Origin of the sequence: Streptomyces prunicolor NBRC 13075, from assembly GCF_000367365.1 — a bacterium.
Classification (GTDB): Bacteria; Actinomycetota; Actinomycetes; order Streptomycetales; family Streptomycetaceae; genus Streptomyces; species Streptomyces prunicolor.
The window spans coordinates 1-56162 of sequence record NZ_BARF01000064.1 but is presented as its reverse complement, the minus strand read 5'-3'; the positions used below and the strand labels follow the sequence as shown (position 1 = coordinate 56162).

Genomic DNA, 56162 nt, shown 5'->3' with positions numbered 1-56162 from the left:
GTCCTGCGGCTGCCCCACCCCGTCCGAACAGTCCCAGAAGGGAAACATCTCGTGATCGTCGTAGCCGGTGAGGCCCTGATCGACCTGGTGCCGCAGGGCACGGGCCCCCTCGCCGCCCTGAAGCCGGCGCTCGGCGGCGGCCCGTACAACACCGCCGTCGCCCTCGGCCGCCTCGGCTCCCCCACCGCCTTCTGCTCCCGCGTCTCCGACGACGCGTTCGGCGAGGCCCTCCTCGGCGGGCTGCGGCAAGCCGACGTGGACGTCCTGGACGTACAGCGCGGCCGGGAGCCGACCACCCTCGCGGTCGCCACGCTCGACGCGAACGGCTCGGCCACGTACTCCTTCTACGTCGACGGCACCGCCGACCGGCTCTTCGAGGTGCCCGCCGCGCTGCCCGCCGAGACCGAGGCGGTGTCCTTCGGTACCTGCTCGCTCGTCCTGGAGCCGGGCGCGAGTGCCTACGAGGAGTTGATGCGGACCGCGTTCGCGCAGGGCGTGTTCACCCTGCTCGATCCGAACATCCGGGCCGGGCTGATCCCCGACGCGGACGCCTACCGGGCGCGCTTCAAGAGCTGGCTGCCGTACGTGTCGCTCCTCAAACTGTCCGAGGAGGACGCGCTGTGGCTGGGCGGCACCCCGCGCGAGTGGCTGGACGCCGGTCCCTCGGCGGTCGTGATCACCCATGGTGGCGACGGCCTCGCCGCGTACACCCAGGACGGCACGGTGTACCCGATTCCGGGCGAGAAGGTCGACGTCGTGGACACGATCGGCGCGGGCGACACCGTCAACGCGGCGCTGCTGCACGGCCTGTCCGCCCGGAACTCGCTGTCCGCGGAGGGGATGGCCGTCCTGGGCCGCGACGGCTGGACCCAGCTGCTCCGGTTCGCGGCGCGCGCGGCCGCGATTACCTGCTCACGGGCGGGGGCGGAACCGCCGTACGCCTCCGAACTGGGCGATCTGTAGCGGGCGTTGAGCGGTGGCGGGCTGTGCTCGCCACCAAGTGCGGCGCCCCGCGGGGAAGTTCCCGCGGGGCGCCGCACTCGTGTTCCTGCTGTGTGCCGGTCAGGCCTTGCGGGCTCGCGTCGTCTTCTTCGCGGGCGTGGCCTTCTTGGCGGGCACGGACTTCTTCGCCGCGACCGCCGCGGTCTTCTTGGCGGCCGTCTTGCGCGGGGCCTTCACCGGGGCTCCGTCGCTGATCCGGTCGGCGTCGAGGATCTCGCGCAGGAACTTGCCGGTGTGGCTGGCTCCTACGGCGGCGACCTGCTCCGGGGTGCCCTCGGCGATGACCAGACCGCCGCCCGCGCCGCCTTCGGGGCCCATGTCGACGACCCAGTCGGCGACCTTGATCACGTCGAGGTTGTGCTCGATGACGATGACCGTGTTGCCCTTGTCGACCAGGCCGCCCAGCACCGTGAGGAGCTTGCTGATGTCCTCGAAGTGCAGGCCGGTGGTCGGCTCGTCCAGGACGTAGACCGTACGGCCGGTGGAGCGGCGCTGGAGCTCGCTGGCGAGCTTGACGCGCTGTGCCTCACCGCCGGACAGGGTGGTCGCGGACTGGCCGAGCCGGACGTAGCCGAGGCCGACGTCCTTGAGGGTGTTGAGGTGGCGGGCGATCCCGGGGACCGCCTCGAAGAACTCGGTCGCCTCCTCGATCGGCATGTTCAGGACGTCGGCGATGGACTTGCCCTTGTAGTGGACGTCCAGCGTCTCCCGGTTGTAGCGGGCGCCGTGGCACACCTCGCACGGGACGTAGACGTCCGGCAGGAAGTTCATCTCGATCTTGATGGTGCCGTCGCCCGCGCAGTTCTCGCAGCGACCGCCCTTGACGTTGAAGGAGAAGCGGCCGGGCAGATAGCCCCGCACCTTCGCCTCGGTCGTCTCCGCGAACAGCTTGCGGACGTGGTCGAAGACTCCGGTGTACGTCGCCGGGTTGGACCGGGGCGTACGGCCGATGGGCGACTGGTCGACGTGCACGACCTTGTCGACGAGGTCGTCGCCGTCCACGCGCGTGTGGCGTCCCGGCACGCTCCTCGCGCCGTTCAGCTCGCGGGCCAGGTGCGTGTACAGGATGTCGTTGACCAGGGTCGACTTGCCGGAGCCGGAGACGCCGGTGACCGCGGTGAACACGCCCAGGGGGAACGAGACGTCGATGTCCTGGAGGTTGTTCTCCCGGGCGCCGTGCACCGTGAGCTGGCGGGAGAGGTCGCGCGGGCGCCGGATGTCGGGCAGCGGGATGGCCCTCTTGCCGGACAGGTACTGCCCGGTCATCGACTCCTCGTTGGCGAGCAGCTCCTTCAGGGAGCCGCTGTGCACGACCTTGCCGCCGTGCTCGCCCGCGCCGGGGCCGATGTCGACGATCCAGTCGGCGACCTTGATGGTGTCCTCGTCGTGCTCGACGACGATGAGCGTGTTGCCCATGTCGCGCAGCCGGACCAGGGTCTCGATCAGCCGGTGGTTGTCGCGCTGGTGCAGGCCGATGGACGGCTCGTCGAGGACGTACAGGACGCCGACGAGTCCGGAGCCGATCTGGGTGGCCAGGCGGATGCGCTGGGCCTCGCCGCCGGAGAGGGTGCCTGCCGCGCGGTTCAGCGAGAGGTAGTCGAGGCCGACGTCGACCAGGAAGCGCAGCCTCTCGTTGCACTCCTTGAGCACCCGCTCGGCGATCTTCTTGTCGCGGGCGTCGAGCTTCATCCCGCCCAGGAACTCCGCGCAGTCGCTGATGGACATGCCGGAGATCTCGGCGATCGACTTGTCCATGATCGTGACAGCGAGGACGACGGGCTTCAGCCGGGTGCCGTGACAGGTGGGGCAGGGCACCTCGCGCATGTAGCCCTCGAAGCGCTCCCGGCTGGCATCGCTCTCCGCCTCGCCGTGCCGCCGCTTCACGAAGGGGACGGCGCCTTCGAAGGGCGTCGTGTAGACCCGCTCGCGTCCGTACCTGTTCCGGTACCGCACCTCGATCTGCGTCTTGTGGCCGTACAGCAGGGCCTTCTTGGCGCGCTGCGGGAGGCCCGCGAAGGGGATGTCGGTGCGGAAGCCCAGCGCGTCGGCGAGGGCGCCGATGAGACGGCTGAAGTAGTCCTTGGTGTGGCCGTGCGACCACGGGTGGATGGCGCCCTCGTCCAGGGACTTGTCCTCGTCCGGGACGATCAGCTCGGCGTCGACCTCCATGCGCGTGCCGATGCCGGAGCACTCGGGGCAGGCGCCGAAGGGTGAGTTGAAGGAGAAGGAGCGGGGCTCCAGCTCCTCGAAGGACAGGTCGTCGTACGGGCAGTACAGGTGCTCCGAGAACATGCGCTCGCGCTCGGGGTCGTCCACGGGGAGGTCGACGAAGTCGAGCACGACCATGCCGCCGGACAGGCCGAGGGCGGTCTCCACGGAGTCGGTGAGGCGGCGCTTGGCGGAGTCCTTCACCGTGAGGCGGTCGATGACCACCTCGATGGTGTGCTTCTCCTGCTTCTTCAGGACGGGCGGCTCGGAGAGCTGGATGGTCTCGCCGTCCACGCGCGCGCGGCTGTAGCCCTTGGTCTGGAGGTCCGCGAACAGGTCGACGAACTCGCCCTTGCGCTCGCGCACCAGCGGCGACAGGACCTGGAAGCGGCTTCCCTCGGGCAGCGCCAGGACCTTGTCGACGACGGCCTGCGGCGACTGGCGCGAGATGGGCCGGCCGCACTCGGGGCAGTGCGGCTTGCCGATGCGCGCGAAGAGCAGGCGCAGGTAGTCGTAGACCTCGGTGATGGTGCCGACCGTCGAGCGCGGGTTGCGCGAGGTCGACTTCTGGTCGATGGAGACGGCCGGGGAGAGACCCTCGATGAAGTCGACGTCCGGCTTGTCCATCTGGCCGAGGAACTGGCGGGCGTACGAGGAGAGCGATTCCACGTAGCGCCGCTGGCCCTCGGCGAAGATCGTGTCGAAGGCCAGGGAGGACTTGCCCGACCCGGACAGGCCCGTGAAAACGATGAGCGAGTCGCGTGGAAGGTCGAGCGAGACATTCTTCAGATTGTGCTCGCGCGCGCCACGGACGATGAGACGGTCGGCCACGCCGGTCCGCACCTTTCTTGAGAGAAGTGACAGGGGCGGGGCCCCCGTCGTTCTCAGACTAGGGGGAGCCACTGACAACGCCGGTCGGAATCCCGGCCGAGGCATAACAACCTCCGGCCTTCCAGCATGCCCGACGCCGCACCCGACGATATAGCACGTGCATTCGATTTACGGCACTGCTTCACCACCTTCACCCAAAGGTGTGGCGGGACTAGGGTCAGCAGCATGATTGATCACGCTCATGACCTGGCCTCTGTACGTGATGCGACCGAGCGAGTGCTCACCGCTGCCGCCGGACTGGACAACGCTTCCGTGGCCGAGCCGTCACGGCTTCCCGGCTGGAGCCGCGGCCACGTCCTCGCCCACCTCGCCCGGAACGCGGACGCCCTCGTGAACGTCCTGGAGGGCCGCCCCATGTACGCCACGGCGAGCGTCCGCGACGCCGACATCGAGCGCGACGCCCCGCGCCCTCTGGACGTCCACCTCACCGACGTGCGCGAGAGCGGGGCCCGTTTCCAGGACGCGGGTGCCGCTCCCGCGGACTGGTCGCGCACCGTGGAGCTGCGCAACGGGGTCGTGGACTCCGCGTCCCGGATCCCGTTCCGGCGCTGGGCCGAGGTCGAGCTGCATCACGTGGACCTGGGGATCGGGTACGAGCTGGAGGATCTGCCGGAGGAGTTCACCCAGCGGGAGATCGCCTTCCTGGCCGAGCGGTTCGACGGGCACCCCGATGTACCGTCGACCCACCTCACCGACGGCACGCACGCGTGGAGCACGGGCCGGTCCGCCGAGAAGCCCGAACTCACCGTCACCGGCAGCCCGGCGGCTCTGCTCGGCTGGCTCTGCGGACGCCGTGACGGGTCCGGTCTGACGGTCGACGGGGGCTCTTTGCCGACACTGCCTCCCCTATAGACCCACGGCCCGGTCGTAGAGCCTCCGGTGCCACTCGTTGGCGTCGGGTGCGGGTTCGACGGTGAGCACGGGGTTCGGGCCGGTCTCGATGAGGTGAAGGAGCGTCCAGGCGACTCCGTAGCAGTCGTCCGGGCCGAAGCAGGCGACGAGCGCCCGCGCTTCCTCTCCCGTGACCGGCTTCCCGATCGCGTCGAGCTGCCGGACGCGTCGGTCGATCTCCTCTTCGCTCGCGTCCCAGTCGGGGAGCGGGCCGTCGGCGACGAACGCACGCACTTCGGGTCTCATGGGCGAATGATCGGCTTCCGTTGCCACGGCGGGCAAGGCGTCACGGTCCCGCGCTCGAACATCCGACGGTCGGCAGTCCCTTCGGAACGTCTCCGCGAACGCACTAGGCTGACCGCCATGACGTACAGCGGCGAGGTCACGGTCGGTGGACCGGCGGATGTGCACGAGCTCACGGACCTGATGATCACGAAGATCGCGGTCGGGCCCATGAACAACAACGCCTATCTGCTGCGCTGCCGGGCCACGGACGAGCAGTTGCTGATCGACGCGGCCAACGACGCGGAGACCCTGCTCGGCACGATCGGTGACGACGGCATCGCGTCCGTCGTCACCACCCACCAGCACGGCGACCACTGGCAGGCGCTCGCCGAGGTCGTGACGGCCACGCGCGCGCGTACGTACGCGGGTCGCGAAGACGCCGACGGCATCCCGGTGCCGACCGACGTCCTGGTCGACGACGGCGACACGATCCGGGTGGGCCAGGTCGAGTTGACCGCGCGTCACCTCGTGGGTCATACGCCGGGCTCGATCGCGCTCGTCTATGACGACCCGCACGGGCATCCTCATGTGTTCACCGGGGACTGCCTGTTCCCGGGCGGTGTGGGCAACACCTGGAAGGATCCGGAGGCGTTCGCGAGCCTGATCCGCGACGTCGAGACGAAGATCTTCGGCACGCTCCCGGACGAGACCTGGGTCTACCCGGGACACGGCAACGACACGACCCTGGGCGCGGAGCGCCCACACCTGCCGGAGTGGCACGCGCGCGGGTGGTAAGAGGGCGGCGTGAATCGGTGCGTGCGCGCCCCGTGTGAATCCTTCGCACGCGCCGGTGTCCCGCGCGCGCTCCCGTCGTACGTGGTTGCGCGGTCAACTGGAAGCAGCCCCGCTCAGGACGACGGCTCCTGCGCGGATGGGCCGCCGGTCCATCGACCCCGCCCTAGACCGGCGGCCCCGGCGCGCGTCGCGGAATCGGCACCCCACAGGTGCTGTTCACAAGAGCGCAACACGTGTTCCCACTATGCGGACAATTAAAGCTGTGACCTGGACAATCAGGACGTTCGGCTGTCACTCTCCCGCCATGCACCTTGCCCCTCGCGTACTGCGCCGCGCGATATCCGCCGCAACCGTAGCCCTGCTCGCCACCGCCGTCGGCTGTGCTCCGCAACCGGAGGACAAAGCCTCCGACCAGGCCTCCGGTTCGACCGCGACCACCTGCGCCAAGGGCAAGTTGGCCACCCAGACCTCCGGCAAGCTGACGATCGCCACGGACGAGCCGGCGTACGAGCCGTGGTTCGAGGACGACAAGCCCGCCAACGGCAAGGGCTTCGAGTCGGCGGTCGCGTACGCCGTGGCGAAGCAGCTCGGCTACGACAAGAGTGCCGTCGTCTGGCAGAGCGTCCCCTTCAACAAGGCCTTCGCGCCCGGCGTGAAGACCTTCGACTTCGACATCAATCAGGTGTCGATCAGCCCCGAGCGCAAGAAGGCCGTCGACTTCTCGTCCGGCTACTACGACGTGCGTCAGGCCGTCATCGCGCTCAAGGGCAGCAAGGCCGCCAAGGCGACGAGCATCGCGGGCCTCAAGGGCCTCAAGCTGGGCGCCCAGGTCGGCACCACGAGCCTGAACTACATCAGCGACGTGGTGAAGCCGACGCAGCAGGAGGCCGCGTTCTCCAAGAACGACCAGGCCGTCTCCGCGCTCAAGAACGGCCAGGTCGACGCGATCGTCGTCGACCTGCCGACCGCCTTCTACATCACCTCCGCCGAGGTCACCAACGCCAAGATCGTCGGCCAGTTCGAGAACCAGGGCGGCACGCCCGAGCAGTTCGGACTCGTCCTCGACAAGGGCAGCGACCTCACGTCGTGCGTGTCGTCGGCCGTGGACGCCCTCCGCAAGGACGGCACGCTGGCGAAGCTGGAGAAGCAGTGGCTCTCCGACGCCGTCGACGCCCCGGTCCTCAAGTGACCGTGGTGAAGGACGAGTCGGGCCGGAAGGCCGCGGACGACAAGGGCGACATGCCCGGCGGGGGCGACGCGTACGTCCCCTCGCAGCGGCGTCTGGACCGCGAGCGGCACAAGCGCACGCGTGCCCGTCGCGCGACCGCGATCGCCGCGGTGTCGACCCTGGTCACGGCCGTCGTCCTGTATGTGGTCGTGGTCAGCGCGCCGGGCTGGGAGCGCACCAAGGAGACCTTCTTCGACGGGCACTACGCGCGCGAGGCGTTCCCCAAGGTCCTCGAAGGCCTCTGGCTGAACATCCGGCTGCTGCTGATCTGCGGCGTGCTGGTGCTCGTCCTGGGCATGCTGATCGCCATCGCGCGCACCCTGCGCGGACCGGTGTTCTTCCCGCTTCGGGTGCTGGCGGCGGCGTACACGGACTTCTTCCGCGGGCTGCCGCTCATCATCAACCTGATGATCGTGGTCTTCGGAGTGCCCGCTCTGCGCCTCCAGGGCGTGACCGTCGACCCCGTGTGGCTGGGCGGTGCGGCGCTGACGCTGACGTACTCGGCGTACGTCGCCGAGGTGTTCCGCGCGGGCATCGAGTCCGTGCACCCCTCGCAGCGCGCCGCGGCCCGCTCGCTGGGCCTGAGCAACCGGCAGGCGCTGCGGCACGTGGTGCTCCCCCAGGCCGTACGCCGGCAGGTGCCGCCCTTGTTGAACGATCTGGTGTCCCTCCAGAAGGACACCGGGCTCGTGTCGATCGGCGGCGCGATCGACGCCGTAAGGGCGTCCGACATCATCGCGCAGCGCGCCCTGAACTACACGCCGTACATCGTCGCGGGGCTCGTCTTCGTGGCGTTGACCATCCCGATGACCCGCTTCACGGACTGGGTGACCGCGCGGATGGACCGGCAGCGCGCCCAGGGAGGCACGACATGAGCGACGACAACACCTCTCCCGTGCTGCGCATGGAGTCCGTCCGCAAGACCTTCGGTACGTCGGTCGTCCTCCGAGACGTCGACTTGGAGGTCCCTCCGCACACCGTGACCGCGCTGATCGGCGCCTCCGGTTCCGGCAAGTCGACGCTGCTGCGGTGCGCGAACCTCCTGGAGGACATCGACGACGGCGCGATCTGGCTGGATGGCGAGGAGATCACCGACCCGCGCGTCGACCCGGACGCGATACGGCGCCGTATCGGCGTGGTCTTCCAGGCGTACAACCTGTTCCCGCACATGACCGTCCTGGAGAACATCACCCTCGCCCCGCGCCGCGTGCACGGCGTCTCCCGCGCGGAGGCCGAGGCACACGCGCGTGAGCTCCTGGAGCGGCTCGGGCTCGGGGACAAGGCGGGCGCGTATCCGGACCGGCTGAGCGGTGGTCAGCAGCAGCGCGTGGCGATCGTGCGCGCCCTGGCCGTACGTCCCCGGCTGCTGCTCTTCGACGAGATCACCGCCGCGCTCGACCCGGAGTTGGTCGGTGAAGTGCTCGCCGTGGTGCGGGACTTGAAGGACGAGGGCATGACCATGGTGCTGGCCACGCACGAGATGGGCTTCGCCCGGGACGTCGCCGACCAGGTGTGTTTCCTGGACGGAGGCGTCGTCCTGGAGCGCGGCACCGCCCAGCAGATCTTCGGCGACCCGCAGCAGGAGCGCACGCAGCGCTTCCTGCGACGGATCGTGGAGGCGGGCCGGCTGTGACGGGGCGTCTGTAACTGGTGGTCTGTAAGAGGCGTGAGCCAGGAGGTCGATCCTTACCGCCCTACGTCTTACGCGTCGGCCTTCCCCGCCCCCGCCAGCGCGGCGACCCGCTCCACGCCGAACACGTACCCCTGCACCCCGCACCCCGCGATGACGCCGTCGGCGCGCAGCGAGACGTACGAGTGGTGCCGGAACGACTCGCGCTGGTGGATGTTGGAGATGTGGACCTCCACCACTGGCAGCCCGTCACAGGTGTTGAGGGCATCCAGGATCGCGACCGAGGTGTGCGAGTAGGCGGCCGGGTTGATCACGATGCCGCAGTGGTTCAGGCGTGCCTCGTGGATCCAGTCGACCAGTTCGCCCTCGTGGTTGGACTGCCGGAAGTCCACCGTGCCGCCGTGCCCGACCGCCGCCTTGACGCACAGGGCCTCGACGTCGGCGAGCGTGTCGGAGCCGTAGATCTCCGGCTGACGCTGGCCCAGGAGGTTCAGGTTGGGGCCGTTGAGGATCATGATCGGGGCGTTGGCCAGGGTGCGGGGCACGGTTCCTCCGGTCCGTTCGGACATCTCGTTCGAGGCGGGGCCGCCGGTGGACGGCCGCTGCTCGGACCCGGTCTATCACGACCTCTCCGCACCACCACGCGCCCCCGTAACCGTTGCTCACTGTGGGTAGTTGACGCGGCATGCACGATGTACACACCGTAAGAACACCTTCCATGCTGCGCCTCGCGGCCGCCTCCCTCGCCGGGACCGCGATCGAGTTCTACGACTTCTTCGTCTACGGCACGGCGGCGGCCCTGGTTCTCGGCCCCCTGTTCTTCCCGACGTTCTCGCCGGTGGCGGCGACGCTGGCCGCCTTCGGAACGTTCGGTGTGGGCTTCGTGGCGCGGCCGTTGGGCTCGATCCTGTTCGGGCACTTCGGGGACCGGCGCGGACGACGGCCGGTCCTCGTCGCCTCGCTGCTGCTGACCGGTGCCTCGACGGTCGCGGTCGGCTGTGTTCCGTCGTACGGCTCGATCGGGGTGGCCGCTCCCGTGCTCCTTCTGGTGCTGCGTTTCCTGCAGGGGCTTGGGCTCGGCGGGGAGTGGGGCGGGGCGGTGCTGCTGACCGCCGAGCACGCGCCGGCCGGGCGGCGCGGGCTGTGGTCGAGCTTTCCGCAGATCGGGCCCGCGGTGGGATTCCTGCTGGCCAACGGCGTGATGCTGGCGCTGTCGGCGGCCCTGACCGACGCGCAGTTCGCGCAGTGGGGCTGGCGCGTGCCGTTCTGGGTGGCCGGGGCACTGGCCCTCGGCGGACTGTGGCTGCGTTCGTCGCTCGTCGAGAGCCCCCGGTTCCTCGAAATCGACGACCACGCGCGTGTGCCGCTCGCCGAAGTCGCGCGCGAGCACTGGCGGTTGGTGCTGCTGACCGCCGGGGCACTATCGGTGGGATACGCCATCTTCTACGCGGTGACGACGTGGTCCCTCGCCTACGGCACGGAGCGGCTCGGGGTCGGCCGTACCGAGATGCTGGCCTGCATCATGGCCGCCGTGGTGGTGAAGGGCTCGCTGACCCCGCTGGTGGCGCTGCTGAGCGACCGCTACGGGCGCCGTCCGCTGTGTCTGCTGGGGTGCACGGCCGCCGCGCTGTGGATGTTCCCGATGGTCGCGCTGCTCGCCACGGGTGCGCCGCTGCTGATGTTCCTCGGGTTCCTCGGGGCGCTGCTCGCGTTCGTGACGATGTTCGCCGTGCTCGGCGCGTATCTGCCGGAGCTGTACGAGCCTCGGGTGCGCTGCACGGGCGCCGCCGTCGGCTACAACCTCGGCGGGGTTCTCGGCGGCGCGCTCACCCCGATCGTGGCGACGGCGCTCGCCGAGCACAGCGGCCGTGTCCCCTGGGGCGTGGGCGCCTATCTGACGGGGGTCGCGCTGTTCAGCCTGGGCTGCTTCGCGCTGCTGCCGGAGACTCGACCGGTGGAGGTGGAGGTGGCAGTGGTGGAGCCGGTCGCCAGGTGAGGGCTTGCGCGGCGGGTGACGTAAAGCAGCCGCGGACGTAGAGCGGCAGGGGACGTAAAGGCTTGCGCAAGCGTTTACGTGCCGTCCGGAACACCTCACGCTACGGAACGCCTCGCGCCACGGAACTGCGCGCGTTACGGATTGATCGCCAGCTCCAAGTACGCCGCGAACAGCACCAGATGGACTCCGCCCTGGAGCGGTGTCGCCCGTCCCGGCACCACCGTCAGCGAACTCACCACGACCGTCAGGGCGAGCAGCACCATGTGCGTGGAGCCGAGGCCGAGGACGAGCGGCCCGGAGAGCCAGATGGACGCGAGGGCTACGGCGGGGATGGTGAGGCCGATGCTGGCCATCGCGGAGCCGAGCGCGAGGTTGAGGCTGGTCTGCACCCGGTCGCGGCGGGCGGAACGCAGGGCGGCGATGGTCTCGGGGAGCAGCACGAGCAGCGCGATGATCACGCCGACGACGGCGTGGTGCAGCCCGGCGGCCTCGACGCCGGACTCGATGGTCGGCGAGACGCCTTTGGCCAGTCCGACCACGCCGATCAGAGCGAGGCCCAGCAGGCCCAGGCTGATCAGGGCGGTGCGGGCGGAGGGCGCGTCCGCGTGGTGGTCCTTGGTGATCGTCTCGCCCAGCCGGGAGACCGGCAGGAAGTAGTCGCGGTGCCGCACGGTCTGTGTGGCCACGAAGAGGCCGTACAGGGCGAGTGAGGAGAGCGCGGCGAAGGTGAGCTGGGCGCCGGAGAACTCCGGGCCCGGCTTGCTGGTGGTGAAGGTCGGCAGGACCAGGCTGAGCGTGGCCAGCGTCGCCACGGTGGCGAGGGCGGCGCCGGTGCCCTCGGGGTTGAAGACCGCCGTGCCGTGGCGCAGTGAGGCGACGATGAGGACCAGGCCGACGATGCCGTTGCAGGTGATCATGACGGCCGCGAAGACGGTGTCTCTGGCGAGGGTCGAGCTCTTGTCGCCGCCGTCGGCCATCAGGGTGACGATCAGGGCGACTTCGATGATCGTGACGGCGACGGCGAGGACGAGGGAGCCGAAGGGTTCTCCGACGCGGTGGGCGATCACCTCGGCGTGGTGCACCGCGGCCAGCACGGCGCCGGCGAGCACCAGGGTCACCAGGGCAACGACCACGGCAGGCAGATCCTTCCGCCCCCAGGTGAAGACCAGGAGGACGGCCGCGAGCACCGGTACGAGGGTCGTCCACCGGTTGGTGAGCGACCTGAGCCGAGTGATCATGAAGCGATCCTCGCAGAGGCGTACAGGGCCCGCATTCCGGCGTTGCGAGGCCCTTCCCGCGCCCTGTGGACGCGGGTGCCGGGTATCCGACGAGGCACCGGGAGCGGCGGTCGGCGATTCATGGTGCGGTGCTCCCGGTGCTCGTGTTCCTGCGTCTTCCTGCGTCGGACGTGGGTCAGGCGTCGATGCTGTCCTTCGGGGCGCCTTCGGTCCCGGCCTCGGCCGCCTCGGCCGCCGCCTGCTTCTTGTTGGCCATCAGGCTGGTGATCGTGGTGACGATCAGGACCGCGCAGATCACGCCCAGCGAGACCGGGATGGAGATCTCCGGGACATGGACGCCGGACTCGTGCAGCGCGTGCAGCACCAGCTTGACGCCGATGAAGCCGAGGATGACCGACAGGCCGTAGCTGAGGTGGACCAGCTTCTTGAGCAGGCCGCCGATGAGGAAGTACAGCTGGCGCAGGCCCATCAGCGCGAAGGCGTTGGCCGTGAACACGATGTACGGGTCCTGGGTCAGGCCGAAGATCGCGGGGATGGAGTCGAGGGCGAAGAGCACGTCCGTCGTACCGATGGCGAGCATCACGACCAGCATCGGGGTCATGACCCGCTTGCCGTTCTCCCGGATCCACAGCTTGGTGCCGTGGTAGCGGTCGGCCACGCCGAAGCGGCGCTCGGCTGCCTTGAGCAGCTTGTTCTCCTCGAACTCCTCTTCCTCCTCGTCGGCGCGGGCCTCCTGGATGAGCTTCCAGGCGGTCCAGATGAGGAAGGCGCCGAAGATGTAGAAGACCCACGCGAAGCTGGCGAGGATGGCCGCGCCGGCCGCGATGAAGATGGCCCGCAGGACCAGGGCTATGAGGACGCCGACGAGCAGCACCCGCTGTTGGTACTGCGAGGGCACGGCGAACTTCGCCATGATCAGGACGAAGACGAAGAGGTTGTCGACGCTCAGCGACTTCTCGGTGATGAAGCCGGCGAAGAACTCGCCGCCGGCCTGGCCGTCCCCGAAGACGAGCAGGCCGAGTCCGAAGAGTCCGGCGAGGGCGATCCAGACGATCGTCCAGATTCCGGCTTCCTTGATCGACACGTCATGCGGCTTGCGGCCGATGAAGAAATCGACCGCGATGAGGGCCGCCAGCCCCACGATGGTCAGGACCCACAGGGTCACGGAAACATCCACTACTGCTCCTCCGGCGGTATTAACGGCAAATGGTCAGCGTCGTCGCTACCGGAGGTCTCTTCCACCTTGGACGGGCGTCCAGGGCCGGCGCCCCGGGATCTGGCCTGATCCGTATTGACGGGTACGCCGCAGCAGATAGGGAGTACTCCCCTCCGTACGGAAAAGCCTACCCCAATCACCAAGGAAAGGTAAAGCGATTGCCAAGGAAGAGATAAAAGACCAGGTGGGGATCCTTTACCTGTGCTTGGTGCGGGCCGTCGCGACCTCTGTCAGCACCTGCCGCAGCACGTGGCTGCCAGGCGGCACGCGCGAGGGCTCGTACGTCCAGGCGTGTCCGACCCACGGGTCGGCGAGGTGGTCGTCGGGCAGCGGGGTGAGTCGCATCAGCGAACGCCAGAGGGGGTCGAGCAACGGGCCGTAGCCCGCGGCGTCCTCGCGGTCCGCGACCATCATCAGGTGGACGCCGACGCTCGGGCCCTCGTCGGCGAGATAGCGCAGCTGGGTCACGGCCCGGTCGTCGAAGCCGTGCGGGAAGTCGTTGACGATCAGCAGCTGCTCGGCCGTGTCGAGGCCGGGCGGCAGCGAGTCGGCGGCGCCGCCGCGCACCGCCATCTGCACCAGGTCCACCCGCTGGGTGAGCCGGGTCAGGACGTCCGTCACCCCGGCGGCGCCCACGGCGGGCGGCGCCGCGAGCACACCCGTGTGCACCAGCGGGACCAGCGCCTGCGCCGCCGAGCCGGCCGGGTCGATGACGTGCACGGCGAACTCGCCCGCCGGATAGACGGCGAGCAGCCGGGCCGCGTGCGCCACGGCCGTGTCCAGCGCCAGGCGCCGCAGCTCGTGCGAGTCGGTGAACGAGCCGTCCAGGGACTCCGCGCCACCGCTGTCGATCCACAGGCCGCGCTCCAACGGCAGCCGGACCAGCATCGGGATACGCAGCTCGGGACTCTCCGGGAGGTGGAGATCGCCCAGGCGCAGAGCCATGGGGATCTCCATCGGGACGCGGTAACCGTGCCACACGGGGTTGTCCCAACCGGCGAACGCGGGCGGAAGCGCGGGTTCCACCACCTCGCACTCGGCGGTCAGCTGGTCGAGGTCCCGGTCGAGGGCCGCCCGTGCCTGGTCGATGAGTTGGGCATGCTTGGCCTGGGCCGCCTCGCGGGCCGCGTCACCCTGACCGCCGATCCGGCTGCGCGGATCGGACAGTGCCTGGTCGAGCTCCTTGCCCATGCGCGAGTCGGCGAAGTCGACCGCACTGCGGTACGCGGCCATGGTGCGGGCCAGGTCCTCGAACATCCCCCACACCTGGTTGTACAGCCGCTCCTCCATCGACCACCCGGTCGCGTCCCCGGCGACTGGCCGCGCGGGCTGCCCGGGCGGAGCCGACGGCGCGGTCGGCGCGGGCTGCGGGGGCGCCCCGGTCTGCCGACGCGGGTGGCTGTAGTCGATCGGACCGGCGGCATGCTGGTCACCGGCGGGCGGATTCACGGCCGCCGCGCCACTGTCGTATCCGGACTGCGGCGCTACGGCCCCCGAAGTGCCCTGCGCCCCGTACGGAGACGTCGGCTGCGGTGCTACGGCTCCGGAGGCGCCCTGTGTCGTGGATCCGCTCCCCTCGGGGCCGAGGGCCGGGGTGGCCGTCTGGCGGGTGCGGTCGGCGTCCGGGGTGCGTGGCGGGGGCGCGGCCACGGAGCGGGCGAGGCCGTGGGCCACCGCTTCGTTGATGCTGCCCGCGAGGTGGGTGGCCTGGGGCAGGCCCTGGTCGGTGAGGAGTTCGGCGAGACCGCCCGCGTAGCCCTGGCCCACGGCGCGCACTTTCCAGGCGCCCTGCCTGCGGTACAACTCCAGGGCGACGACGGCGGATTCGGCGTCCAGGCCGGTGATCGTGTAGCTGGCGACCTCGGTGCCGTCGAGTCCGGTGACCGCGACGAAGGGCGCGGCCACGGCGCCGAAGCGGGCGGGGCCGTCGCCGCCGAGAGGGAGGGCGAGCAGGACGCTGACGCGGTGCACGGCTTCCGGCATGGCGTCCAGGTCCACCGCGAGGCGGTGGTCGGCGGCGGCCTGCTTGGAGACCTCCAGGCCGGGCAGGGTGGGTGTGCCCGGGTGGGCCACCCATGCGACGCCGTGGATCCTGCCGTGCTCGTCGCCGAGCGTGGCGGCGGCCACGACCGGTTTGCCGGCCGCGACCCGGATCTCCAGGCGCATCTGGGAGAGCGGGTGGTTCTGCCCTCGCACCAGCTCGGCTGCCATCGCTCGTCCCCCTGCTCAGCCGTGTCGTGTCGTGTGCGCCGGGCCGACCTACAGGTGCGGCAGGATCGCCGGCATCAGGTCCTGGAAGGTGCGGCCGTTGGTCGGTGTACCGAGGGCCGTCAGCGTCCAGCCCGAACCGGAGCGGTGCACCTTGGCCATGATCTGCGCCGTGTACTGGCCGCCGCCCGCCAGTGTGTAGCGGGCCAGCTCCTGGCCGTTGGTCTCGTCGACCAGGCGGCAGAACGCGTTCTGCACTTCCTGGAAGGTCTGGCCCGTGAAGGAGTTCACGGTGAAGACGATCTGGTCGATGTGGACCGGCACGCGCGCGAGGTCGACGAGGATCGCCTCGTCGTCCCCGCCCTGGCCGACGCCGCCGACGAGGTTGTCACCGGTGTGGCGCACGGAGCCGTCGTCGCTCACCAGGTGGCGGAAGAACACCACGTCGACCGGCTGCTTGTCGGCGAACAGCACGGCGGACGCGTCGAGGTCGATCTCTCGGGTGCGCGAGCCGAACAGGCCTCGCCGGGGAGCCGCCTGCCAGCCGAGGCCCATGCGCACCGCGGTCAGGCCGGTACCGTCGTTCTTCTGCAGACTGATGGCCTGACCCTTGGTCATGTTGACCGTCACGGCTGTTCCCCTCTCGAACTGTCCCCTGTTGCCGCGGAATCTGCGGATATTCCAGAACCCTACGCAGCGCCACTGACAGTGCCGAACCCCGCATCGGACTTTGTGTCGGTCTTGCAACACAGAGCGGATACCCCGAGGTCCGGCGGTCCACCCGGGCGGTCAGGCCAGGCCGCCCTCCTTCATCTGCCGCAGTTCCTTCTTCATCTCGTGCACCTCGTCACGCAGCCGGGCCGCGACCTCGAACTGCAGGTCGGCGGCGGCGGCACGCATGCGTGCCGTCATCTCCTCGATCTGCTCCGCGAGTTCGGCCGCGGGACGGTCGGTCGGCACCCCGTCCTTGGCCTTGCCCTTGGCGGACTTGGCGCTCTTCGCGGCCTTGCCGCCGAGCGCGGGCACGGGGGTCTTGGCGCCCTTGCCGTCCTTGGCCTTGCGGTAGCCCGAGCCGAGCAGCTGCTCCGTGTCGACGTCCTCGCGGGCGATCTGCGCGACGATGTCGTTGATCTTCTTTCGGAGCGGCTGGGGGTCGATGCCGCGCTCCGTGTTGTACGCGACCTGCTTCTCCCTACGGCGGTTGGTCTCCTCGATGGCCTTCTCCATCGCCGGGGTGATCCGGTCGGCGTACATGTGGACCTGCCCGGAGACGTTGCGCGCCGCGCGGCCGATGGTCTGGATCAGGGAGGTGCCGGAGCGCAGGAAGCCCTCCTTGTCGGCGTCCAGGATGGCCACCAGGGAGACCTCGGGCAGGTCGAGGCCCTCGCGGAGGAGGTTGATGCCCACCAGGACGTCGAACTCGCCGGAGCGCAGCTCGCGCAGCAGCTCGATGCGGCGCAGGGTGTCGACGTCGCTGTGCAAGTAGCGGACCTGGATGCCGAGTTCGAGGAAGTAGTCGGTGAGGTCCTCGGCCATCTTCTTGGTGAGCGTGGTGACCAGGACCCGCTCGTCCTTCTCGGTGCGCTTGCGGATCTCGTGCACCAGGTCGTCGATCTGGCCCTCGGTGGGCTTGACGACGACCTCGGGGTCGATCAGGCCGGTGGGGCGGATGATCTGCTCGACGGCGCCGTCCGCGCGCGAGAGCTCGTACTTGCCGGGAGTCGCCGACAGGTAGACCGTCTGTCCGATGCGCTTCTGGAACTCCTCCCACTTCAGGGGGCGGTTGTCCAGCGCGGAGGGCAGTCGGAAGCCGTGGTCGACGAGGGTGCGCTTGCGGGAGGCGTCGCCCTCGTACATGGCGCCGATCTGCGGGACCGTGTTGTGCGACTCGTCGATGACGAGCAGGAAGTCTTCCGGGAAGTAGTCGATCAGGGTGTTCGGCGCGGAGCCGGGCTCGCGGCCGTCGAAGTGCATCGAGTAGTTCTCGACGCCGGAGCAGGAGCCGATCTGGCGGAGCATCTCCAGGTCGTACGTGGTCCGCATGCGCAGGCGCTGGGCCTCCAGGAGCTTGCCCTGCTTCTCCATCTCGGCCAGCCGCTCGCCGAGTTCCTTCTCGATGTCGTTGACGGCCCGCTCCATGCGCTCGGGGCCGGCGATGTAGTGCGAGGCCGGGAAGACGTAGAGGTGCTCGTCCTCGCTGATGATCTCGCCGGTGAGCGGGTGGAGGGTGGAGAGGGCCTCGATCTCGTCGCCGAACATCTCGATGCGGACGGCCAGTTCCTCGTAGACCGGGAAGATCTCGATGGTGTCGCCGCGGACGCGGAAGGTGCCGCGGCTGAAGGCCACGTCGTTGCGCGTGTACTGGATGTCCACGAAGCGGCGCAGCAACTGGTCGCGGTCGACCTCGTCGCCGACCTTGAGGGGGACCATGCGGTCCACGTACTCCTGCGGAGTACCGAGGCCGTAGATGCAGGAGACCGAGGCGACCACGATGACGTCGCGGCGGGTGAGCAGCGAGTTGGTCGCGGAGTGGCGCAGGCGCTCGACCTCCTCGTTGACCGAGGAGTCCTTCTCGATGTAGGTGTCCGACTGCGGGACGTAGGCCTCGGGCTGGTAGTAGTCGTAGTACGAGACGAAGTACTCGACTGCGTTGTTCGGCAGGAGCTCGCGGAACTCGTTGGCCAGCTGGGCGGCCAGGGTCTTGTTCGGCGCCATCACCAGGGTGGGGCGCTGGAGCTTCTCGATCATCCACGCGGTGGTGGCGGACTTGCCGGTGCCGGTCGCGCCCAGCAGGACGACGTCCTTCTCACCTGCCTCGACGCGTCGGGCCAGCTCGGCGATGGCCGCCGGCTGATCGCCGCTGGGCTGGTAGGAACTGACGACCTCGAAAGGCGCCACCGTGCGTTCGATGTGGGAAACGGGCCGCATGGAACCAACCGTACGACCCGCCACTGACAACGGGGTCGGATCAGCGGTTCTGCGGGGTGCGGGAGCGGCGGTGTCCGAGGTCCCGGGCGGCGCGGACGGGGGCGCGCCGGGGGCGCGGGACGAGGGCGCCGGCCGGGACGCCGGGCTTGTGCTCGACGGGAGCCTGGGCGGGCTTCCCCATGACCATCATCGGGTCGAACATCACGACGACGCCGGCCAGGAGGAGGAAGGCGAGGGGGCCGATCATCATGGGGGCGAGCAGGGACGCGGCCGACACACCGTCGGTGGTCGCGGTCGTGCCGTGGACGTGGACGCTGAGGGCGGCCATGCCGGTGTAGTGCATGCCGGCGACAGCGAGCCCCATGACGAGGCTCGCGCCGACGCTCCACAGGAACCCGCGGACCTGTCCGGCCGCCCAGAGGGCGCTGATCGCGGCCACGACCGCTATGACGACGGACACGGAGACGATGAACGTGTTGTATTCGAGCTTTCCGTTGAGGCGCATGCCGGCCATGCCCAGGTAGTGCATGGAGGCGATGCCCAGGCCGGTGAGGGTGCCGCCGGTGAAGAGCGCCGTCCCCTTGGCTCCCTTGTAGCCGACGATGAAGATCCCGACGCCCACCATGACGATGGCGACGGCGAGGCTCGCGAAGGTCATCGGTTTGTCGTAGTGGACCGGTGTCTGGCGGACCGAGAAGCCCATCATCGCGATGAAGTGCATCGTCCATATGCCGGAACCGATCGCCGCCGATCCCAGGGCCAGCCATCCGGGGCGCCAGGACTGGGACACGAGCATCGATCTGGTGGTGCAGCGCAGGCCGAGGGCGCCACCGAGGCACGCCATGAGATAGGCCACCAGCGGTGTGACGAGTCCGTAGCTGAATCCGTCGACCGTGCCCTGCATGCGCAGTTGCCCTTCCGCCCTGTTCCGTTCCGGAATTCCTGAAACGCGCCCAGCCCCGGGACCGCGGGAACGGTCAGGGTCGACGCAGAGAGTATGACCCCCACCGGAATGGTCGAACGATTTTCCGGCAAAGAAACACGGCCCTGCCCCAGTTGTGCGGCACCGGTGAGCGGACTTGGGCAACACCATCCATTCTGTGTCCATCCTGTACCCCACGGGTAGTGACGTTCCGCTGCCATCCTTGAGCTGTATGTGATCGCTCGATGCGAGGAGTACGCATGCACCTGCGCGCAGTTGCCGCCTCGACCACCGCGCTCCTGGGGGCCGCCGCCCTTCTGCTCCCCTCCCCCGCCGCCAGGGCCGGCGACGCCGCCCAGTGGCCGACGGTCGTGGCCCACCGAGGTGCGTCCTCCTATGCGCCCGAAAACACCCTGGCCTCCATCGACAAGGCGGCCGGGCTCGGCTTCCGGTGGGTCGAGAACGATGTCCAGCGCACCAAGGACGGTGAGCTCGTCGTCATCCACGACGACAGCCTCAAGCGCACCACCGACGTCCAGAAGGTGTTCCCCCATCGAGCCCCTTGGAAGGTGAAGGACTTCACCGCCGCCGAGATCGCGCGCCTCGACGCGGGAAGCTGGTTCGGCCCCGCGTACACAGGCACGCGCGTGCCCACTCTCACGCAGTACATGCGTGAGGTGGAGCACAACCAGCAGAGCCTGCTCCTGGAGATCAAGAACCCGGAGCTGTACCCCGGCATCGAGCAGCAGACCCTCAAGCTCCTGGGCAACGAGGGGTGGCTGGACCCGGGGCACCTCGACGGCCGGCTGATCGTGCAGAGCTTCAGCGCGGAGAGCATCCGGATCGTGCACGACCTGAAGCCCGCCATCAGGACCGCCTTCCTCGGCACGCCCCCCGTGTCCGCCCTGCAGGAGTACGCCGCCTACACCGACCTGATCAACCCGTCGTACGGCTCGATCTCCCTCGGCTACGTCTCCGCCGTGCACGGGCACACGGGCCCGCACGGCCGTCCGATGGAGGTGTACGCCTGGACGGTCGACGACGCGCCCACGGCGTGGAAGGTCGCCGGGTACGGAGTGGACGGGCTCATCACCAACAAGCCGGACGTGGTGCGGTCCGCGCTGAACGGGTTCTGAGGCCGCTCGCGGGGCGTTGTCAGTGCCGGGTCGTACGGTGGGCGCATGGACAGCCAAGGGCAGAACGAGCAGCGGGTCGTGTGGACCGTCGTCGGCACCGACATCGGTCCGCTGCTGCTGGCCGCGACACAGGACGGCCTGGTCAATGTCGTGTTCCACGCCACGGACGCGGTGCGCGACAAGACCCTGGACCGACTGGCGACCCGACTGGGCACCGAGCCCGTCGAGGCGCCCGACTCCCCCTTGCTCGCCGAGGCGATACGTCAGTTCGAGGCCTATTTCGCCGGTGATCGGCGTGACTTCGAGCTGTCGCTCGACTGGTCCCTGATCTCCGGCTTCAACCGGCAGGTGCTGCGCGAGCTGGCGTCCGGTGTGCCGTACGGCTCGGTCGTCGGGTACGGCGATCTGGCCGGGCGCGTCGGTCAGCCGCGGGCGGCCCAGGCGGTGGGGGTGGCGATGGGGTCCAATCCGCTGCCGGTCGTCGTGCCGTGCCATCGGGTCGTCGAGAGCGACGGCGGCATCGGCGGGTTCGGGGGCGGCCTGGAGACGAAGAGGAAGCTGCTGGCGCTGGAGGGGGTGCTGCCCGAGCCGTTGTTCTGAGGGCTCGGGCAGACGGGGAGACAGGGGGATGGCTTTGCTGGGGACGACGGCTGTGCTGGTGAGGAACGGCTTCACTTACGCGTGCGGTCGCAGCGGCTTCACGCACGCGTGCGGTCACAGCGGTTTCACGTACGCGTGCGACCGCAGTGTCATCGGGTGCGCGCCGTGACCGCCGTCGAGGGGCGGGGCACAGTGCCCGTCGCGGCCGACCAACTACCCGCTCTGCGGCGCCGGGTGTCCGGTGTGCTGATCACGACCCAGATCCTGGGCGGGCTCGGCGTCGCCACCGGGATCGCGCTGGCCGCCGTCCTGGCCAAGCACGTCAGTGGGACCGAGTCGCTGTCCGGGCTGGCGCCCACGGCGACCGTGACGGGGACTGCGGTGCTGTCGATGCCGTTCGCGGCGCTGATGACGGCGCGCGGGCGGCGTCCCGGGCTGGTCCTCGGGTATCTGGTCGGGGCGCTGGGAGCCGGTGTCGTGGTGCTCGCGGCGAGCATCGGGAGCTTTCCGCTGCTGCTGTGCGGCATGGCCGGGTTCGGGGCGGCCTCGTCGGCGAATCTGCAGTCCCGGTTCGCCGCCGCCGATCTGGCCGAGCCGGAGCAGCGGGCCCGGGCCATCTCCCATGTCGTGTGGGCGACGACGATAGGGGCGGTTCTCGGACCCAACATCGCCGCACCCGCGGGCCGTAGCGTCTCCGGGCTCGGGATACCCGCGGCGGCCGGGCCCTTTCTCTGGGCGGGCGGGATCTTCCTGGTCGCCGCGGTCGTGGTCGGCGTACTGCTGCGGCCCGATCCGCTGTTGACGGCCCGGGCGCTCGCGCCGGTCGAGGACCGGTCGCCTGCCGCGCGGTCGCTGCGGGCCGGGTTCGCGGCGGTGGCTGCCTCGCCGCGGGCGCGGCTGGCGCTGGTGACGGTGGCCGTGGTGCACACGGCGATGGTGTCGGTGATGGCGATGACGCCGGTCGAATTGGGGCACCACGGGGCGAGCATCGATCTGGTCGGGCTGGTGATCAGCGGGCACATCGCGGGGATGTACGCGTTCTCACCGCTGATGGGGAGGTTGTCCGACCGGGTCGGGCGGCTGTCCGGGATAGGGCTCGCGGTGGGGCTGCTGGCCTGTGCCGCGTTCCTCGCCGGTACGGCGGGCGGGAGTCACGGGCGGATCGCGCTGGGGTTGTTCGTGCTGGGCCTGGGCTGGTCGGCGGGGCTCGTCTCCGGCTCGGCGCTGCTCACGGACTCGGTGCCGCAGCCCGCGCGTGCCGCCGCGCAGGGGCTGTCCGACCTCACCATGAACACCTCGGCGGGCATCGGCGGGGCGGTGGCCGGACTGGTGGTCGCGGAGGCGAGCTACGGCTGGCTGAATCTCACCGCCGCCTGCCTGCTGATACCCCTGGCCGCGCTGGCGCTGTTCACCCGCTCCCGGAAATGCCCGGTTTCCGATGCCTCGCGAAGGGTGGCCGGGAAGCCGAGCCGGTAGCAGACTCCGCCATGCGCACAGCCACTGGCATCCCGGGGGATCGGAGCCGAAGGGACGGCGAACACGCATGAGTGGAAGCGGAAACAGGGCAGTCGCGTATCTCAAGCCGGGAGCGGTCGAGGTCAGGACCATCGACTACCCGACGCTTGAACTGCAGGACGGGCCGGGAGTCGCCCAGGCCAACGTCGGCCGCAAGGTCCGGCACGGGGTGATCCTGAAGGTGCTCGCCAGCAACATCTGTGGCAGCGACCAGCACATGGTGCGCGGTCGGACGACCGCGCCCGAAGGGCTGGTCCTCGGACACGAGATCACCGGAGAGGTCGTCGAACGGGGTCCGGACGTCGAGTTCATCGACGTGGGCGACATCGTCTCCGTACCGTTCAACATCGCCTGCGGGCGGTGCCGCAACTGCAAGGAACGCAAGACCGGCATCTGCCTGAACGTCAACCCGGCCCGCCCCGGGGCGGCTTACGGCTATGTCGACATGGGCGGCTGGGTCGGCGGTCAGGCCGAGTACGCCATGGTCCCGTACGCGGACTTCAACCTGCTGAAGTTCCCGGACCGGGACGAGGCACGCGAGAAGCTGCTCGATCTGACCATGCTGTCGGACATCTTCCCGACCGGTTTCCACGGCGCGGTCACCGCGGGCGCCGGAGTCGGGTCCACGGTGTACGTCGCCGGGGCGGGTCCGGTCGGACTGGCCGCGGCCGCGTCCGCGCAGCTGCTGGGCGCCGCGGTCGTCATCGTCGGCGACCTGAACGCCGAACGCCTGGGCCAGGCAAGGAGTTTCGGCTGCGAGACCGTCGACGTCTCACGCGGCGACATCGGGGAGCAGATCGCCGAGATCCTCGGCGAGCCCGAGGTGGACGCGGCGGTCGACGCGGTCGGCTTCGAGGCACGGGCACACGGCCCGAACGCCCCGGAGGCGCCGGCGACCGTCCTCAACTCGCTGATGGGCGTCACGCGCGCGGGCGGTGCCCTGGGCATCCCCGGGCTGTATGTCACCGCTGACCCCGGTGGGGTCGACGAGGACGCGAAGAGCGGCACCCTGAAGGTGCGGCTCGGGCTCGGCTGGGCCAAGAGCCACGCGTTCACGACCGGTCAGTGCCCGGTGATGACGTACCACCGGAGTCTGATGATGGCGATCCTGCACGGGCGCGTGCACATCGCGAAGGCGGTCAACGCGACCCCGATCGCGCTGGAGGACGCACCGCGCGGCTACGCCGAGTTCGACCAGGGCGCCAGCCGCAAGTACGTGCTCGATCCGCACGGGACGCTGGCGGGCGTGAGCCCGGTCTGATCCGGCGGACAGGGGGCCACGCACGTGTGGCCCCCTTTTTCCACGTCGCCCGCTGGTGGTGTCTCCCACAGTCCGCGAGGGTTTGACCAGGCCCGGCACCCGCCAGGGATGAGGGAAGACCGAACGACAGGAGGCGCGTGGTGCTGGTGGTGTCCGAGGAAGTACGCGAGGCGATCGACGCGCGTCGACCCGTGGTGGCCCTGGAGTCGACGATCATCGCGCACGGGCTGCCGCGCCCGCGCAATCTGCAGGTGGCGCTGGAGCTGGAGGCGGCGGTACGGCAGGAGGGTGCCGTCCCCGCGACGATCGCGGTGCTGGACGGGCGGCCTCATGTCGGCCTGGACAAGGAGCAGTTGGAGCGGGTCGCCAACGAGGACGGGATCCGCAAGCTGGGCCATCGCGACCTGCCGCTCGCGGTGGCGGCGGGGGCCAGCGGGGCGACTACCGTGTCGGCGACGGCGCTGCTCGCGGCGCGGGCTGGCATCCGGGTGTTCGCGACCGGGGGGCTCGGCGGGGTGCACCGGGAGTGGACGGTGACCCAGGACGAGTCCGCCGACCTGGGGCTGCTGGCGTCCACCCGGATCACGGTGGTGTGCGCGGGCGTGAAGTCGATCCTGGACGTGCCGGCGACCCTGCAACGCCTGGAGACGCTCGGCGTGGCGGTCGCCGGGTACGGCACGGACCGCTTTCCCGGCTTCTACCTCTCCGACTCGGGCTACCCCGTGGAGTGGACGCTGGAGACCCCCGAGCAGGTCGCGGCCGTGATGCGGGCGCAGGACGCGCTCGACGCCCCGGAATCGACGCTGATCGTCGCCAACCCCGTGCCCGAGGAGGAGCAGTTGGATCCCGAGCTGCACGCGCGTGTGCTCGCCGACGCGCTGCACGCGTGCGAGGCGGAGGGCATCACCGGGCAGGCGGTCACCCCGTTCCTGCTCGGCTACCTGGTGGAGCACACCGACGGTGCCTCGCTGAGCGCCAACCTGGCGGCCGTGCGCGGCAACGTACGGCTGGCGGGACGCATCGCGGCGGCCTGGGCCGAGGAGGCGTGACGACCGAGGCGAACGGCGCCCTACTGGTCGTCGGGGACGTCGTCACGGACGTCGTCGCCCGGCACCGGGGGCCGCTCGCCCCGGGCACCGACACCGCCGCCGCGATCCGCACCCTGCCGGGCGGCGCGGGCGCCAACGTGGCCTGCTGGGCGGCCCATTGGGGCTGTGCGGACGTACGGCTGCTCGGTCGCGTGGGTGCGGACGCGGCGGCGTGGCACGAGCGGGAACTGGTCGCCTCCGGGGTGCAGCCCCGTCTCGTCGTCGATCCGGAGGCGGCTACGGGGACGGTGATCTGCCTGGTCGACACGGGGGCGGCGGCCGAGCGGACGTTCCTCACCGACAGCGGCGCGGCCCTGCGGTTCGATCCCGACGACTGGTCGGACTCGCTGCTCGACGGCGTCGTACGGCTGCATCTGTCAGGCTATCTGCTGTTCTCCGAGCCGAGCCGGGCGTTGGCGGCCACGGCGGTGGAGTCGGCACGCGCGCGTGGGGTGCCGGTGAGTTTGGATCCGGCCTCGGCGGGGTTCCTGGTGGAGCTGGGCGTGGACCGCTTCCTGGCGCTCGTCGAGGGCGTCGACGTGCTGCTGCCGAGCCGTGACGAGGCGTGTCTGCTCACGGGGTTGCCCGATCCGGCGGACGCGGCGGCCAAGTTGAGCCGCCATGTCCCCCTCGTGATCACCAAGCAGGGCGCCGAGGGAGCCCTGGTGGCCCACTCCGGCACGATCCACGCACGCGTACCGGCCAAGTCGGCTGTTCCCCTCGACACCACGGGCGCGGGGGACGCCTTCACGGGGGCGTTCCTCGCGTCGCTGCTGGCGGGCGCCGATCCGGAGGAGGCGGCGCGGGAGGGGTGCCGGGCGGGGGCGCGGGCGGTGGAACGGGTGGGAGGGCGACCGCCGGTGCGGGAGTGAGGGGGGCTCGCGTCGGGCCCCCGGTCAACTGTGGTGGGCGGAGGGGGAGTTGTACGGGGAGGGCGGCCGCCGGTGTCGGACGGCGACTCCCCTGCCCGGCACCGGCCCCGCCGAAAAACCGCCACCACTCCCTCAACTCCCGCCCACGGCCTACGCCTTCCGCCCCCACGCCGAGATCATCGGAGCCGTCGCCAGGTCCATCGTGCCGGAGGCGACGTTGGCCAGGTGGCGGTCGATGTCCTCGTCCGTGGCCAGGCCCGCGGTGACGAGTTGGTCGCGGATCTGGCGGACCGTGGCGGATTCCAGAGCGGCGCAGGCCGGTGAGGTGACCGGGAAGTACGCGTCGGCCTCCACGCGGCGCAGGCCGGCCTCGCGGAGCAGGCGCGGGAGGCGGCGGCCGTAGGAGAGGTCGGCGCCGCGGTCGGCGAGGAGCTTGCGGAAGCCGTGGCGGAGGTGGTTCGCGAGTTGTTGCTCGGGGCCGTGTTCGTCGGGGCAGAGCAGGGGCTGGAGGGCGGGGTCGGCGTCCTCGATGAGGAGGCGTCCGCCGGAGCGCAGGGACTTGATCATCGAGTGCAACGCCCGTTCCCGGTCCGGGACATGGACGAGTACGAGTCGGGCGTGCACGAGGTCGAAGCCCTCCCCCGGTGGTTCCTCGGCGCCCACGTCATGGACGCGCACCTCGACCGGTGGGCGGCCGGCCGAGGCGACCTGGGAGGTGTCGATGTCGGTCGCCACGACCTTCCCCGTCGGCCCGACCTTCTTGGCCAGCCAGGACACCACCGAGGTGCCGCCGACGCCGACCTCCCAGACGCGCCAGCCGGGTCCGACGCCGAACCCCTCAAGGTGCCGGAACGTCGTGGGGTCGAAGAGCGTGGCGAAGGCGTCGAAGCGCTGTCCCGCCTCGGACTGCCGGTTGTCGAGGAGATACCCGTCGGATCGCGTCATGCCGCGATCATCCCAGTTGCTCCGGTTGTCGACAGGGGGCGACGCTCCGGTTGTCGGGAGGGGCGAGGCTCCGGCCCACCGCACCCCTGTCGCGGCCCTGCACCGGTTCGTCCACGGCTTCATCCACAGCCGGGAACAAAGCGGAGGATTCCGTTCCCACAGGCTTACCCGCGGCTCACGTCGGCCTGGCAAACTGGCACGCCAAGGCGCAGAAATGCGATGCGAGGGGATCCACGCAAGGAGTTCCGGATGTCCATGGCAGGGAATCTTCGGAAGGTCACGGGCCTGGGCAGGGTCGGCGGCCTCCGCAAGGTGGCACGGCTGGCCCGCCGGCACCCGCGGGTCGACCTGAGCCACCACGCCCGGTCACCGCTGGGCTCCTCGGTGGTGAAGTGCGTCACGTATCAGGACGGCACCCGCGTCCCGGTCGCCGGCGACCTGGTGGACACCGTCGAGCGGGTGCGCAAGAAGGAGGACGGCTTCGTCTGGCTCGGCCTGCACGAGCCGACGAACGAGGAGTTCGCGGGCATCGCCGAGCTCTTCGACCTTCACCCGCTGGCGGTCGAGGACGCGATCGAGGCCCATCAGCGCCCGAAGGTGGAGCGCTACGGCGAGACGCTGTTCGCGGTGTTCAAGACGGTCTGCTACGTCGAGCACGAGAAGCTGACCGCGACGAGCGAGGTCGTGGACACCGGCGAGATCATGGTGTTCGTCGGCGCCGAGTTCGTCATCACGGTGCGGCACGGGCGGCACGGCTCGCTGGGGCCGCTGCGCGAGGAGTTGGAGTCGAACCCGCGACAGCTCGCGAAGGGACCGGCCGCGGTGCTGCACGCGATCGCGGACCATGTGGTCGACGACTACCTGAGCGTCACGGACTCCGTGCAGGCGGACATCGACCAGGTGGAGACGGACGTGTTCGCGGAGAACGGCGCGCGGGCGGACCCGGGCCGTATCTACCAACTGAAGCGTGAACTCCTGGAGTTGAAGCGGGCGGTCGTCCCCCTGAGCCGCCCGCTGGAGGAGCTCGCCACCCGGCCGATGCGGGTGATCGGACCGGAGATACAGGCCTACTTCCGGGACGTCTCCGACCATCTGCTGCGGGCGAAGGAGCAGATCGCGTCCTTCGACGAACTCCTCAACTCGATTCTGCAGGCGCACCTCGCCCAGGTGACGGTCGCGCAGAACGAGGACATGCGGAAGATCACGGCGTGGGCCGCGGTGATCGCCGTACCGACGATGGTGTGCGGTGTGTACGGCATGAACTTCGACCACATGCCGGAACTGCACTGGCGGTACGGCTATCCCCTGGTCATAGGCGTGATATTCGTGTCCTGTCTGGTGCTCTACCGGGGCTTCCGGCGCAACGGCTGGCTCTGAGCGTCAGCCGCTGAACCGGAACCGTCCGGTGGTTCGACGCATGTCGGCTCACCGCATGCCGCTCCGGGCGTAGACGCTCTCGACCCAGCCGGCGAGCTGTTCCTCCGTCAGATGCTGGGCGAGGTCGGCCTCGCTGATCATGCCCACGAGGCGTTTGTTCTCGATGACGGGAAGCCGGCGGATCTGGTGTCCCTGCATCTCCTGGAGCACCTCGCCGACATCGGCGCCGGAGTCGATCCAGCGGGGTGTGCCCTGGGCCATCTCGCCGGCGGTGATCTTGGCCGGGTCGTGGCCCATGGCCACACAGCCGACGACTATGTCCCGGTCGGTGAGGATGCCGCAGAGCCGTTCGTTCTCGTCGCTGATGGGCAGGGCTCCGACGCCCAGTTCGCGCATCAGCTGGGCGGCGCGGTCCAGGGTCTCGTGCGCGGGGATCCACTGGGCGCCCCGGTGCATGATGTCTCCGGCGGTGGTCATGAAGTACCTCCCGGTGCCGGACGGCCGGCGCGGCACAGAACGTTCCGCTAGTCCCGGCGCCCTACATTCTCGCCGCGCGACGGGGTGAACGCACCCGGACGGTCACGACTTCCGGTTGCCGGACTCGGTGGGCCCGCGCCACCCCGGGTCCCGCGGGACTCACCGAGTCCGTGGCTCAGCCGTTCCACGCCGGATGGCGCGGATCGTCGGCGCGTACCAGGACGTCCGCCGTGCCGGCCGGGTCGGTCTCGTCCTCGTAGCGCTCGAAAGCAGGCAGGGTCCAGTGCTCGGTCTCGGGGGTACGGCGGCGCAGGGCGCCCGGTGAGAGGAGGACGTGGACGGTCAGGTCGAAGGGGAACCAGTGTCGAAGGAGGAGGGGGCCGTGCAGCAACAGGACGGCGCCGGGCGGGAGTTGGATGTAGGGGCTGCGGGTGGCGCGGTCGGCGACCGGGTCCCACAGGTCGGGCAGGACGCGGCCGTCGCCGTCCGGTTCGAGCGGGCCGAAGACCTCGCGCCACAGGGCACGGGTGTCGAACCAGCCGTCGTAGTACGCCTCGACGTCCTGGCGCCCGTACTCCAGCCGCAGCGAGGCGGGCCGCAGGAACCCCTCGGTGCCGACGACGAGCGAGGGACGGCCGCGTATCCGCAACGCCTCCGAGACACGCTCGGCGAGGTCCCCCGGACGGGCCGCCGGGGCACCGTCGAGGGCGACGCGCATCCAGGGACTGCCGTCGGCCGGCTTCAGGTCGAGCAGACGCTCGGCGAGATGGTCGCCGAGCCGGTCCCAGGTGATCGCTTCCAGTCGCACAGGGCCCATGATGCGCCAGGCGCCGGTCAGGGCGCGTCGCGCCGGTGGTTCCTGCGGGCGGCGAGGAGGTGCGGGAGGTGGGTCTCGCTCCAGGCGCGGGCCGCGTCGAGCAGAGGGATGAGGCTGCGGCCGAGGGGAGTGAGCGCGTATTCGACGCGCGGCGGGTTCTCGTCGTACGGCCTTCTGGTCAGCAGGCCGTCGCGTTCCATGGCGCGCAGGGTTTCGCTGAGGACCTTGGGGGTGACGGCCCTGAGTGGTGCGCGGAGTTCGGTGAACCGGCGCGGGCCGCCTTCGAGACAGCGGACGATCATGCCGGTCCACTTGTCGCCGACCCGGAAGGGCATCGCGGAGGAGGGACAGACAGGGTCGAACATGTCGGGGTCGAGCGGTTCCTGCCGTAGGGCGTTCCGTACGGCGTCCCCTACGGCGTCCGTCGCGTCGGTCATGCGTCGAGGCTAGCGCCGATACCGTTGAAGTAACCGGGCCCCGGGTGTCTAACGTCCAGGTCGGGCGGCGAACGACGCTGCCGGACAAGGGGGTTGGGCATGGGCGGGATCGTCGTCTTCGGCGCCGGGGGCCGGGCTGGGCGGGCGGTGACGGCAGAGGCGCTCGGGCGTGGGCACGAGGTGACGGCCGTGGTGCGGGATCCGACGCGGTACGCGGACCTCGCCGCGGAGGGCGTCTCGGTCGTACGGGGTGATGTGACCGAGATCGGGTCGGTGCGGGAGCTCGCGGGCGGGGCGGTCGGTGCCGTGCACGCGGTGTCGCCGTTCAGCGGGCCCGAGCGGGGTTTCGACTCGCTCGATCCCGGCTTCTTCGTCAAGGCGGCGGACGCGCTGCTGGAGGGGCTGGCCTCGGCAGGGGTACCGCGACTCGTCGCCGTCGGGCTGTTCGCGGACCTCCTCGGGGCGGACGGGCGGCCGGTGATGGACGACCCCTCTGCGTTTCCGCCCGCGATCAGGCCGTTCGCGCTGGCCCACACGGCCGGTCTGCGGCGCCTGCGGGAGGCGGGCGAGGACACGGCGGTGGACTGGGTGATGCTCACGCCGGGCGGTGGACTGGAGCAGGACGCCCCGCGTACCGGGCGCCAGCGGCTGGGCGGCGAGCGGATGCCGGAGGGGGCGCCCGGGCTGTCGTACGCGGATCTGGCCGTGGCGGTGCTCGACGAGATCGAGACGCCGACCCGGCACCGGACGCGCGTGTCGGTGTTCGTTCCGCGTGGGGTGCGGAGGGCGTAGGAGAGACAGGGGAGATGCGCCCGGCAGAAGGGAATACCTCTCGTATGTCTCGTACGGCAGCGCTCGTGACTCCACCCGCCCACCGGGGACCGCTCGTTGTTCAGCCGCTCAGGAAGCGGCACTGTGCCGAGTGCCGGCGGGGGCCGTTGCCGTTGGTGGTCGTCGAGGGTGGGGTGCCGCGGTGTCTGGACTGCGCGGATCTCGGGCATCTGGTGTTCCTGCCGCGCGGGGACACGGCGTTGACGCGCAGGGCGCGGGAGGAGAGTGGGCTGTCGGCGGTGGTGGTGCGGTTGGAACGGCGGCGGGGCCGGTACGAGCGGCAGGGCGTTCTCGTCGAGGAGGCGGGGCTCGCGCGTGCCGAGGAGCGGTGTCTGGCGGACGCGGAGGCGCGGCGGCGGCGCCGGGTGCGGGACGCGGCGCGGCGGGCCGCGGAGGACGTGCGGTTCGCGGAGGCGTTCGCGGCGGAGATACGACGGCTGTTCCCCGGCTGCCCCGAGGCGCGGGCCCGGGCCGTCGCCGCGCATGCCTCGGCGCGGGGCAGCGGGCGGGTGGGGCGGAGTGCGGCGGGGCGGGCGTTGTCGGAGGGGGCGGTGGTCTCGGCGGTGGCGGCATCCGTACGGCATGTGGACACGCCCTACGACCAGTTGCTGATGAGTGGGGTGCCACGACATGAAGCGCGGCGGCGGATCTCGGTGGGGGTGGAGAGGGTTCTCCAGGGCTGGCGGGAGGACGGGGTTCTGGCGGAGGCAGCGGCCAGGGTGGAGAGGGACGCAGGGTGAGGGGATGGCGGGTGAGGGGATGGCGGCCCTACGGGTCAGTCCCACGCGCCACCCCCGGAGGGCCCCGTGGACGTCCGCTTATGCCCCGGCGATTCTCGGCCATGGTGACCCGGTCAGGGGCGGGATCGACTTGTCCCGGTGGTCGGTGGTGGGCAGGATCTCGGCTCTACGGGCGGGAGTTGGTGTCGGCATGATCGGTGAACCGTATGTCACCCTGACGGTTCTGGGGGTGCTCGTGACCGGGGTGATGGCCGGGGTGTTCTGTGCCTTCTCCGTGCTGGTCATGCGAGGGCTGGCCGAGTTGCCGCCCGCGCAGGGGGTCGCCGCGATGAACGCGATCAACACGGCGGCGATGACGCCCGTCTTCATGGTGCTGTTCGCCGGTTCCGCGGTGCTGTGCGCGGTGATCGCGGTGGTGACGTTCGTGCTGTGGCCGGATCAGGGCACCGTGGAGCTGCTGCTGGGGAGCGCGCTGTATCTGTTCGGGGCGTTCGGGCTGACCCTCGTCGCGAACGTGCCCCGCAACGAAGCGCTGCTCAAGCTGGACCCGGGGACACCGGAGGCCGCCGCGTACTGGCCGACGTACCTACGCGAGTGGACGATGTGGAACCACGTCCGCGCGGGTGCCTCGGCCGCCGCCGCGCTGGTGTACATGCTGGCTCTCACCTGAGAGAAACCACATGATCACCTGAGCGAAGGCTGGTGAGGGCCCGCGGAGCCGCCCACGGGACCGCTTGAGAAAGCCGTCTCGTCCCACTCTGCACGCCCGGCCCGGGGGCCTTATCGTGGCTGAAAGAGTGCCGCCCGATGACGCACGGCCTGTCGTACGCGGACGCAAGGAAGACGGCCATGGCGGATCCCAAGGGTTTTATGACCACCCCGCGCGAAGAGTGGCCCCGCAGGCCGGTCGAGGAGCGGGTGCGGGACTGGGACGAGGTGTACGTCCCGGGCGCGCTGCTGCCGATCGTCAGCAGACAGGCCGACCGGTGCATGGACTGCGGTGTCCCGTTCTGCCACGACGCCTGTCCGCTCGGGAACCTGATCCCCGAGTGGAACGATCTGGTCAGTCGGGACGACTGGCGGGCGGCGGCCGACCGGCTGCACGCCACCAACAACTTCCCCGAGTTCACCGGGCGGTTGTGCCCGGCGCCGTGCGAGGCGGGGTGCGTGCTCGCCATCAACCAGCCCGCCGTCACCATCAAGAACGTCGAGGTGGCCATCGCCGACCGCGCCTGGAGCGACGGTTTCGCGCCACCGAGACCGCCGGACCGATTGTCCGGGCGGACCGTCGCGGTGATCGGCTCCGGGCCCACCGGCCTCGCCGCGGCACAGCAGTTGACGCGGGCCGGGCACACGGTCGCCGTGTACGAGCGCGACGACCGGCTCGGCGGCCTGATGCGGTACGGCATCCCCGAGTTCAAGATGGAGAAACGGCATCTCGAACGGCGGCTGGAGCAGATGCGCGCCGAGGGCACCAAGTTCCGTACGTCGACGACGGTCGGGCGGGACATCGGGGCGGCCGACCTACGGGCGCGCTACGACGCCGTGGTGATCGCCACGGGAGCGACGGCCTGGCGTGAACTGGACGTGCCGGGACGGGAGTTGACCGGCATCCACCAGGCGATGGAGTACCTGCCGCTGGCCAACCGGGTGTGCGAGGGGGACTTGACCGAGTCCCCGGTCTCCGCCGCCGGGAAGCATGTCGTGATCGTGGGCGGCGGTGACACGGGGGCCGATTGCCTCGGTACCGCGGTGCGTGAAGGGGCCGCGTCCGTCACGCAGTTGGACATCTACGCCCAGCCGGACACCGAGCGCGACGAGGACGCGGAGCCCTGGCCGACGTATCCGAAGATCTATCGGCTGTCGGCCGCGCACGAGGAGGCGCGGGACTTGGAGACGGCTCCGGCGGCGGACGCGGACGCGCGGCTGTTCTCGGCGTCGACACTCCACTTCGAGGGTGACGGGGACGGGCACGTGCGGTCCTTGTACCTGGTCGAAGTCGACGCGCAGCGGCGGCCGTTGGACGGTTCCGGGCGCAGCCTGCCCGCCGATCTCGTACTGCTCGCCCTCGGGTTCTCCGGGCCCGACCGGGACGACGGACTCATCGATCAGCTGCGGCTGGCGATGGCACCGCGCGGCACGATCACCCGGGACGCGGACTTCGCGACCAGTGCGCGCGGGGTGTTCGTCGCCGGGGACGCGGCGCGGGGGCAGTCGCTGATCGTGTGGGCGATCGCGGAGGGGCGGGCGGTGGCGGCGGCCGTCGACCGATATCTGACGGGGAGTTCCCAACTCCCGGCCCCCATCGGGCCGTACGACCGCCCGATGGTGGTGTGAACCGGCGGCTCAGCGGCGCTGGTCCGTGCCCGCCACCTTCGCGGTCGACAGGGCCACCCTGTTCCAGGTGTTGATGGTGAGGATCAGGGCGAGGACGTGGGCCAGTTCCCGCTCGTCGAAGTGGGCCGCCGCCTGCGCGTAGACGTCGTCCGGGACACCGCCGTCGGCCACCAGGGTCACCGCCTCCGTGAGGGCGAGGGCGGCCTGTTCGCGCTCCGTGAAGAAGTGCCGGGCCTCGCGCCACACGGCGACCATGTGCAGCCGGTCCTCGCTCTCGCCGGCCTTGCGGGCGTCGTTCGTGTGCATGTGCAGGCAGTACGCGCAGTGGTTGAGGTGCGAGGCGCGGATCTGGATCAGCTCGACCAGGGCCGGGTCGATGCCCTCGCGGGCGGCGGCGTCGAAGCCGATGAGGGCGCGGAAGACCTTCGGGGCGGCCTTCGCGAGGTCGATGCGGGCCGCCGTGGCACTGACATCAGCGTGCGTGGTCGTCGCCTCGTTTGTCGTCGTGTTCGTCGTCATGTGATGAATCTACGAGCCGGAAAGACCCACTGTAGGGTGCATTTCCATGGCGAAATCGTGGGTCAATTCCGCGGAGCGGATCGGCGCCGATCTGCATCTGGAGCTGTCCGGGAGCGGTGGACGGCGGGCCGCGCTCATCGACGCGCTGCGGGCGGCCGTGCGCGGCGGGCGGCTCGCCCCGGGCACCCGGCTGCCGCCGTACCGCTCGCTCGCCGAGGACCTGGGGGTCGCCCGCAACACGGTCGCGGACGCGTACGCGGAACTCGTCGCGGAGGGCTGGCTGACCGCGCGCCAGGGCTCGGGCACCCGGGTGGCCGAGAGAGCTCGGCCGCTGCGGGCGCAGCCGATGCGACACGCCGTGAAAGGCCCGGTTACGGCACCTCCACGCGCGCGTGCGCCCCGGCACGACCTCCGTCAGGGCACGCCCGACGCGTCGGCGTTCCCGCGTGCGGCCTGGCTCGCGTCCTACCGGCGGGCGCTCCAGCAGGCACCGGACGAGGTGTTCGGGCCCGGCGACCCGGCCGGCCGGGTCGAGTTGCGGGAGGCGCTCACGGAGTATCTGGCACGCGTGCGTGGCGTACGGACCGCACCCGACCGGATCGTGATCTGCTCCGGCTTCGCGCACGGGCTGCGGCTGCTGTTCGGCCAGGGCGGCGGCGGGCCGTTGCGCGGACCGCTGGCCGTGGAGTCGTACGGACTCGGCTTCCACCGGGAGTTGCTGCGGACGGCCGGCGTCCGGACCGTGCCGCTGCCGGTCGACGAACACGGCGCGTGCGTCGAGGAGTTGACGAGGGAGCGGGCCGTACTGCTCACACCCGCGCACCAGTTCCCGACCGGCGGCCCCCTGCACGCCGAGCGCAGGACCGCCGTCGTCGACTGGGCACGCGCGCAGGGCGGGGTGGTCCTGGAGGACGACTACGACGGGGAGTTCCGCTACGACCGCAAACCCGTCGGGGCGCTCCAGGGGCTCGACCCGGAGCGGGTGATCCTCCTCGGCTCGGTCAGCAAGAGCCTGTCGCCCGCGCTGCGCCTGGGCTGGATGGTGCTGCCGGAGCGGTACGTCGAGGGCGTGCTCACGACCAAGGGCGAACGCGAGGCCTGGGCGAGCGTCCTCGACCAGCTGAGCCTCGCCGACCTCATCGTGTCGGGGTCCTACGACCGTCATGTGCGGCGGATGCGGCAGCGGTACCGGAGCCGCCGTGACCGTCTCGTGGCGGCGCTCGCCGCGCGGGCCCCGCACATCGAGGTCACCGGGGTCGCGGCGGGCCTGCACGCGGTGCTGCGGCTGCCGCCCGGCACGGAGCGCACCGCCCTCAAGGCCGCCGCGTGGCAGGGCGTCGCGCTGGACGGGCTCGCCGACTTCCGGCATCCGGAAGCGGCGACTGCGGACCAGGACGGCCTGGTCGTGGGGTACGCGACGCCCTCGGAGGCCGCGTTCGCAGCCGCGTTGGAGGCGCTGTGCGAGGTGCTCCCGCCGGACGGGTCGGCGGGAGTCCCTGCCGCCGGATGAGCGGTCGCACTCCCCCGCGCGCGCCTAAAGACTCTCGCCTAAGGACCCACACCTAAGGACTCGCGCCTAGGGAGGAGACGGGACGTACTGCGCAGGTACGAGCCGCCCGGCCCGTTCTCCTCCCGGCTCACGAAATCCCCCCGCGGCGGGCCGGAAAGTGTCTTCCGGTCGCCGCAGAACCGAACGCCGGTGGGATCATCGGCGTAGGAGGCGAGTCGTGGTCGACCCGGGGTGGGTCGGGCGCCGCGCGCCCCCATCCTTCGTTCCGTCGTCAGGCGCAGGGCCACCCCCGCGCGTCCCCCCCTGTTGGCGGTCGGTCCTGGAGGGTGTTGATGACGACGCTCGACGAACGTCATGGCGAGGGCGCGCGGGAAGCGGCGGGGGCGTACCGCCCGGACGCCGCCGTCCCCCTCGATCAACTCACCGCGACAGAGCCCCTGTTCGCCGGCTCCAAGGCGGCGAACCTCGCCCGTGCGGCCCGTGCCGGACTGCCGGTGCTTCCCGGGTTCGTGATCCCGGAGGGCGCGGGCGACGACCCCGCCACCCTGCGCCGCGCCTGGCGGGACCTCTCCGATTCCGGCGCGCTGCCCCTCGTCGTACGGTCCTCCTCGCCGCAGGAGGACACCGAACTGTCTTCTCTGGCCGGGCAGTTCGCCTCTGTGCTCGATGTACGCGGCTGGTCCGCCTTCGCTACGGCCGTGCGGACCGTGCTCGATTCGGCGCACCGGCCCGACGGGTCCATCGCGCCGATGGCGGTGCTGGTGCAGCCGATGCCGGCGGCGCGGGTCGGCGGGGTGATGTTCGGTGCCGATCCCGTGGAGGGGCGGGCCGACCGGATGCTGGTGAGCGCGGTGCGCGGCGGTCCTGACACTCTGGTCAGCGGTGAACAGGCCGGTACCAACTACTGGTTGAGCCGACGGGGACGGCTGCTGCGCACCGAACCGCCGACCGCCGACGCGCTGCTCACCCGCTCCGAACTACGGCGGCTGGCCCGGCGTACCAAGGGCCGCGCCGCCCGGATGGCCGTCGTCGGTGTCGTCGGAGCCGCGCTGCTCGCCGCGCTCGTCGTGGGGCTCGCCGATCTCACCCAGACCCGGGAACAGAGCGCAAGCGGCTCCGAGGCGACCTCGGTACTCGTCCAAGTCGACGTGCAGGGCGCGGACATGACCGTCGAACGGCAGGCGCTCGCCGCGCAGCAGGTCTGGGAGCGCTGCCGTGACTCCACCTCCGTGCCGTTGAACCACGCCACGCTCGGCAGCCTCGGCGACGGCATGTTCGCCGGGGTCGTGCGGCCCGCGCTCGCCGAACACGACCGTATGCGGCTGCGCGGCTGCCTGGAGGACGCGGCCCTCGACCGCGCCCACCTCACGGTGATGGGCATGGGCGACACGGACGCGGACGACGACTGACCCCACCCGCAATCCGGACGCACGATGCCAAGGCGCCCCCGTCCCCGAGCACCCCGGGTCGCCCATGGCAACCGTTCCCGCACCCGCTCCCTCACCCCAACTCCGCCTGCCCAGACGCGCGATGAGGCTGCTCCTCGCCGTCACCCTCGGCTATGTCGCCCTATGGGCCACCGGCGCGCTGGGCATCCTCGCGTTGTCGTACTGGGCGCGCGAGGAGACCCCGCCACCTCCGGGGACCCGTACCGTGCAGGGCATCCACCACTTCCAACCCGTCGACACCGAGGGCAAGTTGTGGCGAGGTGCCGCTCCATCCCCCGGCGGCTACCGGGAGTTGGCCCGCCTCGGCTTCACCACGGTCGTGGATCTACGGGCCGAGGACCTGAGCGCGGCACAGCTCGCCGCACCGGGCAGGGCCGGGCTGGACGTCGTACGACTGCCCATCCGTGACGGGCAGACGCCAACTCCCGCACAGGTGGGGCGGTTTCTCGACGTCGTCGCGTCGGCGGGCGGGCCGGTGTTCGTGCACTGCGGTGCGGGGGTGGGCCGTACGGGAACGATGGCGGCGGCGTATCTCGTACGGACCGGGGAGGCGTCGTCGGCGCGGGCGGTCCGGCGGAATCTCGCCGTCGGACCGCCGTCGATCGAGCAGATCTACTACGCGCTGAGCCTCGGGCCGGGACCAGGCCCACCGGAGCAACCGCCGTTGCCGGTGGTCGCCGTCAGTCAGCTGGTGGACGCGCCGCGCCGCATGCTGTCGTGGTTCTGAAGCAGCGCGTCAGGGGCCTCAGGGCTTGCGGCCCACCGCCCCGTACCCCGGAATCACCCCGTCCTCCTGCCCCGGCACCACCTCGCCCAGCTCCGGATGCCACCGGTCGATCACCGCGACGCCCGGCTCGACCAGGTCGAGGCCGGTGAAGAAGCGGGCGAAGCCGGCGCGGGAGCGCAGTGCCAGGGTGATGCCCGCCGCCGTGAGCTTCTCGACCGCCGCCGTCGACTCCTCCGGGGTGAAGTCGGCGGTGGCGTGGGTCATCATCAGGTAGCTGCCGGTGGGGAGTTGGGACAGCAGGCCGTCGACCAGCTCGTGCGCGCCGTCCTCGTCGGGGACGAAGTGCAGCAGCGCGACGAGGGACAGGGCGACGGGCCGGGTGAAGTCGAGGACCGCTCGCGCGCCCTCGATGACGGCATCGGGCTCGCGCACGTCGGCCTGCAGATACGCGGTCGCACCCTCGGGTGTGCCGTGCAGCAGGGCCGCCGAATGGGCCAGCACGACCGGGTCGTTGTCGCAGTAGACGACACGTGCCTCGGGCGCGATGGCCTGCGCGACCTGGTGCAGGTTCGGCTCGGTCGGAATGCCCGTGCCGATGTCCAGGAACTGCCGTACGCCGTGCTCGGTGAGCCAGCGGGTGGCCCGGTGCATGAACGCGCGGTTGACACGTGCCATGACCGGCACCCTCGGGTCGAGGGCGAGCATCTGGCGGCCCATCTCCTCGTCGACGGGGTAGTTGTCCTTGCCGCCGAGATACCAGTCGTACATACGGGCGGGGTGGGGCCTGCTGGTGTCGATCCCGTCGGTGGGCCGCCCTGTCATGACGTGCTCCATAAGCCGTTACAGCAACATGTGCTCAAGTCAGTACCAAAATAAGGAGGTTGGGTAAGGAAAAAGCATTCAGCACAGGCCGGTCAGGAGAGCAGGAAATCCGCCTCGCCCGCTTTCGCTCCCTCGATGAAGGCCGTCATCTCGTCGGTCGTGTAGATCAGGGCCGGCCCGTCCGGGTCGGTGGACTGGCGGACGGCGATCCGGCCGTCGGCGAGCTTCATCGCCTCCAGGCAGTTGCCGCCGTTGCCGCCGCTCCACGGCTTGTGCCAGCCTTCGCTTCCCAAGTCCCGCGCGGGCATGCCGTTGTAGACGCTCATACGCGGCTTGATGCGATCCATTCACAGCTCCTTGCGGAGATCCCTGAGGATCTCCTTCGTGCGATGTGCCGTAGCGGCCTGCGCCGCCATGCGGTCCATGACCTCGAGATGGGTCGCCACCTCTTCGCGCGCGTCCAGATAGACGGCGCCGGTCAGGTACTCGCTGTAGACCATGTCCGGCAGTTCTGACATGGCAAATCGGAACAGCACGAAGGGCCCGAACGTGCCCGGGTGCGGCCCCGAGGAGAACGGGGCGACCTGCAGGGTCACATTGGGCAGCTTCGTGGCGTCGAGCAGTTTGTCGATCTGGGCACGCATCACCTCCGGGCCGCCGACCGGGCGGCGCAGGGCGGTCTCGTCCATGACGACCCAGAAGCGGGGCGCGTCGGGACGGGTGAGCAGGTCCTGGCGCTGCATGCGCAGCGCGACATGGCGCTCGATCTCGTCGGGCTCGGTCTGGCCGATGGCACCGGACTTCAGCACCCCGCGCGCGTAGTCCTCGGTCTGCAGCAGCCCGGGCACGAAGTGCGGTTCGTACGCCCGGATGAGCGCGGCCGCGCCCTCCAGACTGACGTGCATCGAGAACCAGCCGGGCAGGATGTCGTGGAAGCGCTGCCACCAGCCGGGCCGGTTGGCCTCCTCGGCGAGCTGGACGAAGGCCTCGGCCTCCTCGTCGGAGACGCCGTAGGACTTCAGGAGGAACTGGAGGTAGGGGATCTTGAGGGAGACCTCCGCCATCTCCATGCGGCGGACCGTGGCGGGTGCGACACGGAGGACGCGGGCGGCCTCCTCGCGCTTGAGCCCCGCGCGTTCCCGCAGGTCCAGCAGGCGCCGGCCGAGGACGACCTGGCCGACCGTCGGTGCGGACCGCGGCTCGCTCACGCTCCACCTCCACGAATGAGTACCGAGTACCGAGTACCGAGTGAGTGACGAGTTAAGTGCTGCGTAATGGGTTGAGTACTGACAGCGCATGCGTCCGTACAGCTCGGTGAAAGGGTTCTCCCGACCCGACGAACCGATCCCGGCCAGCCGTAACGATCCCGGCGAACCGAATCCTGACAGCCCTGCGGCGCCATTCGAAGACTCATTCGAAGATCGGGACAGACCTCCGGAGATCCCAACTGGCGCCGCGCGACTTTCTGTTGCGAGCAGTGTGCCACGACCGTGCAGAGCGTCATACGGCACTCTGCATTTTTCATAGTGACACTTGCCAAGTGTTCACGGCGGGGCGATAGTGGCAAGCGTGATTCCGTCCCCGCCCTTAGGAACAGACGCCGCCGCAGGCCGCCTCGGTCTCGGTGCCGCCGCGGGAGCCGTCCCTGGTGGGGCCGCTGCCGAGCGCCGGTTCCGGTTCGAGCTGGCCGCCCATCCGGGTTCCCCGGCCCAGGCGAGACGCCTGACGCGGGCCCGGCTGTCCGGCTGGTCCGTCTGCGAGGACACCTGCGACACGGCGGTACTGGTCGTCTCCGAGCTGGTCACCAACGCGATCGTGCACACCGCGAGCAGCCACATAGTCTGCGAGCTGCACGATGGCGACGACCTGGTGCGGATAGCTGTCCGTGACGAGGGCTGCGCTCCCGGCGAACCTCGCCCGTCCCCGCAGCGGCCGGATGAGGAGCACGGGAGGGGACTGCTTCTCATCGACGGGCTCTGCCGGGCCTGGGGCGCTCAGGAACACGGACCTGGCCTGTTGGTCTGGGCCGACCTGCCACGGCAGGCGGACCCGGCGCACGGCCACCACCCGGCCCCCGGCCTCGACAGTTCCGTACCGCGCAACGACCTGGGCTGGGGCGCACGACCCAAGCCGGGCTCGTCGGGCGGTTCGGGCGACGAGGACGAGGCGACGGCACACTTCGGGGCTTTCGAGGATCTGGGCGTTTTTCCGGGGCGGGGGCATGGGGGTGCCTCCGGCGGCTGGCATGGGGGTGCCGGCGACTTCGGAGGTCCGGATCTCGGCGGCTTCGGGGGCCGGGAGCACGAAACCGGAGGCGGCCCTGCTCGTGGTGGGGCCGGCTCCGGTACGCGGGGCCGGGAGGGCGCGGGCCACTTCGGGGGCCTCGGTCAGGAGGCCACCGGCCTCTTCAGGGGCCGGGGACACCAGGACGCCGGCGACCTCCCGGACTCCGCGGAGACCGGGGAATCCGGTGAGTTCACGGAGTCCCGTGGGTTCGTGGAGTCCGGCGGGTTCGTGGAGTCCGGCGGGTTCAGGGATTCCGCTGGGCTCAGAGGCACCGGTGCGATCAAGGGATCCGGTGGACTCGGGGACTTCGGTACGGGGGTCGAATGGGTGTGAGCGGCGGGTCTCGTCCCGGCCAGGTGCTCAGTCTCGACACGCTGGTCCGGCTGGGGCGCGCGCTGCACGGGCCGGGTGCGCCGCGCCGCCTGGCCGTACCCGAGGGTATGACGGCTCCGCTCGGCTGCGACGCCGTCGCGGTCCCCGCGCACTTCGGACCACTGGTCCTGCCTCGCCTGCCGCGCGTCGGCTGTGTCTACGCCGACGAGACGCACTGGTGGTGGATCGTGCCGTCCGATTCCGACTACGCCCTGGACTGGCCTGCGCCGGCTCGGTACACGACGGGGGCGCTGGTGCCGGACTCGCCTCGCGCGCCCGGTCTTATCCACAAGCCGGACGGGAAGTTGCCGTATACGCCGCCGATTCCGTTGTACCTGGCGGTGTGTCGGGTTACGGGGACTACGCCTTCTTGGTCGCGGCCCATTAGTGCGTAGCGCTCCGCGGGTTGAGCGGGATTTTCTGCGGGGTCGGTAGGGGCGGGGCCCGGGGTGAGCGGTTTTCGTCTGCGGGTTCGGTGGGGGCTGGTCGCGCCCACGCGGCGGAGCCGCACATCGATACAGCCCCGCGCCCCTTTTGGGCGCGATGCGCCCGGCCGCCCACTCGGCGGAGCCCCGCCCCTCCGCCTTCCCGGCGTACGCCCGCGCGTCCTCGCCCCTCCCTTCCGCGCTCTCCCCCGCACCCCTCCCACCCCGCGATAGTGGCCGTTCGTTCGTCCATGAGCGGGGGAGGTCGGTGGTGGGGAGCAAGGGCAAGGGGGACTCGGGGCCGGGGGAGCCGTCCGCGTCGGAGCGGCTGCTGTTTGGTGGGCCCTTGCGGTACGACACGGGGTGGAGTCAGCACAACGACGCGTTTCTGGAGCTGAGTTTCCGGTCCATGGTGACGCGGTTGCCGGCGATGCTGCGGTCGAGTTTCCGGCTGGCCTGGCAGGCCGATCCGCGGGCCGTGCGTACCGTGCTGGTCGCCGAGGCGTGCCGGGGTGTCACCCAGGCGGTGAGTCTGCTCGCCGTCAACAGCGTGCTGGGGCGGCTGATCAGCGGCGGGGCCATCGCGGACCGGCTGCGCGGTGCCGCCCCCGCGCTGGTCACGATGGCCGCCGTGATGGTGGTGGGCACGCTGCTGCGGGCCGCGTCGACGTATGCGACCGGGCGGCTGGAGCCGAAGGTGGAGCGGGTCGCCACCGAGCTGTATCTGGAGCGGGCGGCGGCCGTGGAGCTGGCCGCGATCGAGGACCACGCGTTCCACAAGCTGCTGGACACCGCGCAGTACGGCGCCATGTCGGCCCGCCACATGATCTCGTACGCGACGAATGTCATGAACGCGCTGATCTCACTGGTCGCGGCGGCGGGCGTACTGACCGTGCTGCACCCGGCGCTGCTCCCGCTGCTGGCGACGATGACGGTGCCGAGCGCGTGGGGCGCGCTGACGAACGCGCGGCGCCACTACGAGTCGTTCCACACCTGGGTGCAGCACGTCCGCGCCGGCCGTCTCATCGGTTCGCTGCTCACCGAGCCGGAGGCGGCTCCGGAGATCCGGGTGCACGGCGTCGGACCGTTCCTGTTGCACCACTTCCACGAGATGTCGGAGAGCGCGGAGGCGGAACAGGCCCGGCTGGCCCGGCTCACGGCCCGCACGGGGCTGATCGCGGCGACCTGGACGGGCCTCGCGACGGCGGCGACGTACGCGACGCTGGGCGGGCTGCTGCTGTCCGGGGCGATGGCGCTCTCGGTGGCGGGTACGGCGGTGATCGCGATCCGGACCGGTTCCGCGAGCCTCGACACCCTCGTCCTGGCGGTGAACCAGCTGCACGAGGAGTCCCTGTTCGTGGGCGATCTGCAGAAGCTGTACGTGGAGGCGGCCGAGCGGGCGATCCCGGTCGGCGGGGCGGCGCTGCCCGAGGAACCGCGGGAGATCCGCTTCGAGAACGTCACGTTCAGCTACCCGGGCGAGGCCACCCACCCCGCGCTCGACGATGTCTCCCTCGCCCTGCCGCTCGGCCGGATCATCGCGCTGGTCGGTGAGAACGGCTCCGGCAAGACGACCCTGGTCAAGCTGCTGGCCGGGCTGTACCGCCCCGACCGGGGCCGGATCCTGTGGGACGGCGTGGACGCGGTGACCGTGGACCGGCGGCAACTCGCCGACCGGATCGCGATGGTGGCCCAGAACTTCAAGCGCTGGCCGTTCACCGCCCGCGTCAACGTGGCCGTCGGGCGGTCGGCGACGCCGATCACCGAGGAGCGGCTGGCCGGTGCGGTCGCCGAGGCCGGTGCGCAGGAGGTGGTCGCGGATCTGCCGCGCGGCCTGGACACGCTGCTGGCCCGCGGCTTCAGCGGCGGACATGAGCTGTCGGGCGGTCAGTGGCAGCGGCTCGGCATCGCGCGGGCCGCCTACCGCAAGGGCCGCATCCTGATCGTGGACGAGCCGACCGCGGCCCTCGACGCCCGGGCCGAGCTGGAGGTCTTCGAGAAGATCCGCGCGCTGGCCGGCACCGGTCAGACGGTGGTGCTGATCACGCACCGGCTGGCGTCCGTACGCCACGCGGATCTGGTCCATGTCCTGGACCAGGGGCGGCTGGTGGAGTCCGGGACGCCCGACGAGCTGCTCGCGAGCGGCGGGGTGTACGCGGAGCTGTACGCGCTCCAGGCGGACCAGTTCACGGTGAAGGTGCCCGCCCCGAAGGCGGGCTGACCTCTCAGGCGGCGGCGTCCACGACGTCGCCGCTGCGCACGACAACCAGGAACGCGTCGGTCGCGATGTCCATGACGACCTCAGCCTGCAGGCCCTCCAGACGGCGCGCCTGCGCGAACTCCTCCGCCGGCCACGAGCCACGCGGCCCGCCGGCGGGAAAACGCTCAAGCACCGTTCGCCCGTTCACCCTGTACCTCCCTGTCGTGCTGAAACTCGGAGAGCTTCGTGAAGCCTCATAGAGTTAAACGCCGACAGTACGGTGAACGGCTCGGGAAGTGACGGTACTGAGACATAGTCGACACCCGGCCGCACACTTTCCGCACACAGCCCGCGTCAACCCGCATCACCTTCCGGGTCAATCCTCGTATTCGTCGTGATAGCGGACGCGCTCACTGCCCGCAGGCGCCCCGAGCGCCGACGCGCGCCCCTTGGGCACCTCCCACACCTCCTGCCGCCCCAGCGCGGTCAGATCCAGGAAGGTGGTGGTCGAGCCGAGCCCGTCGAGCCCGCGCTCATAGGTCGAGTAGGTGTGGAACACCCGGTCGCGGTCCCGCAGGAAGCAACTGACGCCGGGCCGCTCGACGAGTTCCCCGTCCCCGTCGAACGTGACCTCGAAATCCCAGTTGAAGCTCCCGCCGCTGGACGAGTACCAGGGCAGCGTCCACCCCATCCGCGCCTTGAACGGCAGGATCTTCGTGTACGGCGCCCTCGACACGGCGGCGAACGTCGTGCCGCGTGCTTTCAGATGGGCCAGGTGCCCGATCTGGTCGAGGAACGCCGAGCAGCTGCGGCAGCCCGCGTCCCACTCGGGCGCGAACATGAAGTGGTAGACGACGAGTTGGCCGCGCCCCTCGAAGAGGTCGAGCAGGGTTGCCTTCCCGTCGCCGCCCTCGAAGAGGTACTCCTTGTCGATCTCCACCATGGGCAGCCCGCGCCGCTCGGCGTTGAGCGCGTCCCGCGCACGCGTGGCCGCCTTCTCCTTGACCAGCAGTTCCTCGCGCGCCGCGCGCCACTGCGCACGCGAGACGATCTCCGGAAGCGACATGGGGCCCTCCTGTGACAACGGTCCGTTGAGGGGTGGACCGGAGGGAGGACGGGAACTCATCGCCGCGTCGAAAAGTTTCTCGGAGAGATTTTCAGAGGGTCGGGGGATGTTCAGAGGAACTTCGTCGCGTACGTCATCGGAGGCTCTTCCCGTACGACACCGGAAGCGCGAGCAGCCCCCGCGCGCGCAGCGACGGCCGCCACCGCACCTCGCCCTCCCCCACGCCCAACTCCAGCCGCGGGAACCGCTCCAGCAGCGCGGCCAGCGCGATCTCCGTCTCGGCGCGGGCGAGCGGTGCGCCCAGGCAGTAGTGGATGCCCTGGCCGAGCGCGAGATGCCCGGAGGTGTCGCGGGCGAGGTCGAGCCGGTCGGGGTCGGGAAACCGGCCCGGGTCACGGTTCGCGGCGGACGCCGACACCCACACCGTCTCCCCGGCGGGGATCGTGACCCCGCCGATGGTGACGTCCTCGACCGGGAAGCGCCGGATGGCGAGCAGCGCGGGCCCTTCGTAGCGCAGGAACTCTTCTACGGCCGCTGGGAGTTGGGTTGGGTCCGCGCGCAACGCGGCCAGCTGATCGGGGTGTTGCAGCAGGGCGAGCACCGCGTTCCCGATGAGCTGGACGGTGTTCTCGTACCCGGCGAAGAGGATGAGGAAGGCCAGGGACATCAGCTCGTCCTCGCTGAGCCGGTCGCCCTCGTCGCGCACGGCGATCAGGTCGGAGAGGAGGTCGTCACCGGGCTCTTCCCGTTTGTCGGCGAGGAGTTGGGTGAAGAAGCCGAGCATCGCGACGACCGCGCGCTTGCCGGCCTCGGGCGGTGTCCCGGGGGCGGGCGCGACGAGGGTGTCGGTCCACACCCGGAAGTCCCGCCGGTGCCGGTCGGGCACGCCGAGCAGGTCGCAGATGACGGTGATCGGGAGGGGCGCCGCGTAGGAGGCGAGGAGGTCGGTGTCGCCCTCCTCCCCCAACGCGTCGAGGAGTTGGTCGGCGGTGCGCCGAATCGGCTTACGGAGCCGCTCCGTTCGGCGCGGGGTGAACGCGCGGCCGACCATGCGCCGGATACGGGTGTGGTCCGGCGGGTCCATGTTGAGGAGGTTCGCGTCGAGCGCGGGCGGCAGCGAGAACCCCTTGTAAGTCCCGGCCGTGGCATGCCTCTTGTCCAGCGAGAGCCGCGGGTCGGCCAGCGCCGTCCGCACGTCGTCGTACCGGGTGACGAGCCAGGCGGGGGTGCCGTCGGGGCCGGCGATGCGGTGCACGGGGGCGCTGTCGCGCAGGCGCCGGTACACGTCGTACGGGTGGTCGAGAAGGCCGTCCGCGAGATCCATGCGCCCAGCGTAGAGGCGCGGCTCAGGTGTCGTATTCCTGGATGCGCCGACCGTGACTCCGGTCCACGAGGGCGGGCAGCCGCTCCCCCAACTCCCGTACGACAGCGGGCACATCGAGGGTGAGCAGCTCGCGGTCGCGCATGAGCACCCGGCCGTCGACGATCGTGGTGCGCACGTCGGCGGAACGGGCGCTGTGCACGAGGGTGGCGGCGAGGTCGTGGACGGGCTGAGTGTGCGGGCCGGTGAGGTCGACGAGGACGATGTCGGCCCGGCGCCCCGGCGCGATGCACCCGATCGAGTCACCGAGTCCGACCGCCCGCGCACTCTGGAGGGTTGCGTGGTGCAGAGCTTGACGGGACGTCAGCCACCGCGGATCACCTTCGGTGGACTTCTGCACCAGCGACGTGAGCGCCATCGACTCCCACACATCAAGGGAGTTGTTGGAGGCGGCGCCGTCCGTGGCGAGCCCGACCGGGATGCCGATGGCGCGCAGGGCGCGGATCGGAGTGGTGTCCGGCCAGGCGAACTTGAGGTATCCCCTGGGCGCGGTGGCGACCGCGATATGGCCGCTCGCGCGCTCCAGGACGGGGAGGTCGCGGTCGCTGATGCCGGTGCCGTGGGCGATGAGCAGGTCGGTGGCCAACAGGCCCGCGCGGTCGAGGACTTCGATGGGGGTGATGCCGTGGCGGGAGAGGCTGGTGTCGGTCTGGTCGCGGTTCTCGGCGGCGTGGAGGTGGACGGGGAGGCCGTGTTCCAGGGCCAGTTGGGCGGTGGCGGCGAGGTCGGTGTCGGTCACCGTGTAGGGGGCGTGCGGGGCGAGGGCGGTGGTGATGCGGCCCCCTGCCGAGCCCCGGTGCCGTAGCGCGAACTCCAGGGATTTCTCCCGGCCTTGAGGACCCTGGGAGGAGAAGTAGGCCTCGCCGAGGTGGGCGCGCATCCCGCACTCGGTGACCACGGCGGCCACCGTGTCCATGGAGAAGTAGTGGTCGGCGAAGCAGGTGACCCCGGCGCGGATCATCTCGGCACAGGCGAGCCGGGCCCCCAACTCCACGTCCTTTTCAGTGAGGTTGGACTCGACGGGCCAGACGACGTCGTTGAACCACTCCTCCGTGGGCAGATCCTCCGCGAGCCCGCGCAGCGCGACCATCGGCGCGTGGGTGTGGCAGTTGATCAGCCCCGGCAGGGCGACCTGCCCGCGCGCGTCGATGCGTTCGACGGCGGCGAGGCCGACCGCATCCGCCGCGCTCGTCACCGACTCGACGCGCCCGTCCCGTACGACGATCGCGGCGTCCTGCTCGAAGCCGATGCGCTCCTGGTCGTCGTGGACGAGGACGGTGCAGCCGGTGATCAGCAGATCTGCGGGAGAGTGGCTCACTCTTCCAACGTACGGCGTCGTCCTCGCCTCGCGTGAGCCGAACCGCGCATCCGGCCGTTGCACTGCCGCGGGCCGCCCCGGACCAGCACGCTTGCCTCACGACCAAGGCTTCTGGCGCACGACCAAAACTTCACGCCCAAGGCTTATGGAAGGGGCCCCGCATGCTCCTCGGCACCTGGAACCTGGAGAACCTGTACCGCCCCGGCGGCCCGTCCGGCCCCAAGGACAAGGCCACGTACGAGACGAAGCTCGCCTCTCTCGCCGCCGTGATCACCGAACTGGACCCGGGGCTGCTCGGCGTCCAGGAGGTCGGGGACCCGGCGGCGCTCGACGACCTGGCCGGGCTGCTGGACGGCGAGTGGCACACCGCCACCTCCGCGCATCCGGACGGCCGGGGCATCCGGGTCGGCTTCCTCAGCCGTACCGAACCGCGGGTCGTCGCCGACACGAACGCGTTCCCGACTCATCTGCGCCCGGTGCAGTCCGACGACTCGGGCGCCGAGGAACCGACCGCGGGCCGGGGTTTCCTGGCGGTGGAGGTCACGACGGCGACCGGCCCGCTGACGGTCGCGGTGGCCCATCTCAAGTCGAAGCTGCTGACCTACCCGGGCGGGCGTTTCTTCCCGCACGACGAGGGCGAACGGGCCCGCTACGGCGCCTACGCCCTCTACCGGAGGGCCGCCGAGGCGGCGACCCTGCGTGCGCTCGCGGACGATCTACTCGCCGGTGAGGGCCGTATCCGGGACGTGGCGGTGCTCGGCGACATGAACGACGAGGTGCCGGCCGCGACCACCCAGATCCTGCTCGGCCCGCCCGGTTCGGAGATCGGCACGCCGGGCTACGACCGGGCCGACCAGGGCGACGCGGTCCGCCTGTGGGACGTGGCCCCGCTGATCCCCGCCGACCAGCGCTACTCCCGGATCAACTCCGGGCGCCGCGAGCTGATCGACCACATCCTGCTGAGCCATCACCTGGTCCACCGGGTGACGGCGGCGGGTACGGGACTGCCGGGTGAGGGAACGTTGCGGCTGCCGTCGGTGGGCCCGGATCCGGCGGAGCGGCGGGAGGCGCCGGGATCGGATCACGCGCCGGTGTGGGTGCGGGTGGAGTAACTCGCCATGTGACCGAGTGGAGTTGACCCCTATGTAGCCGAACCGGCTAGACGGCGATGGTCAGTTCGATCGCGCGCAGCCCGACCCGCCCCCGCCCGCGCTCGAACTCCTCCAGCAACTCGGTGAGTTGCTCGACGTGGCGGGACGTGAGCCGGCCCGTGTCGTCGAGATGGACGGCGCAGGCGGTGGTCGTGTCCACGAGCCGTTCGAGAACGGCCGCGACCTCGTCCGTGCCTTCCGTGTGCCGGGCGAGGGCGGGGAGTTCGGCGGCCGAGACGGCGATCGCGCCGCGGGCCTCGGCGAGCGTGCGGTAGGCCTCGCGGCGCAGGGTCCAGCGTTCGGCGCGGTCGTCGGACTCGCTCAGCACGTGCACGAGGTAGGCGTGCGCGGCGGCGCCCGCGGCGGCGAGCCGGGCGCGTACGCCCCCGCCGCGCTCCCCCGGCATCGGCAGATGCCCGACGATCAGCACGATCGCGCAGGCCAGCAGCGTCTCGCCGATCCGCCCGGCGGAGGCCTGCGGTTCCCCGCCGACCATCACGAGGGACAGCACGAGGACGGTGACGACGGCGGTCTGCGCGGCGAAGTGCCGGGTGGCGACGGGAATCAGCGCGCCGCTGAGCGCCACCAGCGCGACGAGCCCCTCGGGCCGGGGCAGTACGGCGGCGAACCCGGCGAAGAGGAGCGCCCCCAGCACGGTCCCCGCCGCCCGGCTCAGCGCCCGGGAGGCGAGCGGTCCGAGGTCGGGCTTGACGAGGAAGACGGCGGTGGCGGGCAGCCAGTACCAGTGCTCGTGCTGCCCGTACCAACGGGCCTGGTGCAGCGCCTGCGCGACGGCGACACTGGCCCCGAAACAGAGGGCGACCCGGATCCCGTACTCCCGCCCACCGGCCCCAAATGCCTTACGGATCAGGCCCGTTGCCGTACCCCTGCGCGCATGAAGATCGCTCCCCTCGGCCTGGTCGAAGGCGTCGGCGGCGTGCAACAGCGCGTCGTCGAGGGCGCGCAGCGCGGGTGCGGAACGGTTGGGTGCGGGCAACGGCCCGGTGGGCGCGTTGTCACGCACGGCGACGGCGAGCCGGCGAGGTCCTTCGCCCGCCCGTGCCGAGACCGCCTCCCCCGCCCAGGCGATCGCGGTCGCGGCCTCGGCCAGCGGCAGCGCGGCGGCGTACTGCCCGTGCAGCCGCCGCTCGGCCATGGAACTGGCGTACCGCCGCAGCCGGGGCCCGGCGAGGGCGTCCTGCGCGTGATCGAGCGCGGCGGTCAGCGCGGCGCGCCGCCCCGTCGCCTCCGCCCCACCACTGGCGTCGAGCAGCGCGGCGATCGCGTCGTACACGGCGGCTACGGCGTCCCGCTCGCCGTCGAACCGGTAGTCACCGGCGATCGCGCCGGGCGTGGGCAGCGCCAGCCGCAGCAGCACCAGCCAGGCGGCCCCGGCGAGGAACGCGAGGGCGCGCTGCCATCCGGGTTCGGGCAGGGGCATGCCGGCGCCGATGGCGGAGGCGACGAGCAGTTGGGTACCGGCGCCGGACGCGACCGGCCCGATGGCAATGAATCCACCGGCGATCAGCCCGATCCCGGTGAAGAGCAGCGTCAGCACGACAGCCCCGACATGTGCCCCGGTGTACGTCCCGATCAGCAGCCCCGCGGCTCCCGCGAGCGCGGGCCCACCGAGCCGCTTGACCGAGGCCCGTCGGCTGCCGGGCCGGTCGTTGATCCCGGCGAGCATCGCCCCGAGCGCGGCCAGCACTCCGAGGGACGTATGCCCGACGAGTACGGCGACCGTCAGCAGCGGCCCGGCGGCCAGCGCCCCTCGCGTGACCGCGCTCCAGGGCACCGGCCCGCGCTGGGCACGGAGCGTGTGGGCGAGCCAGGGCGGAAGCGAGAACGCGTCGGTGCGACGGGACACAGGGCTCCTGTCTTGACGAGGGCGGGGTGTGCCTTCGGGCGACGGTGGCCGGGGCTGAGGCTGTGGTGTCCACGGTAGTTCGGGTACGCGTGCGGAACGGGCCGTGCGCATTTCGGGGGTGTGAAGGTTGGCCGTAAAGCCGCTTTCTTTATGAACGCAACGCCGGAACGCAACACCGGGAAGAGACCGGGAGGAAGCCGGGAAGAGCCCGGAGGGCAGCGGCGGCGGGGGCGGAAGTGGGCCCGAAAGGGAGCGGGCGGCGAGCGAATGGGGAGCGGGCGGGGAGCGGATCCGGGGGCGTAGCCTGCCCCCGGACCCTGTGATGCCGCCCATGCGGCACGCCGGCACGCTTGAGGACCCAGGTCAGTCATGATGTCGCCGCGTCCTGCCTTTGGACCACCGCGCATCGAGCTGCGCGGGCCGGACTTGAACCGGCATTTCGACGTGCGGGGCCTGGGCCCGGTCGATCCGGCGATCGGCGGCGAATGCTGAGTCTGGAGCGAGAGTCTGAGATTGATCACGGGCGGGATTCAGTGTCCCGACCGTGCCGTCATGACAAGCTTCAGTTTCAGCTTTGCGCTCCTCGCGCACCCCGGTCACAAAGGACCGGGGAGTCTGGAAGGCTACCCGAAGAGGTAGCCGAACACGGCGTCACCGACCCGCTGGTCGACGACGTCGGAGCCATTCGCCTCTTCGCGGGCGAACTTCACGGCCTGCTGCAACTTCTCGACGCGGTCGAGGAGTTCGTTGACGCGGCGGGCGGGAAGGGCTCCCGAGAACTTCACCGTCGTCCAGTAACCGACGGGAATGTCCTCGTAGTACACCTCGACCTGAGCGGGATGCTTGTCGGTCGCCTCCGCCTTCACATGGTTGCGCGGCACCTTCTTGGTCCGCAGCGTGCGCACGGGCTCCGTCTTCCACGCGTCGGTCGACGGGTCCTGGAGCCAGGACTCGGACGCGTCCAGCAGCGGCAACTTCCGTACGAACGTGGTGAGATCGACCAACTGCTTCTCCAGGAACAGCAGATAGGACACGGGAACGTCGGCGACGAGCACCCGCCCGTCCACGGTCACGTCCGCCCGCGCGGCGCAGTTGGCCCAGTCCTTCGTGGCGGTCACGTCGAACAGCCGTGACAGGGTGGCCGCGGTCTCCCGCAACACGTCCTCGGCCTGCACCTGCACCCGCGTGGACTCGGGCGGCAGTTGCTCGCCCTCCTCGTCCTTGGGCTGGTACGTCCGCGAGATACCGGCCAGCAACGCGGGCTTCTGCAACCCGTGGTGAGCCGCCGTCAGGTCCTGGTGGGCCTTGGACTTGACGCCCTTCTCTACTGCGATGATCTGATTGAGTTTCGCCACGGGAGCGACCGTAGCAGCGACAACTGCCGTTTCCCCAAGGGTTATCGGTCCGTCGACTGCCCCGAACACGCCGTACGGAAAAGGGACTCCGCGGCTTCGACCGCCTCCGCCGACGCGTCCGGGCCGGATCCCGCGCCCAGGGACGCGACGATGCGGTCCACTTCTCGCAGTCCCGCCCGGTCCAGCAGCCGCTTCTCGTTGGTCACCCACTCCCCGCGAGCGGCGAGCACCGCGTGGCCGGTCTGCGCGGCGGCGGTGGCGATGGCTCCGGCGACCTCGGTGCGGCGGCCGTCCGGCGCGTGGTTGGCCCTCGCATAGGCGAGCGTGGCAAGGGCAGTTGAGTACCAGCGCTCGTGGGCTGTCCGCCGGAGTTTCTCCGGATACCCGGCGGGCCGCGGGAGTTCACCGCGCAGCACGCGATTGATCGCCAGTTCGGCGACGACCAGGTAGCTGGGAATCCCGGCGAGGTGGAACAGCAGCGGTTCCACCCGGAAACGCCCTTCGTCGGCCTCCGCCAACTCGTGCTCGACCACGTCGAGATCGCGGTAGTGGACGTCCACGCGCCGCCCGTCGACCGTCAGCCAGGCTCCCCCGTTGAAGACCCCGCCGCCCCAACCGCCGACCTCGGACACCTCGCCGTCCCAGCCGAGGGCACAGAGGTCGGCGGGGTCGAAGGGGCCGCGGTAGTAGACCGCCAAGTCCCAGTCGCTGTCGGGTCGGTGGATGCCCTGGGCACGGGAGCCGCCGAGGGCTACGGCCCGGACGGTGGGGAGGGTGGCGAGACGGTCGGCGGTGGTGTCGAGGAACTCCGCGTCGGTGAGCGAGGGCATGGGTGCGGCTCCGATCGCCGGATCAGGCGGCTGGCTCAGGGGGCGGGCTCAGGGGGCGGGAATCTCCGGAAGCGTACGCAGCCGACGCTGCTCGGCGCGACGCGTTTCCGCCCCGCGACCGGACAGCCTCGGCCGATTGTCAGTGGCGCGCGCTTCACTGGAGTGGTCACTGAGAGTCACCACGGGGAGCGGTCGATGGCAGCGCACGAGACGAACGAGAGTAGGCAGGGGCAGGGGCAAGGGCGGGAGCAAGGGCAGGCGCAGGGATCGGAGGGCGGCGGCGACTCGGACACCGCTGCCCGTACGCATCTCTCCGTGGCCGGGTTGCGTGCGCGGGGATGGACGGCCGGGATGGTGCGTCAACTGCTTGGTGAACCCGATCAGTTCCGGGTCAATCCGCATGTCCGGGCGGCTCCGCGGATCCGGCTGTACTGCGTCGAACGGGTCGAGGCCGCCGAGCGGAGCGAGGAGTTCCGGGCCGTGTCGGCGGCTGCCGCACGGCGGTCCGCCGCCGCGCGGGTCGCTGCTCGACGCAGGCGACGGGAGGTGCTGACGCGGATCGCGGCCGAGGAATTGCTCCGGCGGCGGGTCTACGCGGCCATCACCGAGGCGTACCCGCTCCTTGCTCAGGAGTGCGAACGCCGGCTGTCTGAACGGGAGTTCGGTCCACCTCCCGAATGACATGGCTGGAGACGTCGGCGGACGGGGGAGAAATTGGAGTGCGGGCGCCGTCGTCGACGTGATCGGGTGATGCCCGTACTGCGCCGACCGTCGCCCCCACGCCGGCGACCCCTCCCTGGGAGACCCCGTGCTCGAACGCGTCACCGTCCCCACCCTCTTCCCGCCACCCACGTACTCCCACGTCACCGTCGTCGAAGCCGGTACGAAGCTCGCCTTCCTCGCCGGAGCTGTTCCGCTCGACGGCGACGGCAGCTTGGTCGGCGAGGGGGACGCGGTGCGGCAGGCCGAGCAGGTGCTGGTGAATCTTGGTGAGCAACTGCGGGCGGTCGGCAGCGACTTGGGGCAGGTCGTGGCGACGGACGTGTACGTCGTCAGCAGCGAACCCTCGGTGTTGTCCGCCGTGTGGGAGGTGGTCGAGGCCTCCGGTCTCAGCGCCGGGCCGCATTCGTCCACGCTCGTCGGCGTGGCCTGCCTCGGGTACACCGGGCAGCTCGTGGAGATCACGGCGACGGCCGTCGTACCGGATGAGGAAGAGGGAGAGCGAAAGGTAGAGCGAGAGGAGGAGGTGGCGCGGTCGTGAACCCCGGCTCTGAGGTCGTCGTCACGATCCGTCGGGCGGCCGGCCCCGATGCGCGCCCCGCAGCGGACGTATGGCTGCGTTCGTTCGCCGCCGCGCTACCGACCGTCGTCAGTCCGCGGTCCGCCGACGAAGTGCGGGACTACTTCCGGGACGTCGTCGTGCCGTTGCGGGAGATCTGGGTGGCCGACGCGGGGGACGGCGGCGGGATCGTGGGGCTGATGGTGGTCAACGGCGACGAGTTGTCCCAGCTGTACCTCGAACCGGACTGGCGCGGGCGAGGCCTCGGGGACCGGTTCGTCGCGCTCGCGAAGGAACGGAGTCCAGGGGGCCTGCAGTTGTGGACCTTCCAGGTGAACAAGCCCGCCCACCGGTTCTACGAGCGGCACGGCTTCGTCGCCGTCGAGTTCACGGACGGCAGCGGCAACGAGGAGCGGGAGCCGGACGTGCGGTACGTGTGGGAGCCCGAGTCGTAAGTCACGGGTTCTCGGCGATGGGCTCCAAGTCGTCTGTCAGGGACCGGCGTTGCGGGCCAGTTCCAGGGCGTACGACGGCCACCACTGGCCCGCCGCCGGGCCGCCCCGGCAGGTGCCGTCGGACTCGCCGGGGCGTTTGATCCAGAGGTAGGCGTCGAGGAGGGGGTTGTCGGTGCGGGTCGTCGGCGGGGTGCCCAGGGCGCGGCCGGGTGGATTGCACCACGCGTCGGTGCCGGTGTAGGGGCCGTTGCCGTTGCGGCTGGTGTCGATGACGTAGTGCTTGCCGGCGAGGTCTTTGGAGAGCTGGTCGCCGTACGTGGAACTCGCTTTGTCCGTCTGGTAGTTGGAGACGTTCAGGGCTACGCCGTCGGCGCGGGCGACCCCGGACGCCTTGAGCGCGGTGACCAGTCGCCAGGCCTCGGGGATCCAACCGGAGTTGCCTGCGTCGAGGTAGACGTGGGTGTGCGGTTGGCGTTTGAGGCGGTCGACGGCGTGGGCGAGCAGGGCGTAGCGGTCGTTCGCCGCGACTCGGGTGCAGCCGGCGACCACCTGGGCGACCGCGTCCGGTTCGACGATCACGTAGGCGCCCCGGTCGCCGAGCGCGGTCGCGAACTCGTCGATCCAGGCGCGGTAGGCGGCCGCGGTGGGGGCGCCGCCGAGGGAGTACTGGCCGCAGTCGCGGTTCGGGATGTAGTACGCCACGAGTACGGCGGTGCGGTCGGCCTGGGTGGCGGCGGTGGTGCGGGCGCGGACGAGTGGGCCGGGGTTGGGGCCGTTGAGCCACTCGGCTTCGGGTCTGACGGCGATGCGGTCCATCAGCGTGGCGTCGGCTGTTCGACCGGCCCCTCGCCATGTGGTCGCTTGCTGCGCGGCTCGGGAGTCGGGGGCGGTCCAGAAGGGTTCCGGTACGTCGCGGGTGGCGCCGGCGCAGCAGAGTCCTGCGAGGAGGGTGACGAGGAGGGCTCGGCGGGCCGGGGTTCGCAAGGTGGCTCCGTTCTTGCCGCGCGGGGTGACTGGGTGGCGGCTTGTTCTTCCCGGAGTTTGCGGGGCACTCGGGGTTGGTCCGGTGCGTGACTTGGCAGGGCGGGGGAAGATCACCCCGACGGGGGTGCGGCGCGACGGGGGGTGCGGCGCGGTAGGGAGTGCCGGGATCTGTCGTTGCGCGGCTGCTGCGCCGTCGTGGCTGGTCGCGCAGTTCCCCGCGCCCCTAAAAGCCACTACCTCACGCCCCTGAATGTCGGACCAGCCGAGGCGCTCTTAAGGGGCGCGGGGAACTGCGCGAGCAACCCCCACGCACCCGCACTCCGAACTCAACCCAGCAGCCCCGCCCCACCCCCACC

At 70.8% G+C, this 56162-nt stretch carries 53 protein-coding genes and 1 pseudogene (1 of these 54 running past the window's edge); 29 read left to right on the top strand and 25 right to left on the bottom strand.

Going from position 1 to position 56162, the window contains the following annotated elements; translation table 11 throughout:
• Both SPR02S_RS28840 and SPR02S_RS28835 read left to right on the top strand, forming a co-directional pair.
• Window positions 1-55, top strand: the 3' portion of a protein-coding gene (locus tag SPR02S_RS28840) for a LacI family DNA-binding transcriptional regulator (RefSeq protein WP_019060495.1). It extends 995 nt beyond the left edge of the window; only the last 55 of its 1050 coding nucleotides appear in the window; the start codon falls outside the window, past its left edge; the stop codon is at window positions 53-55.
• Complete coding sequence (locus SPR02S_RS28835; RefSeq protein WP_019060494.1) at window positions 52-963, top strand: carbohydrate kinase family protein; 912 nt, start codon at window positions 52-54, stop codon at window positions 961-963. The genes SPR02S_RS28840 and SPR02S_RS28835 overlap by 4 nt, the downstream gene beginning before the upstream one ends.
• A 99-nt stretch (window positions 964-1062) precedes the next feature.
• On the opposite strand, the gene uvrA is transcribed toward SPR02S_RS28835, so the two are convergent.
• Window positions 1063-4041: an excinuclease ABC subunit UvrA gene (gene uvrA / locus SPR02S_RS28830; protein ID WP_019060493.1), complete on the bottom strand. Its 2979-nt coding sequence runs from the start codon at window positions 4039-4041 to the stop codon at window positions 1063-1065.
• Window positions 4042-4266: 225 nt separating this feature from the next.
• On the opposite strand from uvrA, the gene SPR02S_RS28825 reads away from it, so the two are divergent.
• Window positions 4267-4953: a maleylpyruvate isomerase family mycothiol-dependent enzyme gene (locus SPR02S_RS28825; protein ID WP_026150943.1), complete on the top strand. Its 687-nt coding sequence runs from the start codon at window positions 4267-4269 to the stop codon at window positions 4951-4953.
• Here SPR02S_RS28825 and SPR02S_RS28820 read toward each other — a convergent pair.
• The gene (locus tag SPR02S_RS28820) at window positions 4948-5238 is read right to left on the bottom strand and encodes a hypothetical protein (RefSeq protein ID WP_026150942.1); all 291 of its coding nucleotides are present in this window, start codon (window positions 5236-5238) and stop codon (window positions 4948-4950) included. The genes SPR02S_RS28825 and SPR02S_RS28820 overlap by 6 nt on opposite strands.
• Window positions 5239-5355: 117 nt before the next feature.
• On the opposite strand from SPR02S_RS28820, the gene SPR02S_RS28815 reads away from it, so the two are divergent.
• The 4 genes from SPR02S_RS28815 (at window position 5356) to SPR02S_RS28800 (ending at window position 8873) form a co-directional block, all read left to right on the top strand.
• Window positions 5356-6012: an MBL fold metallo-hydrolase gene (locus SPR02S_RS28815; RefSeq protein WP_019060490.1), complete on the top strand. Its 657-nt coding sequence runs from the start codon at window positions 5356-5358 to the stop codon at window positions 6010-6012.
• A 304-nt stretch (window positions 6013-6316) separates the two neighbouring features.
• Entirely contained in the window at window positions 6317-7201 is an 885-nt protein-coding gene (locus SPR02S_RS28810; protein ID WP_019060489.1) for an ABC transporter substrate-binding protein, read from the top strand.
• Window positions 7198-8115, top strand: coding sequence for an amino acid ABC transporter permease (locus SPR02S_RS28805; protein WP_019060488.1), 918 nt, complete (start codon window positions 7198-7200; stop codon window positions 8113-8115). Before SPR02S_RS28810 ends, SPR02S_RS28805 begins: the two co-directional genes overlap by 4 nt.
• Window positions 8112-8873 (top strand): amino acid ABC transporter ATP-binding protein, encoded by a 762-nt coding sequence (locus SPR02S_RS28800; RefSeq protein ID WP_019060487.1) that lies wholly within the window; start codon window positions 8112-8114, stop codon window positions 8871-8873. The genes SPR02S_RS28805 and SPR02S_RS28800 overlap by 4 nt, the downstream gene beginning before the upstream one ends.
• A 68-nt stretch (window positions 8874-8941) precedes the next feature.
• Here the strand turns inward: SPR02S_RS28800 and aroQ are convergent, their stop codons facing one another.
• A complete protein-coding gene (gene aroQ, locus SPR02S_RS28795; protein WP_026150941.1) occupies window positions 8942-9415 on the bottom strand; it encodes a type II 3-dehydroquinate dehydratase in 474 nt (157 codons plus the stop codon).
• Between the two features lie 173 nt (window positions 9416-9588).
• On the opposite strand from aroQ, the gene SPR02S_RS28790 reads away from it, so the two are divergent.
• Window positions 9589-10866, top strand: a complete 1278-nt coding sequence (locus SPR02S_RS28790) for an MFS transporter (RefSeq protein ID WP_019060485.1) — start codon at window positions 9589-9591, stop codon at window positions 10864-10866.
• A gap of 134 nt (window positions 10867-11000) precedes the next feature.
• Here the strand turns inward: SPR02S_RS28790 and SPR02S_RS28785 are convergent, their stop codons facing one another.
• The 6 genes from SPR02S_RS28785 to SPR02S_RS28760 form a co-directional block, all read right to left on the bottom strand.
• The gene (locus SPR02S_RS28785) at window positions 11001-12104 is read right to left on the bottom strand and encodes a calcium:cation antiporter (RefSeq protein WP_019060484.1); all 1104 of its coding nucleotides are present in this window, start codon (window positions 12102-12104) and stop codon (window positions 11001-11003) included.
• A gap of 175 nt (window positions 12105-12279) precedes the next feature.
• Complete coding sequence (locus tag SPR02S_RS28780) at window positions 12280-13281, bottom strand: TerC/Alx family metal homeostasis membrane protein (protein WP_019060483.1); 1002 nt, start codon at window positions 13279-13281, stop codon at window positions 12280-12282.
• A gap of 234 nt (window positions 13282-13515) precedes the next feature.
• Window positions 13516-15531 (bottom strand): TerD family protein, encoded by a 2016-nt coding sequence (locus tag SPR02S_RS28775; RefSeq protein WP_019060482.1) that lies wholly within the window; start codon window positions 15529-15531, stop codon window positions 13516-13518.
• Window positions 15532-15579: 48 nt separating this feature from the next.
• On the bottom strand, window positions 15580-16158 hold the full coding sequence (locus tag SPR02S_RS28770) for a TerD family protein (protein WP_019060481.1): 579 nt from the start codon (window positions 16156-16158) through the stop codon (window positions 15580-15582).
• 159 nt (window positions 16159-16317) lie between these two features.
• The gene (gene uvrB, locus SPR02S_RS28765) at window positions 16318-18456 is read right to left on the bottom strand and encodes an excinuclease ABC subunit UvrB (protein ID WP_019060480.1); all 2139 of its coding nucleotides are present in this window, start codon (window positions 18454-18456) and stop codon (window positions 16318-16320) included.
• Between the two features lie 40 nt (window positions 18457-18496).
• Complete coding sequence (locus tag SPR02S_RS28760) at window positions 18497-19360, bottom strand: MHYT domain-containing protein (protein ID WP_019060479.1); 864 nt, start codon at window positions 19358-19360, stop codon at window positions 18497-18499.
• Between the two features lie 278 nt (window positions 19361-19638).
• On the opposite strand from SPR02S_RS28760, the gene SPR02S_RS28755 reads away from it, so the two are divergent.
• The 6 genes from SPR02S_RS28755 (at window position 19639) to SPR02S_RS28725 (ending at window position 25850) form a co-directional block, all read left to right on the top strand.
• Window positions 19639-20514 carry a glycerophosphodiester phosphodiesterase gene (locus SPR02S_RS28755; protein WP_019060478.1) on the top strand — a complete coding sequence of 292 codons (876 nt, stop codon included), beginning with the start codon at window positions 19639-19641 and terminating at the stop codon, window positions 20512-20514.
• 45 nt (window positions 20515-20559) lie between these two features.
• Window positions 20560-21114, top strand: coding sequence for a methylated-DNA--[protein]-cysteine S-methyltransferase (locus SPR02S_RS28750; protein WP_019060477.1), 555 nt, complete (start codon window positions 20560-20562; stop codon window positions 21112-21114).
• A 165-nt stretch (window positions 21115-21279) separates the two neighbouring features.
• Window positions 21280-22590, top strand: coding sequence for an MFS transporter (locus SPR02S_RS28740; protein ID WP_043258568.1), 1311 nt, complete (start codon window positions 21280-21282; stop codon window positions 22588-22590).
• Between the two features lie 67 nt (window positions 22591-22657).
• The gene (fdhA, locus tag SPR02S_RS28735) at window positions 22658-23890 is read left to right on the top strand and encodes a formaldehyde dehydrogenase, glutathione-independent (protein WP_019060474.1); all 1233 of its coding nucleotides are present in this window, start codon (window positions 22658-22660) and stop codon (window positions 23888-23890) included.
• Window positions 23891-24027: 137 nt separating this feature from the next.
• Entirely contained in the window at window positions 24028-24939 is a 912-nt protein-coding gene (locus tag SPR02S_RS28730; RefSeq protein WP_019060473.1) for a pseudouridine-5'-phosphate glycosidase, read from the top strand.
• Complete coding sequence (locus SPR02S_RS28725) at window positions 24936-25850, top strand: carbohydrate kinase family protein (protein ID WP_019060472.1); 915 nt, start codon at window positions 24936-24938, stop codon at window positions 25848-25850. The genes SPR02S_RS28730 and SPR02S_RS28725 overlap by 4 nt, the downstream gene beginning before the upstream one ends.
• Window positions 25851-26000: 150 nt before the next feature.
• On the opposite strand, the gene SPR02S_RS28720 is transcribed toward SPR02S_RS28725, so the two are convergent.
• The gene (locus tag SPR02S_RS28720) at window positions 26001-26795 is read right to left on the bottom strand and encodes a methyltransferase domain-containing protein (RefSeq protein ID WP_019060471.1); all 795 of its coding nucleotides are present in this window, start codon (window positions 26793-26795) and stop codon (window positions 26001-26003) included.
• A gap of 249 nt (window positions 26796-27044) precedes the next feature.
• Here SPR02S_RS28720 and corA point away from each other — a divergent pair, with 249 nt between their 5' ends.
• The gene (gene corA, locus SPR02S_RS28715; RefSeq protein ID WP_019060470.1) at window positions 27045-28172 is read left to right on the top strand and encodes a magnesium/cobalt transporter CorA; all 1128 of its coding nucleotides are present in this window, start codon (window positions 27045-27047) and stop codon (window positions 28170-28172) included.
• 48 nt (window positions 28173-28220) lie between these two features.
• On the opposite strand, the gene SPR02S_RS28710 is transcribed toward corA, so the two are convergent.
• From SPR02S_RS28710 to SPR02S_RS28700, 3 genes are all read right to left on the bottom strand, one after another.
• On the bottom strand, window positions 28221-28649 hold the full coding sequence (locus tag SPR02S_RS28710; protein ID WP_019060469.1) for a CBS domain-containing protein: 429 nt from the start codon (window positions 28647-28649) through the stop codon (window positions 28221-28223).
• Between the two features lie 175 nt (window positions 28650-28824).
• Window positions 28825-29466 carry a nucleoside/nucleotide kinase family protein gene (locus SPR02S_RS28705; protein ID WP_174447568.1) on the bottom strand — a complete coding sequence of 214 codons (642 nt, stop codon included), beginning with the start codon at window positions 29464-29466 and terminating at the stop codon, window positions 28825-28827.
• A gap of 17 nt (window positions 29467-29483) precedes the next feature.
• On the bottom strand, window positions 29484-29903 hold the full coding sequence (locus SPR02S_RS28700; RefSeq protein WP_019060467.1) for a winged helix-turn-helix transcriptional regulator: 420 nt from the start codon (window positions 29901-29903) through the stop codon (window positions 29484-29486).
• Between the two features lie 99 nt (window positions 29904-30002).
• On the opposite strand from SPR02S_RS28700, the gene SPR02S_RS28695 reads away from it, so the two are divergent.
• The 4 genes from SPR02S_RS28695 (at window position 30003) to SPR02S_RS28680 (ending at window position 33811) form a co-directional block, all read left to right on the top strand.
• Window positions 30003-30695 (top strand): NAD(P)-dependent oxidoreductase, encoded by a 693-nt coding sequence (locus tag SPR02S_RS28695; protein WP_019060466.1) that lies wholly within the window; start codon window positions 30003-30005, stop codon window positions 30693-30695.
• Between the two features lie 44 nt (window positions 30696-30739).
• The gene (locus tag SPR02S_RS28690; RefSeq protein ID WP_086021667.1) at window positions 30740-31474 is read left to right on the top strand and encodes a DUF2293 domain-containing protein; all 735 of its coding nucleotides are present in this window, start codon (window positions 30740-30742) and stop codon (window positions 31472-31474) included.
• A 190-nt stretch (window positions 31475-31664) separates the two neighbouring features.
• Entirely contained in the window at window positions 31665-32144 is a 480-nt protein-coding gene (locus SPR02S_RS28685) for an anthrone oxygenase family protein (protein WP_019060464.1), read from the top strand.
• A gap of 179 nt (window positions 32145-32323) precedes the next feature.
• On the top strand, window positions 32324-33811 hold the full coding sequence (locus SPR02S_RS28680; RefSeq protein WP_026150940.1) for a glutamate synthase subunit beta: 1488 nt from the start codon (window positions 32324-32326) through the stop codon (window positions 33809-33811).
• Window positions 33812-33820: 9 nt separating this feature from the next.
• Here SPR02S_RS28680 and SPR02S_RS28675 read toward each other — a convergent pair whose 3' ends face one another.
• Window positions 33821-34330, bottom strand: coding sequence for a carboxymuconolactone decarboxylase family protein (locus SPR02S_RS28675; protein ID WP_019060462.1), 510 nt, complete (start codon window positions 34328-34330; stop codon window positions 33821-33823).
• A gap of 46 nt (window positions 34331-34376) precedes the next feature.
• On the opposite strand from SPR02S_RS28675, the gene pdxR reads away from it, so the two are divergent.
• The 3 genes from pdxR (at window position 34377) to SPR02S_RS28660 (ending at window position 38015) form a co-directional block, all read left to right on the top strand.
• Window positions 34377-35840: a MocR-like pyridoxine biosynthesis transcription factor PdxR gene (pdxR, locus tag SPR02S_RS28670; protein ID WP_019060461.1), complete on the top strand. Its 1464-nt coding sequence runs from the start codon at window positions 34377-34379 to the stop codon at window positions 35838-35840.
• Window positions 35841-36172: 332 nt separating this feature from the next.
• Window positions 36173-37249 (top strand): PEP/pyruvate-binding domain-containing protein, encoded by a 1077-nt coding sequence (locus tag SPR02S_RS60535; protein WP_078623022.1) that lies wholly within the window; start codon window positions 36173-36175, stop codon window positions 37247-37249.
• Between the two features lie 64 nt (window positions 37250-37313).
• A complete protein-coding gene (locus SPR02S_RS28660) occupies window positions 37314-38015 on the top strand; it encodes a protein-tyrosine phosphatase family protein (RefSeq protein WP_026150939.1) in 702 nt (233 codons plus the stop codon).
• An 18-nt stretch (window positions 38016-38033) separates the two neighbouring features.
• Here SPR02S_RS28660 and SPR02S_RS28655 read toward each other — a convergent pair whose 3' ends face one another.
• From SPR02S_RS28655 to SPR02S_RS28645, 3 genes are all read right to left on the bottom strand, one after another.
• Window positions 38034-38837 carry an SAM-dependent methyltransferase gene (locus SPR02S_RS28655; protein ID WP_019060459.1) on the bottom strand — a complete coding sequence of 268 codons (804 nt, stop codon included), beginning with the start codon at window positions 38835-38837 and terminating at the stop codon, window positions 38034-38036.
• A gap of 92 nt (window positions 38838-38929) precedes the next feature.
• On the bottom strand, window positions 38930-39184 hold the full coding sequence (locus SPR02S_RS28650; protein ID WP_019060458.1) for a DUF397 domain-containing protein: 255 nt from the start codon (window positions 39182-39184) through the stop codon (window positions 38930-38932).
• Window positions 39185-40045: a Sco1979 family transcriptional regulator gene (locus SPR02S_RS28645; RefSeq protein ID WP_019060457.1), complete on the bottom strand. Its 861-nt coding sequence runs from the start codon at window positions 40043-40045 to the stop codon at window positions 39185-39187.
• Between the two features lie 352 nt (window positions 40046-40397).
• On the opposite strand from SPR02S_RS28645, the pseudogene SPR02S_RS60530 reads away from it, so the two are divergent.
• The 3 genes and pseudogenes from SPR02S_RS60530 to SPR02S_RS28625 form a co-directional block, all read left to right on the top strand.
• A pseudogene (locus SPR02S_RS60530) lies at window positions 40398-41006 on the top strand (ATP-binding protein); the annotation flags it as partial.
• 440 nt (window positions 41007-41446) lie between these two features.
• The gene (locus SPR02S_RS28630; RefSeq protein WP_020684223.1) at window positions 41447-41890 is read left to right on the top strand and encodes a hypothetical protein; all 444 of its coding nucleotides are present in this window, start codon (window positions 41447-41449) and stop codon (window positions 41888-41890) included.
• A gap of 298 nt (window positions 41891-42188) precedes the next feature.
• Complete coding sequence (locus SPR02S_RS28625; protein WP_019060454.1) at window positions 42189-44141, top strand: ABC transporter ATP-binding protein; 1953 nt, start codon at window positions 42189-42191, stop codon at window positions 44139-44141.
• Window positions 44142-44145: 4 nt separating this feature from the next.
• On the opposite strand, the gene SPR02S_RS60525 is transcribed toward SPR02S_RS28625, so the two are convergent.
• From SPR02S_RS60525 to SPR02S_RS28605, 4 genes are all read right to left on the bottom strand, one after another.
• Window positions 44146-44328, bottom strand: coding sequence for a DUF8839 family protein (locus SPR02S_RS60525; protein ID WP_019060453.1), 183 nt, complete (start codon window positions 44326-44328; stop codon window positions 44146-44148).
• 168 nt (window positions 44329-44496) lie between these two features.
• Entirely contained in the window at window positions 44497-45186 is a 690-nt protein-coding gene (locus tag SPR02S_RS28615; RefSeq protein WP_019060452.1) for a DUF899 domain-containing protein, read from the bottom strand.
• Window positions 45187-45319: 133 nt separating this feature from the next.
• Window positions 45320-46510: a cytochrome P450 family protein gene (locus SPR02S_RS28610; RefSeq protein ID WP_019060451.1), complete on the bottom strand. Its 1191-nt coding sequence runs from the start codon at window positions 46508-46510 to the stop codon at window positions 45320-45322.
• 22 nt (window positions 46511-46532) lie between these two features.
• Entirely contained in the window at window positions 46533-47885 is a 1353-nt protein-coding gene (locus SPR02S_RS28605; RefSeq protein ID WP_019060450.1) for an amidohydrolase, read from the bottom strand.
• 161 nt (window positions 47886-48046) lie between these two features.
• Here SPR02S_RS28605 and SPR02S_RS28600 point away from each other — a divergent pair, with 161 nt between their 5' ends.
• A complete protein-coding gene (locus SPR02S_RS28600) occupies window positions 48047-48997 on the top strand; it encodes an endonuclease/exonuclease/phosphatase family protein (RefSeq protein WP_019060449.1) in 951 nt (316 codons plus the stop codon).
• A gap of 46 nt (window positions 48998-49043) precedes the next feature.
• On the opposite strand, the gene SPR02S_RS28595 is transcribed toward SPR02S_RS28600, so the two are convergent.
• From SPR02S_RS28595 to SPR02S_RS28585, 3 genes are all read right to left on the bottom strand, one after another.
• Window positions 49044-50903 carry an FUSC family protein gene (locus tag SPR02S_RS28595; protein ID WP_019060448.1) on the bottom strand — a complete coding sequence of 620 codons (1860 nt, stop codon included), beginning with the start codon at window positions 50901-50903 and terminating at the stop codon, window positions 49044-49046.
• A gap of 623 nt (window positions 50904-51526) precedes the next feature.
• The gene (locus SPR02S_RS28590) at window positions 51527-52258 is read right to left on the bottom strand and encodes a DUF7873 family protein (RefSeq protein ID WP_019060447.1); all 732 of its coding nucleotides are present in this window, start codon (window positions 52256-52258) and stop codon (window positions 51527-51529) included.
• Window positions 52259-52299: 41 nt separating this feature from the next.
• A complete protein-coding gene (locus tag SPR02S_RS28585; protein WP_019060446.1) occupies window positions 52300-53088 on the bottom strand; it encodes a nucleotidyltransferase domain-containing protein in 789 nt (262 codons plus the stop codon).
• 195 nt (window positions 53089-53283) lie between these two features.
• On the opposite strand from SPR02S_RS28585, the gene SPR02S_RS28580 reads away from it, so the two are divergent.
• From SPR02S_RS28580 to SPR02S_RS28570, 3 genes are all read left to right on the top strand, one after another.
• Entirely contained in the window at window positions 53284-53769 is a 486-nt protein-coding gene (locus SPR02S_RS28580; protein ID WP_245607632.1) for a hypothetical protein, read from the top strand.
• Between the two features lie 127 nt (window positions 53770-53896).
• Window positions 53897-54349 (top strand): RidA family protein, encoded by a 453-nt coding sequence (locus SPR02S_RS28575; protein WP_019060444.1) that lies wholly within the window; start codon window positions 53897-53899, stop codon window positions 54347-54349.
• Window positions 54346-54822: a GNAT family N-acetyltransferase gene (locus tag SPR02S_RS28570; RefSeq protein ID WP_019060443.1), complete on the top strand. Its 477-nt coding sequence runs from the start codon at window positions 54346-54348 to the stop codon at window positions 54820-54822. The genes SPR02S_RS28575 and SPR02S_RS28570 overlap by 4 nt, the downstream gene beginning before the upstream one ends.
• A gap of 36 nt (window positions 54823-54858) precedes the next feature.
• Here SPR02S_RS28570 and SPR02S_RS56560 read toward each other — a convergent pair whose 3' ends face one another.
• Entirely contained in the window at window positions 54859-55806 is a 948-nt protein-coding gene (locus tag SPR02S_RS56560; RefSeq protein ID WP_052347067.1) for a glycoside hydrolase family 6 protein, read from the bottom strand.
• Window positions 55807-56162: the final 356 nt, after the last annotated feature.

Excerpts from the sequence above, each read along its gene's own strand:
- SPR02S_RS28580 (WP_245607632.1), top strand. The coding sequence starts at position 53,284 with ATGGCAGCGCACGAGACGAACGAGAGTAGGCAGGGGCAGGGGCAAGGG.
- SPR02S_RS28690 (WP_086021667.1), top strand. The coding sequence starts at position 30,740 with ATGTCTCGTACGGCAGCGCTCGTGACTCCACCCGCCCACCGGGGACCG.
- SPR02S_RS28825 (WP_026150943.1), top strand. The coding sequence starts at position 4,267 with ATGATTGATCACGCTCATGACCTGGCCTCTGTACGTGATGCGACCGAG.
- SPR02S_RS28700 (WP_019060467.1), bottom strand. The coding sequence starts at position 29,903 with ATGACCGACGCGACGGACGCCGTAGGGGACGCCGTACGGAACGCCCTA.
- SPR02S_RS28720 (WP_019060471.1), bottom strand. The coding sequence starts at position 26,795 with ATGACGCGATCCGACGGGTATCTCCTCGACAACCGGCAGTCCGAGGCG.
- SPR02S_RS28705 (WP_174447568.1), bottom strand. The coding sequence starts at position 29,466 with ATGGGCCCTGTGCGACTGGAAGCGATCACCTGGGACCGGCTCGGCGAC.
- uvrB (WP_019060480.1), bottom strand. The coding sequence starts at position 18,456 with ATGCGGCCCGTTTCCCACATCGAACGCACGGTGGCGCCTTTCGAGGTC.
- SPR02S_RS28655 (WP_019060459.1), bottom strand. The coding sequence starts at position 38,837 with ATGACAGGGCGGCCCACCGACGGGATCGACACCAGCAGGCCCCACCCC.
- SPR02S_RS28685 (WP_019060464.1), top strand. The coding sequence starts at position 31,665 with ATGATCGGTGAACCGTATGTCACCCTGACGGTTCTGGGGGTGCTCGTG.
- SPR02S_RS28790 (WP_019060485.1), top strand. The coding sequence starts at position 9,589 with ATGCTGCGCCTCGCGGCCGCCTCCCTCGCCGGGACCGCGATCGAGTTC.
- fdhA (WP_019060474.1), top strand. The coding sequence starts at position 22,658 with ATGAGTGGAAGCGGAAACAGGGCAGTCGCGTATCTCAAGCCGGGAGCG.
- SPR02S_RS28585 (WP_019060446.1), bottom strand. The coding sequence starts at position 53,088 with ATGCCCTCGCTCACCGACGCGGAGTTCCTCGACACCACCGCCGACCGT.
- SPR02S_RS28615 (WP_019060452.1), bottom strand. The coding sequence starts at position 45,186 with ATGTCGCTTCCGGAGATCGTCTCGCGTGCGCAGTGGCGCGCGGCGCGC.
- SPR02S_RS60535 (WP_078623022.1), top strand. The coding sequence starts at position 36,173 with ATGACGACGCTCGACGAACGTCATGGCGAGGGCGCGCGGGAAGCGGCG.
- corA (WP_019060470.1), top strand. The coding sequence starts at position 27,045 with ATGTCCATGGCAGGGAATCTTCGGAAGGTCACGGGCCTGGGCAGGGTC.
- SPR02S_RS28785 (WP_019060484.1), bottom strand. The coding sequence starts at position 12,104 with ATGATCACTCGGCTCAGGTCGCTCACCAACCGGTGGACGACCCTCGTA.
- SPR02S_RS28650 (WP_019060458.1), bottom strand. The coding sequence starts at position 39,184 with ATGGATCGCATCAAGCCGCGTATGAGCGTCTACAACGGCATGCCCGCG.
- SPR02S_RS28680 (WP_026150940.1), top strand. The coding sequence starts at position 32,324 with ATGGCGGATCCCAAGGGTTTTATGACCACCCCGCGCGAAGAGTGGCCC.
- SPR02S_RS28600 (WP_019060449.1), top strand. The coding sequence starts at position 48,047 with ATGCTCCTCGGCACCTGGAACCTGGAGAACCTGTACCGCCCCGGCGGC.
- SPR02S_RS28755 (WP_019060478.1), top strand. The coding sequence starts at position 19,639 with ATGCACCTGCGCGCAGTTGCCGCCTCGACCACCGCGCTCCTGGGGGCC.
- SPR02S_RS28775 (WP_019060482.1), bottom strand. The coding sequence starts at position 15,531 with ATGGCAGCCGAGCTGGTGCGAGGGCAGAACCACCCGCTCTCCCAGATG.
- SPR02S_RS28630 (WP_020684223.1), top strand. The coding sequence starts at position 41,447 with ATGGGTGTGAGCGGCGGGTCTCGTCCCGGCCAGGTGCTCAGTCTCGAC.
- SPR02S_RS28815 (WP_019060490.1), top strand. The coding sequence starts at position 5,356 with ATGACGTACAGCGGCGAGGTCACGGTCGGTGGACCGGCGGATGTGCAC.
- SPR02S_RS28610 (WP_019060451.1), bottom strand. The coding sequence starts at position 46,510 with ATGGATCTCGCGGACGGCCTTCTCGACCACCCGTACGACGTGTACCGG.
- SPR02S_RS28760 (WP_019060479.1), bottom strand. The coding sequence starts at position 19,360 with ATGCAGGGCACGGTCGACGGATTCAGCTACGGACTCGTCACACCGCTG.
- SPR02S_RS28750 (WP_019060477.1), top strand. The coding sequence starts at position 20,560 with ATGGACAGCCAAGGGCAGAACGAGCAGCGGGTCGTGTGGACCGTCGTC.
- pdxR (WP_019060461.1), top strand. The coding sequence starts at position 34,377 with ATGGCGAAATCGTGGGTCAATTCCGCGGAGCGGATCGGCGCCGATCTG.
- SPR02S_RS28660 (WP_026150939.1), top strand. The coding sequence starts at position 37,314 with ATGGCAACCGTTCCCGCACCCGCTCCCTCACCCCAACTCCGCCTGCCC.
- SPR02S_RS28695 (WP_019060466.1), top strand. The coding sequence starts at position 30,003 with ATGGGCGGGATCGTCGTCTTCGGCGCCGGGGGCCGGGCTGGGCGGGCG.
- SPR02S_RS28820 (WP_026150942.1), bottom strand. The coding sequence starts at position 5,238 with ATGAGACCCGAAGTGCGTGCGTTCGTCGCCGACGGCCCGCTCCCCGAC.
- SPR02S_RS28800 (WP_019060487.1), top strand. The coding sequence starts at position 8,112 with ATGAGCGACGACAACACCTCTCCCGTGCTGCGCATGGAGTCCGTCCGC.
- SPR02S_RS28710 (WP_019060469.1), bottom strand. The coding sequence starts at position 28,649 with ATGACCACCGCCGGAGACATCATGCACCGGGGCGCCCAGTGGATCCCC.
- SPR02S_RS28810 (WP_019060489.1), top strand. The coding sequence starts at position 6,317 with ATGCACCTTGCCCCTCGCGTACTGCGCCGCGCGATATCCGCCGCAACC.
- SPR02S_RS28675 (WP_019060462.1), bottom strand. The coding sequence starts at position 34,330 with ATGACGACGAACACGACGACAAACGAGGCGACGACCACGCACGCTGAT.